Source organism: Flavitalea antarctica (assembly GCF_054461535.1).
In genome coordinates, this window is the sequence record NZ_JBTLQG010000028.1 from 1 (window position 1) to 57,671 (window position 57,671).

Consider the following 57,671-nt stretch of genomic DNA (forward strand, 5'->3'; position numbering starts at 1 on the left):
CTTCCGGTGGTTTTGATCCTTTGCCGGGCCTTGATAATATTTTTCTGTACGAGGAAAATATTCACGCTGCTTATGCCATTGCTTCCAATAAAAGTAATCGCTTCTCATACCAGGCGGGGCTGCGGGCAGAATGGACAGATGTAAAAACAGTTCTCAAAGAAACCAACCAGGAGAACCCCAGGTCATATGTGAACCTTTTTCCCAGTGCACATCTTACGCTCGAACTACCAAAGGAGAATGCACTCCAGTTGAGTTATAGCCGCAGGGTGAGGCGTCCGTTTTACAATGATCTCAGTCCCTTCATGACATTTTCTGACAGCCGCAATTTCTCCAGTGGGAACCCTGACCTTGATCCCGAATTCACAGACGTATTCGAGATCGGCCATATCAAATATTTTGATAAAGGCTCGATGACTTCGTCCCTTTATTTCCGTGATACCAAGGGAAAGATTGAAAGGATCAGAACCGTTGACAGCCTTGGAAATTCAATCACCTTGCCACAAAACCTGGTTGGCGAAAAGGCGATGGGTGTTGAATTCACTACGAATTACTCACCTTTTAAGTGGTGGAAGCTCGACTTCAATGCCAACTTTTTTTATGCGAATATTGACGGAAGCAATATTGTAAAATCATATGAGACGAATACTTATAGCTGGTTTGTGAGACAAACTTCGAGGTTCACTTTTCCAAAGGCGCTTGACATACAACTGAGGGCCAACTATGAAGCGCCACAGAAAACGGCCCAGGGCAGAAGGAAGGCATTGTATTATTTTGATTTTTCCGTAAGTAAAGATGTCTTCAAAGGAAATGGCACGCTGAACCTGAGCTTGCTGGACATGTTTAATACCCGTAAGGCAAGGAACATAACGGAAGGATCAAACTTCTATTCTGAGAGTACGTTCCAGGGAAGGAGACGCCAGCTGAACCTTACCCTTAATTACAGGATCAAACAATCCAAACCACCGGCAAAGGCTACAAAGGCCGGGGTATCCGCAGAAGAAAATTAAACAGACAAGTCAGGCTCCCGTTCAACTATACCACATTGAAATACTTCGTCTGAAGTTCTTTTCCGTTGACAACTATGCTTACGCCATGTTTGCCGGCATAATGTTTTCGCGTTGTAAGATCTGTGAAGTCAATGCGTCTTTTGAAGTTGTAAGTAGTGCCTGGCTCAAATGTATTTTCTGTTATTTTAAAAAGTTTTCTGGTACTGTTGCCGCCTGATTTCACATAATAAACGCCGAGCTCGACACGGAACAATTGTTTAACCCTCGCTTTGTTGCTTAACGAAAATTGAAGTTCGAGTGTTTTGCCAAGCGGTACGGATTTGCCTGACAGGGTAAATTTACCGATCTCACAATCATGGCTACCCGATAATCCAAATTGCTGATAGATACCAGGATCGGCTTTTCGCAACAAGGTCCGCGCACCGTGCCTGAGTATCCAATCTGTATTTTTTGATTTGCCTTTCCATTTTCTGACCATCTGCAGAACGATACCCGGATGATCTTTCGCGATATCGTTTATATTATTCGCAACACTTTTCCGGACAAATTCTGATGAGTCATCTATGAGGTTCTCGAGAATCGGAATTATCGGAGATGGGTCTTTTTTAAAGGAAGGGATAGCTTTGCCCCAGGGAAGCCTGGGCCTGCAACCTTCGCTGGAAAACCTCCTCACATTTTCATTGGAGCTTTTGCTCCATTTCAGCATTCTCTTCATCACAGCGTCCGGGTTCGCGAGCAGGAAGGGCCGAACCGCAAATTCACAACTGATATATGCAGTTATTACTTCCATCGCATCAAGGGAAGTTTTCATGTCATCAAGACCATTTACTTCAACGAAATCCGGGAGGATCAGCCAGGGAAATGAATTTTGCCTCGCCGGTTCCTGCTGGAGGCGATTTATCATGGCAATAATAATAGCCACCTGTTGACGATAACTTCCCGGAAGAAACAGACCAAGCGTTGTACTGATATGCCGGATGCGTTGCTTCAATGCTAATTGCTGCCATTCGGCGGTATGAATGGCAGCAAGAAATTCCTTTTTTTTAAATCCTGGCAAAACAGACGTCACAATGCTGATCATCGAACTAAAAAAATGATCATTATAGATATTCCTGAGAGGTTCCATCAAGTATGCATTTAGAAATTCATCTCGTCTGCACTCGGTCCGTAGCTACCTGGGATCGGCACATCCAGCAGGCGCAAATCTACACCCAACTGTGCCCGGTGGTGGATGGTCTGGGAGAGTGCTATCCTGATCAGTCCATACCTGTTCGTGTTCACATGGATCTGATCGCCGGTTCTGAGTACCCATGGCTCTTCGAATTTGGCCGGATCCGCATTTTTCAGGGCGGTCCTGGCGATGTCAAGGTTCTTTTCAAGATAGGCAAGAAGGTCTTCCGGGGAGTTTAACGAAGGTGGATTATATTCCGCCTTCGCAAAGTCGAGTTCATCTGTGGTCATGGCCATCTCTATCCAAAGAGGCAAATCTGCGATATGGGTTGAAAGGGTTTTGATATCCATGCTCTTGACATGGGGCTTCCAGTCGAATTTGTCATCTGGAACCCTTGATAACATCTTTCGGGTTGTTATGGCTTCCTGTTCGAATTCCTGGGTTAAAGTTTCTAAGACTGTCATGGCTTTGAATTTTTGTGTCTGACGAAGTTAAAAGCCGGGACTGTCAACCCTATGTCAGCATCTTTTTTGCACAAAAATCAATTGATAAAAAGCCATAAACCGGTAAGCACAATGCCCATTCCGATCACGCCTCCGATCACGGATGCCACTGCATCCATGAAGTCGTAAACACCGATCCCGGTTATTTTAGAGAATAGCTCAAATCCGTAACTGATTGTGATAACGCCCGCGAGCGCGAACAAAACTGCGTATATCAACGGTGGGTCATACAGCCAGCGGGCCAGCATCTGGAGAACAATGCCCATCGGAATTCCTGCGTAAAAGTGTCGCCATTTGTCAGCCCCAATGCCTTTCTTCAAATTCAGTATTTTATTCTATGATCATTAGTCGTGAAATACTGAAGATGTTACATCAGGCTTATCCCGCACATAAACTTATTTCTGCAGGACCATCACGTCATTCAGCACAGCTGTGGTACCGCGACTAAGTTCCATATTATATACTTTCTGTACACCACCAGCTTTTTCGGTTTTATTTATCACTTTATAATCTGCATATTCTTTGGTGAAGTTATCTGAACAAATGATGCTTTCGCCGACTTCTATTTCACCTATTTTCTTCTTAATGTTCTGACTTGTCAGCATGGGGTGATTGGGAGTAGCCTTTATCACTTTTGCGCGAAGGATTACGTTGACCGACTCATTTGTAACAGACTCTGTTGCATTCACAACAAGCAGTGTGGTTATTGCATAATTTTTTGCTTCATGCGAAACAAGTTTGCTGACCCCGGCCACCACGGATTCTTTTGTGAACGGATCAATGGTAATAACCTTGTCGCCTGGCCTGATCTCGCTGAGCGGCCTTGACGTTCCATCAGCCATTGCTACCACCTGCGTTCCGGGAAAACAAATATCCGTTCCATAGGTCCCGGACTCTTCCTTCATATCCTTCCCGTTATTCATTGATTTGTACAACTGGAAACTCATTTCCTTCGAAAGGATATAAGACAACTTTAAAACGAAGTTTTTTTCAATCTTATCAATGGCATGTATGTCTTCAAAATATTTTTCCCAGACTTTTGGATTAGCAGTAAAATTTGGCTGAACGGCTACATATTGTTTTCCATTCTCATTGGTATAGAATATCTGGGTGCCCAGTTCCTGCATACCATTTTTCGCAATCAGTTTGTAAAGATCAACTCTCTTCTTTAAGCCGTCGTCGCCCGTAATGAAATATGGCTTTCGCATTTCGTAACGGTCAAGCACATAGTCTGTTCCAAACTTAACATACGTGTCATTATCAAGATCCTTTACCACGTATGACTTGGCCTTTTCATATTCATCCATTGTCAATGGCCTCGGAACCACATCCTGTGCAACAGCGATAGCCGTTGCGACAAACATCAAACCTGCAACTATGATCGTCTTTTTCACAAACTTAAATTTGGGTAAAAAAAGTGATTAGCTAATATTGAAGCAACACAGCAACATTTTTTACAATGCAACCGGGTTTGGGTGAAATATTCGTTCACATCGTTTACGAAATCTGTTTAAATGCTTCTGCGAAAGCCTTCATTTCATCCATGGTTCCGATACTTACCCGGCACCAGTTTTTATCATTGAACTTCCAGTAGCGTATACTTACACCTCTTTTCATCATCTCCTCACTAAACCTCTTTCCATCCATCTTGATGGGAAACATTACAAAATTCGCAGAAGAAGGGATATACTCATAACCTTCTGCTTTCAGAACAGTATAAAGAAATTCTTTACTTGCCAATGTTTTTTCGAGGGCGGACTTCAGATACTCTTTGTCCTCATATGCGGCCAGCGCTGCCTGAACAGATAAATGTGAAAGAGAGGCTTCACTTTGATAAAGTTCAAGTTTATCGAGAATGGCTTTTGGAGCGATCGCATATCCGATTCGTAGTCCGGCAAAGCCATATAATTTTGAGAATGTCCTGGCTACGATAATATTGTTTCCTGCTTTAACGAGATCAATTACGGTTGCCGCCTGCGGATCGGGCAGGTAATCTATATAGGCCTCATCAACAAACACCGGGACCTTCCTGGAGACACGTTCGCAGAACGATCTCAGGGCGGAGGTTTCGAGGGTTGTTCCTGTGGGATTATTAGGATTGCAGATGCAAACCAGTTTCGTATCGCTGTTGATCGCTTTTTCCATAGCATCCAGGTCCAGCTTGTAATCCGCAGTCAATGGAACTTTGACCCATTTCGTATTGAAGTTGGTCGCACGTTCGGGAAGGTCAGCATAACTGGGATCGCCTGTTACGATATTCCCGCCCTCCCGGCTATAATAAATTGCCGTTGCATGCAAAATGGGCGATGAACCGGCACCCAGCAACACCATGTCATTATCGACTTTTTCCTTGATGGCAATTTTCTGGGAAAGCTGCCTGTTTCCCATAAAACTATATTGGTAACTCGCGGCCATAGCACCGGTGATGGCCATCTTTGCTTTATCTGAAGGGCCGAAAGGATTTTCGTTTGCAGACAAGCGGGCTTTCAGCACCGGGACGTCTGCCAGGAGCTCAGCGTCAGAGATAAACGGTTCATGTGGTGGCGTATTCTCACGGGGTGAAGCTTCGAGTCCGGTCCAGGCAGATGGTAAAATTGCGAGACCCCCAGTCAGCAGTGTGCTTGCTTTCAGCCAGTTCCTGCGATTCATCGGTGCAGCCATATTTGTTGGTTTAAGTTTTTAATATTATCAAAACGTTGCCGGATATGTTTCATGTTTACCGGTCACCCGTGAATGAAGATCCATTGTTACCTTTCTGGCTGATTCAAATGCTCCCGCCATCCATGAATTCAGGTAAGTGACATGTTCACCGGCAAAATATGTATTGCCATCTGGTTTATTCAAAGCCTTGTAACTGCTCTGCCTGGATTCTCCATTGTACAGTGACCATCCACCCTGGCTGTATTTCGTTTTTTCCCAACTCACTGAAAAAGAACTCTCGAATTCGGCATCATATTGCGGATGAATTTTTCTTCCTTTTTCCAGTGCAAGCTTTTCCCTTGCTTCAAAGCTAAGATTTCCTATCCTTTTGGCTTTGTCATTGAAGTTGTAGTATCCGATCAGTATTCCCTTTTTCCCGAGATAATCATAGGAAGGATAAAATATCTGGGTGAGCTCATTGTTTGTATGCGTAATGCCCCCGTAGATGTGTTCGTCTTCCTCCCAGAACCTTCTCTTAAACTGCAGGCCGATCTTGCCGGTATTTATATATGGAACGAAGTCAATGGCACGACTTGTTTCTGACTTGAAATTATGCGATATATTGCTGAGCACTGGTAGCGGTATCGTACAAACGCAGTAATCTGCTTCGATCATTTTTTCTGCTCCTGCCTGTTTGTATTGCACCTTCACCCCGTTAAGAGTATTGTTGATTGCACTAACCTCTGCCCCGGTCTGAATGTTCCCTTTGACTTTCCTGGTTATTGCTTCAGCAATTTTATCCATTCCGCCTACAGCCTGGAACATCGTCATCTGTAATTCATAGGTATACTCAGCTACGTTATAAAAATCTGCACCCATCAATCCGGACGATACTATTTCCGCCAGCTTATGTGGCTCGGCCAGTTTGCCGGGACGGTCCCCGGCTCCCGGGCTTTCGATAAATCCCCGTCTCTCGGAAGCACGATATAATTTGTCGATATTTAGTCCTCCTTCGGCGCGGATATATTCAAGTACCTTTTCGCAGTCCTCTTTTGTCAGCGATTCGTCCAGCTTTTGCTGATCAACCGCCTTGGCGAGTAACTCGTTCAGGTGCCCTCTTACATCGTTGTGGATCTCGCGTACCCTTATTTTTTTATTTGATAATGGCCCTTTCCCCTCGCTGTAATAATAGGTTGATTCGTTAACGTTGTTGTATACCTGTATGGGCACATTGAATTCCCTGCAATAATGTAGTGTCAACTCGTGATGATGGGGTATGCGCGACGGGCCGGCATTAAAATACACGCCATCATCGAAGGATGCCTTTTGTTCACGTGCTTGCGACTCAAACCCCCTGGATCCTTTTCTTATGCTCCAGCAACGGCCACCTGTTCTCTCTCTTGCTTCGAGTATAGTGCACCTGTAGCCCAGTTTCTGCAATTCATAAGCAAGCGTGAGACCAGTGAGGCCGGCACCCAGGATCAGAACATGTTTTCCCGCGGCGTCCCCCTCTGGATGGAAGCTGTGAGCCTTTGCAGGAACCATCATGCCCATAGCGTTCATTGCGGGCAGGATCAGACCACCCGTTGCAGCCAGAAATGTTCTTCTTGAAATTGACATTAAAACAAACTCTTATGTGACTCCTGAACAACTAAGTTAATGAATTATCAGGCTAATTTTCCACTTTACATCGCATTGATTATTTTCTAATACGATCCGTCACAGGTTCTTAACTGAATAGTTTGACTGTTTACTTCTACGCTGCTATAATTTCTGTTTGCCCATTCAGCTGCTTTCTTTAGTTTAGGAGATAATTGCATGCGCTGTAAACGTAAACATATGAAACAAAAACTGATTGTGCTATCTGCAATCCTTCCATTTTTCTTTTTTTCGTGCAAAGACAATGACTCCTGGGCAAAGGAATCTGTATCATCCGACACCCTCACGGCAGCGCAACATCGACTCCCTGCAAATGCGTTAAAGGGCCTGGTAACATCCGAGGGCCTGGAGACAAATGTGATGGCAACGGAACCATTTTTTCGCAATCCTACTAATATTGATGTGGATGATCTTGGTAGGGTCTGGGTAACTGAAGCCTATAACTATCGTCCAAATATCAACGGTAATCCAACCAATGCCCTAGGCGACAGGATAATGATCCTTGTCGATAACAATGGGGATGGAAAAACGGATACTGCGAAGGTTTTTTACCAGGGCCCCGAGTTAAATGCTCCCCTGGGGATCTGCGTTCTTGGAAACAGGGTTATCGTGTCACAAAGTCCTTATGTGTGGTCGTTCTATGATGATAACGGCGACGATAAAGCCGACCGTAAAGAAATTTTGTTCCAGGGAATAGGCGGCGAACAACATGATCATGGTGTACATGCGTTTACTTTCGGTCCTGATGGAAAGCTTTATTTCAATTTCGGGAACGAAGGCAAAACGCTTAAAGATAAAGCCGGCAAGCCGGTAAGGGACCAGGACGGTGAGATCATCGGACCGGATAAGTATCGCCAGGGAATGGTCTTCCGCTGTAACCCGGATGGATCCCAGGTAGAAGTACTGGGTCACAACTTCAGAAACCCTTTTGAAGTAGCAGTAGACAGCTATGGTAGTCTCTGGCAGAGTGATAATGATGATGATGGAAACCGTGGGGTCAGGATCAATTATATCATGCGGTACGGTAATTATGGTTTCACGGACGAACTCACCGGAGCGGGCTGGTCGGCCAGCCGGACCAACATGGAGGATTCAATACCTTTTAAACACTGGCATCTTAATGATCCCGGCGCAACACCGAACCTGTTGCAAACAGGCGCGGGTTCTCCTACCGGAATGGTCATTTATGAAGGCAATGCTTTGCCTGATCGTTTTCTGAACCGTATGATACATAGTGATGCAGGCCCGAATGTGGTCCGATCCTATGACCTAACAAAAAAAGGTGCAGGGTACACTGCTACCATCAATAATTTACTGAAGGGCGAGAAGGATCAGTGGTTCAGACCAGCAGATGTTTGTGTGGCGCCTGACGGATCCCTGATTGTTGCCGATTGGTATGATCCCGGGGTTGGTGGGCATGCGGCGGGCGACCAGACCAGGGGAAGGATATACCGGGTTTCTAAGCCGGGTGCTGCCTACAAGATTACCAAACCTGATTACAGCACTCCGGAGTCTGCAGAAGCTGCGCTGCAGAGTCCTAATCTCGCCACCCGGTATAAAGCGAGGGTGGCTCTCGAAAAAATGGGTACTGCCGCCATCCCTGTTCTTGAAAAAAGGTGGGTGTCAGATGACGCCACTACCGCAAAAGCCCGGGCTTTCTGGACTTTGCTTGTCATCAACAAAGGCGGTTCCGATAAATACCTTGCCGAAGCACTGAAATCCCGCAGTCCGGAGTTACGTATCATGGGTATAAGAGCTGCGATGGGTCGTCCTGATTTTGTGGACCTGGTAAGGCACCTGGTCGCTGATACTGATCCGCAGGTAAGACGTGAACTTGCCATCTCCCTTCATCATCTGAAAGCAGCTGGCACCAGTGACCTTTGGGTCCAGCTCGCTCTCCAACATGATGGCGCAGATCGTTGGTATCTTGAAGCACTGGGCACCGGCGCAGACCGCCAGTGGGATAAATTTCTCGCTGACTATCTTTCTAAAGTTAAGGATCCGGTTAGTTCGCCCGCTGCGCGTGATATCATCTGGCGGGCAAGAACGAGCATCGCTATTCCTTACCTGGCAACATTGGCCGGAGATGCTTCACAGCCATTGAAAACCCGTCTTCGTTATTTCCGTGCCTTTGATTTCAATTCAGGTCCGGAAAAAGCGAAAAGCCTGCTAGGACTGCTGGAGAAAACCGGTTCACAAGACACCGCTTTGAAAAAACTTGTATTGAATCACCTGGATGAAGCGGCGGTCAAAAATTCGGCATTGGCACAGCGGGAGTTAAAACAACTGTTGCAATCGATGGCAGCAAATCCCGGCGACGAGTATATACAACTGATCAGGAGGTACAATGTAAAAACAGAGAATGAAAACCTCGTGAGGCTTGCTATGGATAAGGCTGATCGTTCTTTGGGTAGAAACGCCGCAGGTCTTCTGTTTAAACTGAACGGTGAGCCGATGATCTGGAAAATAATCAATGGATCCGATACCGCGGCCCAGAGACAGTTATTAGGAGCAATAGGATCAGTAGGTACCACCGAGTCGGTTGACTTCCTGCAACAACTCGCTTTCACTAAAAAATATGGTGAATATATTAACCAACAGGCGGCATTGCGGATCGGCAATAGCGGCACGGGAGAGGACAGGGTCCTTCAGCTCTTAAGGAAGAAACAGGTACCCGCTCCGTTGTTACCACTCGTGGTCAAAAGTGTATCCCGGGCCTGGCGCGGAGCGGTACGTGAAGAAGCCGCGTCGTATCTGCCTGATACCGGTACCGCAAACTCAGCCCCGCCACCGACTATGGCTGAAATGGCGAGCCTTAAAGTGGATAGGAATGCCGGTGCTGAGGTTTACAAAACCTATTGTGCAACCTGCCATGTTGCCGGTAACAGCGGATTTGAATTTGGTCCGGCTCTTACTGAAATAGGATCGAAGTTACCACGTGAAGCCCTGCTCGAGGCAATTATTCATCCCTCTGCCGGTATTGGTTTCGGGTACGAAGGATGGACGATTAAAATGAAAGATGGTTCTGCGAATGCCGGTATAGTTAAAAGTAAAACAGAAACAGATATTGAGATGGTAATGCCGGGGGGAAACAAAGTGAATATCAAGACAAGTGATATCGATGCGATGGAGCAATTAAAAAAATCAATGATGCCGGAAGGATTATACCAAAGTTTTTCTAAACAGGATATGGCCAACCTCCTTGATTACCTGGCAACGATGAAGAAGAAATAATTGGGGTAGAATCAGTAGTTTTATATTGCTAAAGCTGACCTTCGCTTAACCCTTAACTTCCAGATTGTGCAAAGCGCTGCAAACAATAACATCAGCCCGCCGCTGCCCTGCAGCCGGCAACCCCTCTATATTGTTATCTACTCACTGACCGAAGGTCCTTCATGACCGTATTATTAAATTGTGATGGTTCATCACCAACCGGTTTGAATTACACCATCCATATACTTTTGTCACCTTTTTTATCAGCATCGAGAACTAAAACTTAACAAATGAGAAAATGCTTTTTATCAAAAAGCGGTTTGAACCTATTGGTTGCAGCAACGATGGGCGCTGGGCTGTTTTTCCTGCCTGAAGTGGGATATGCTGAAAGCCCGGCGGACAAAAAGTTCGCAACGATGGAAAAGACCGTCACAGGGACCATCCGCGATTCAAGTAACGCTTCCCCTCTGGTTGGCGCTACGGTCAGTGTGAAGGGTGGGAACCAAAGCGTTACCACTGATTCCAAAGGCGCCTTCTCCATAACAGTCCCGGATGATAATACCATACTGGAAATAAGCTTCGTTGGATATAATTCAATTGAAGTTTTTGTCGGAGCCCGGACAACACTGGATCTAACCTTATCTCCCAATGCATCGGACCTTGCGCAGGTAGTGGTTGTGGGATATGGTACTCAAAATAAGAAGGACATTACGGGAGCAGTAAAGTCCGTGAAGGCTGAAGCATTTAACCGTGGTATCATCAACTCACCGCAGGAACTATTGCAGGGAAAAGTGGCAGGGGTAAATATTACATCTGCCAGTGGCGAACCGGGAGCGGTTCAGAATATTACTGTAAGAGGTCCGGGCGGCGTCAGAACCGGATCCACGCCGCTTTTCGTTGTTGATGGGTTGCCACTCGACAATTCGAGCACCGGTGGCGGTGATCCTTTGAACTTTATCAATCCACAGGATATTGAATCAATGGATGTATTGAAGGACGCATCGGCAACCGCAATTTATGGATCCCGCGGAGCAAACGGGGTTATTATCATCACTACAAAAAAAGGTAAAGCAGGAAGTTCAACGCTGGGTTTCTCCACCAACGTTGGTTTTTCAAAAATCGCCAGGGCCCTCCCCGTGTTTTCCGCTTCACAATTCAGGGTCGAAGTTCCCAAGCTTGGTGGGGCACTGGATGACAGGGGAGGAAATACAGACTGGCAGGACGAGGTAACACGGACAGCCACAACCACCAATAACAATCTTACGCTGAGCGGTGGAGCCAACAAGCTGACCTATTTCGCTTCTTTCGGCGCCCAGCAGCAGCAGGGAATCATCAAGACAAATGACATGTCGAGGTACTCCGGCAGGTTTAATGCCAGTCAGAAATTTCTTGAGGATGACCGGTTGACCATCGACGTCAACCTGGCTGTTGCCCAGACCAAAAACGAACGCCCTCCCTACCAGACGATCGTAGGTGATGCACTTGGCAACAACCCGACTTATCCTGCTTACGGGCCGGATGGCAAACCTGCGGTTTATCAACTTATCAACAATCCTCTTTTGAACTTTGAGCTTGATAAAGACATTACCACTATCACAAGAATACTCGGTTCAATTTCACCTTCGGTCCGGATCATAAAAGGATTGGTCTATCGTCTGAATTTTGGTATCGACTATTCAACCTCTCACCGTGATGTAGAGGCTCTGCCTTTTGCTCAGCCACAAAGGCTTGGTCGCCTGGAAAGTTATGAGACCTGGAACCGTAACCGGTTAATTGAAAACTACCTGACATATAATTTCAAAAAAGACAACCACGATTTCAGCGTTCTTGGTGGTCATTCATATCAAAAAGTGTTTGTGCAGGGCCGCGTTTCAAGTATCAATACCTTCCCTATCGGTGGTGTTGAGCCGATCTACAATCCTGGCGTAGGACAGGAACTAACGCTGGCCAATAACCGCCCAACCGGTACAGCTGTAATAAATGAACTTCAGTCATTTTTTGGAAGGGTAACCTACCAATACAATAATAAGTATCTGTTAACTGCGAATTTCAGGGCTGATGGTTCATCGAAGTTCGGGTCAAATAACAAATATGGTTATTTCCCGTCTTTCTCACTTGGGTGGAAAATCTCTGAAGAGACCTTTATGCAGAACACCGGTTTCTCAAACCTGAAACTGCGTGCAGGCTGGGGCCTCACCGGTAACCAGGAGATCCCTTCAAAGATCACCCAAGGGCTATATACTTCGGTTATTTCAGGAACCACAAGTTATCCATTGTATAACTCCGGCGCTTATCCCGGCGGTATCACGTTCACAAGGCTGCCAAATCCTGACATACAATGGGAAGTGTCGACCCAGACTAATATAGGCCTTGATTTCGGGCTCCTGAACGGAGAACTGAATGGTTCGATCGATGTTTTCAGAAAAGTATCAAGCAACATCCTGCTTGAAGTTATTCCTGCAGATCCGATTCAGCCGGCAAGTACTTACTGGACAAACGTAGAAGATATGGAGATCACCAACAATGGCCTGGAGATTGATCTTGAGTATCGCCATAAAACAGGTATGGGACTTACGTATGGAGTTGGTGGAAATATCACTTTTCTTGATAACATCGTAGAAAACTCCCCTTATTCTGTTATTCCTTCAGGCTCTGCATCCGGATCAGGTTTAACTTCTGCTACGGTAAACGGTTATATCAACGGACAGCCGATAGGCACATTCTATCTGCAACAGTGGACCGGTTTCAATGCTAACGGTATCAGTACCTACCAGGATACTGATAAGGATGGAATTGTTACTGATAAGGACCGGGTTGCCGCGGGCACCGCTCTTCCAAAAGTATTGTACAGTTTCTTTGGAAACCTGTCTTATAAAGGTTTTGACCTGAACGCGAACTTCAACGGGGTCTCAGGAAACAAGGTTTATGACAATACTGCGAATTCTATCTTTTACAAGCTGAAGCTGTCAAAAAATACAAACACAACGCCGGCAGCAATTGAATATCCGAATGAATCAGTAAATAATCCGGCACCTGTAAGTACAAGATACCTGAAAGACGGTGCCTGGTTCAGGTTGAATAGCCTGGCCCTTGGATACTCATTTAATACCACCGGTCTCGGCATTGGCAACTGGGTTAAGGCGCTGCGCTTATCTGTAACCGGCCAGAATCTTTTCGTGGTAACGAAGTATGATGGTTATGATCCCGAAGTTAACACTGACAGAACGATCAACGGGGTATCATCATATGGTATTGATTATTTAAGTTATCCAAAAGCCAGGTCAGTGATCTTTGGATTAAATGTTACATTTTAAAAACCCGCTACATGAAAAAGAAAATATTAAGTCTGATGCTCCTGGGTTCATGCATCACGATGATCAACAGTTGTACTAAATTGACTGAGACTGTACTTGATGAATCCTCGGTGGCGGGCCTTACCGATAAGCAGATTGCGGAAGGAATTATCGCACCGGTCTACGCCTTACTGCCAAGTACTTTTCAGCACACCACTTATTTTACATTGCAGGAGATTTCCACGGATGAAGCGATCCTCCCGTATCGCGGTGGTACTGACTGGGGTGATAATGGTATCTACCTCTCGATGCACAGGCATGAAACCACGAGCACTGACCCGAATGTCAGAAGCACCTGGAACTTTATAGTACAGGGAATCTCGCGCGCCTTGACAGCGATTGTCGAGCTGCCGAAAAGCAAGGATCCAAACGCCCCTGTGTTCCTGGCAGAGGCAAGAGCGATGAGAGCCTACTACTCTCTGCTGACACTTGATCTTTTTGGAATAGTTTTCGTTAAAGAAGATCCTGTCGGCATTTCTGAAGTTGTCCGCGGCCAGGAAGCAATTGACTATATCAAAAGCGAATTACTCGCTGCAGAACCATTGCTTGATAACGCCTCAGGACCGGGCAGGATAACAAAAGCCGGCGCATGGGGCCTGCTCGCAAGGCTGCATCTGAATGCTGCGGTTTACCGTGACCGTTATGCCTCCACTTTTGCCTTTCAGAAGGAGGACATGGACAAGGTTGTCGAATACTGTGATAAGATAATTTCTTCCGGCCAATATGCGCTCGCAGCAGAATATTTTTCACTGTTCAATGATAATAACCATACCAATAAGGAACTTATTTTCGCCGTTGATCAACGCGCGGACCTGAACGGACATAACCGGATGGCTTATTTTTCTCTTTCGGGTGACCAGTTCCCTTTACCGGCCTACACAGGTGCGAATGGTACTGACGGCCCTGGTATTACACCGACATTCTACCAGACCTGGGTTGCTGCGAATGCACCACTTGACCCGGCAAAAGCGGATCCCCGTTTTTATAAAGAAAATCTTTCTATTTACTCGAATGCAAAGGACACCTGCGTTCCGGCAGCTAACTTTCATATCAACCGGGGTATTTTGAGGGGCCAGCAATATGGATTACTGAGAAGGAATGGTGTATTTCTGAGATGCGCTGATGGTAGCATGAAGGTGGGTCCCTTATTTAACGACACCCGCAACCGCCCCACATTACCGGTCAACTTTACAGAGAATATAGATTTTTCAGTCGCCGGAAGTGATTACAACACCGGATACCGGGTTGAAAAATATGAATTCAGTCGTGGATCCGTAAGCGGAAGAAACTTTGGGGAGCATGATATTGTAATTCTCCGTCTTGCTGATGTTTACCTGATGCGTGCAGAGGCAAAATTAAGAAGAGGTGACGCTGCTGCAACTGCTCTTGCTGATGTCAACATCATACGCGCGGCCAGAACAGCTTCTACGCCAGCAAAACCACTTACTGCCATCGACCTGGACCTGGTGTATCGTGAAAGAGGTTTCGAATTGTATTGGGAATGTCAACGCAGAACGGATATGATACGTTTTGGTAAATACGAAGGAACATGGACTGAGAAGACAAACACTGATAAAAATAAAAGAGTGTTCCCGATACCGCAAACGGCCATTGATGGAGCTTCGAATATTCCAGGTTACCTCGTGCAGAACCAGGGTTATTAACCGGTGCCTGGTTCGCCAGGGATATTAAACTGTGGGCGTTCACAGAACCAAGGTAAATTTATTTCCTTGCTATTGTAGGGGTTCACGGAACTAAGATAAATTTTGTTAACTTCCTGTATTATAAGGGGGTGATTGTTCGAAGCCCGAACTATCACCCCTTTTTTGATGACCAGATACAATCTGTAAATGGAACCTTGCATTGCGCCAACCATTCACGATTCAAACTGGTTAATACAATCGTTCCTATTGCTCAAAACTGGTATCAAAGACTTGTCATGAAAAAGATCATCTATCTCCTGCTGTTTGTACAGCCATCATTGTTTTCCCAGGTCGTATTGCCACGCAGCACGCCGGAAGCGCAAGGCGTTTCATCTGCAGCAATAACCTCATTCCTGGAGGCTGTTTCGAAATCCCGGAATGAACTGCATGGATTTGTTTTTGTCCGGCATGGTAAAATCATCGCAGATGGATGGTCGAAACCCTATGCTGACTCGCTCAAACATACCATGTACTCCACCAGTAAGAGCTTCACTTCGACCGCTATCGGTTTTGCAGTCAGCGAAAGAAAACTAACGGTAAATGATAAGGTCATATCTTTTTTTCCTGATGACTTACCTGGCAATACAGGGCCTTTTCTTAAAAGTCTTACCGTAAAGCATTTGTTGACAATGACTGTCGGTCATCCAACCGATCCGACAGGGGCGATCATACCTAAATCCGGTTGGGTTAAAACATTTCTTGCAACGCCGATCGCCGACACCCCGGGAACAAAATTCCTGTATAACTCGATGGCTACTTTTATGCTTTCTGCCATCATCCAGAAAGTAACGGGTGAAAAAGTAATAGATTACCTGGAACCAAGATTGTTTAAGCCATTGGGCATTACGAATAAAGATTGGGAAACAAATCCTGAAGGAATAAATGTTGGAGGTTGGGGTCTGCGGATACGAACAATGGATATGGCCAAGCTTGGACAACTATATCTGCAGAAAGGGAAATGGAACGGCAAACAGATATTACCCGCCAGCTGGGTAGAAGAAGCGAGCACCGCGCATATTATCCAGGACCGTTCAGCAACGCAGGAACAAAGAAATAATAGCGATTGGTTGCAGGGCTATGGTTACCAGTTCTGGCGCAGCCGCCACAACAGCTTCCGGGCTGATGGGGCGTTTGGTCAATACATTCTTGTGTTCCCCGGGTTAGATGCTGTTATTGCGATAACCAGTGAAACGCCCGATATGCAGGACGAATTGAATCTTGTGTGGAAGCATCTTTATCCGGCCATGGGTCCGAAACCACTTCCTGCGGATGCTTCTGCGGTGTCAAAAATGAAAAAAACTGTTGCCAATCTCAGGATAAACCCATTCAGGGCTGCCGCAGATTCAGCCGCATCTCCGCAGAGCATTGATGCAATTGCAAACCGGACGATAAAGCTGAAGAAAAATGAGAATGATTTCAATGGCCTTACATTTAACGTAACAAAGGATATCATCAAGGTCCAGGTACAAACCTCCGGGGGTGTTCACCCTGTTGTTTTCGGGCAAAACGAATGGATTCCCGGAACTACCGCACTTAAAGGGCCCGGGTTAACAACAAGGGCAGCAAACAGTATGCAAGGGTTACCACCACTTAAAGTGACCGGTAGATTTAAATGGATCAATGCCACAACGCTTGAACTTGTACTGCAATACATCGAAAGTCCGCACAGGGAGATCTGGACATGTTATTTCGATCCTAACAATTTCAGGATGGAGATCAGGAACAGCATTGCTATAATGAAAGAAGATAAAATTGATGAAACACTGGTGGAAGCGGTAGGTTTATAAGACGAAGATCCTATTTACAAACCCCTTCCATGATGCTGAACGGCGACATAGTTGGCACGATCCGGGTCAATTCAAAGCCTGCTTTGTCAAATAACATTCTGTATTCGACTTCGGTTCGTTCACAACCTGGCAGGTATAACAGCATCTGCAGATCAATAAATTTTCCTATAGAAGGTTCATTGCCTTCGGGTATGATCATTTCTACAACAAGCACTTTACCGCCGGCTGTCATCGAGTCCCTGCAATTTTTAAGGATAGCAATGCATTGCTCATCATCCCAGTCGTGAATGATGTGCTTCAAAATGTAAGCGTCACCTTTTGCAGCAACAGCCGTGAAAAAATCTCCGCCCATTCTTTCACACCGATCTGCTACACCATACGAATCAACCAGGTCTTTTGCCTGCTCTACGATAGCTGGCATGTCGAACAGTATTCCATACAGGTTCGGGTATTTTTGTAGAATGGAAGCAAGTAAAAGTCCGTACCCTCCGCCCACGTCGACCAGGGTCTTGATACCTGAAAAATCATAGGCACCTAAAACGGCGGCACTACTGAAAGCGCTGTTGCTGGTCATGGCGTCGTTAAATGTTTTTCCCGCTTTATCATGCGACCAGAAATAATCGAATGACGACATGCCATGCACTTCATTAAATGCCGGCTTTCCCGTTTCAATGCTGTAAGGCAACCGGGCCCAGGTTTGAAATTGCCAGTCAGTATTTATCATGGTAGCAAATGCCCTCAGACTTCCCTGCGTTTCACTCACCAATGGTTCAGCTAAGGGGGTGAGGCTAAAGCGTTTCTCTTCATCTTCACTAAATACACCTACGCTTGCACATGCACGCAGCAAACGGTACAATGACCGCGGATGCATACCGGTTTGTTTCCCTAAATCCTCTGCTGTTTTAGACTCGTTTTTCACAAGGTCAGCGATACCGAGTTCTGCAGCAAAACCAATGGCTCTTGAAGCAGCAAAGCCGAAAAGCATTTGCATCAGTTGAACGGGTGGCGGGGGTTGTTGTATCATAATTTGCAGATGGAAACGCCATTTAATGAGGTGCTCCGTCCCTGAAGGTAAGGTATTCAGAAGCATACGGATAGTAAAAATCAGCCAAGTGTGAAGTGAACGGGGTAGGCTGGCATATGGAAGGCATTCGGTAACCTGAAAATCCTGCTATTTGATAATGGGAAGTTTGTTACAATCTGTTCGCGTAAACAGGATACTACTGTCAAATACGAGGGTTGAAATATCCCTGAATATCATTCTGCCGTTGTCATCTTCGACATCTCCGAAGCCCTCGACCAATACATCTCCCTGTTTGAGGAAAACAACCTGCCTGACAGAGGTTGTTCCTTCAGCAGTAAATTTATAATCTGCAATGATCGTATCGCCCCTTAATCTACCATTGATTATCCCGGTATTGCGGTCCTTCTCAAAGAATTTATAGGTAAGTTCCCCGCTCACTGCAGTATCCCGGCGCGTGAATGACAGGAGAACAGTATCTCTGTTGAGAACAGAGTAACACTGTTTAATGCCATCCGGTATATCGGAGGTTATTGCAATAGTGTTATCATCAGATCCCACCACGGTAGTGGTATCATTTGAACCGCCTGTTGTCTTTTCGACTGGTTTATCATTGCATGCCATAACTAAAAGCAAAACCACGGCTAATATTCCTTGTTTCATCAAATTGATTTTTGTGGTCACTGACCATATTGATCAGATGGCATCAGCTCACCCGAAAGTAGCTATTTCCGAAAGGTTGCTATTTGCCAACTTATGCTATCAAGCACCATAATTACCGGCCAATTTTGCAAACCATCGATCGCAGGAATAAAGGTCCTTAAATTATTTTGAAAACATGGTTGCAAAAATCACGCACAAAATGCCGCACAGCCCAGGATCTGCAACCATCATGCAGTCTCTTATTTGATTTGGGCAACAGAATGCGGTAATTTTTTGTTTAATAATATAAGATCTACATACAAAGAGAATGGAATGAGTACTCTTAATCCAAAAAACAGCGATCAGAAGAAGGTTCACGAAATCCATGATCACAACGCCCATGATCATAACAGCCATATTGGTAGTGGTCATGTTCACAAGCGGAATGATTACAACTCCCATGATCAGAAAATCGCTGATGACCATCGTCACGATAAACACAGCCGTGGCTACCAAAATCACGCTGATCATAGCCATGAGCATCATGATCATAATCACAGTCATGACGACCATTCTCATGATGATCACAGTCATGGCGATCATGATCATAATCACAGTAATGACCAATCGGCCATTCCCGGATGGCGCGGGCACTGGGACCTGCTCCTTGCCTTAACAATTCTTGTGGTATTGCTCGTTCTGAAATTTGCGTTGAACTATTCCCTGCCCCATCCTTACGGTTTTGCCATTAATCTCCTGGCATACATACTCGCCGGTAGGGAGGTAATCTTACTTGCCCTCAGAAAATCGTCCAGGGGAGATTTTTTTAACGAATTTGTATTGATGACTGTGGCTACCATCGGGGCTTTTATACTTGGTGAATATGAAGAAGGCGTAGCAGTAATGTTGTTTTACCAGATAGGTGAATGGTTCCAGGATGCGGCAGTAGGGCGGGCTAAACGAAGTATAAAAGCTTTGCTGGAGATAAGACCCGACACGGCAACAGTAATAAGGTCCGGACAACCCGTAAAGGTTGACCCGTCAGACATAGCGATTGAAGAAATCATTGAGATAAAAGCAGGAGAAAAAGTTCCGCTTGATGGCATCCTGTTCACCACGCATGGATCCTTCGACACTGCGGCCCTCACAGGAGAAAGCAAACCGGATACAAAATATAAAGGCGAGAGAGTATATGCCGGAATGATAAACCTGAATACGGTAGTACAGGTCCGGGTACAGGCCCTGTTTAAAGATAGCAAACTCAGTAATATTCTTTCAATGGTGCAAGACGCCAGTGCCAGGAAATCACAAACACAGTTATTCATTTCAAGATTTGCTAAAGTTTATACTCCCATAGTGTTTTTTCTTGCGCTGGCGGTTTGCTTCTTGCCGTATTTTTTTGTAGCTGACTATCAATTCAGCACGTGGTTTTATCGTGCGCTTGTGTTCCTGGTGATCAGCTGTCCATGTGCATTGGTTGTATCTATACCACTGGGTTATTTTGGGGGAATTGGACTGGCTTCAAGGAATGGAGTGTTGTTCAAAGGCGGAAACTTCCTGGATGTAATGGCAAAGATTGACACTGTCGTAATGGATAAAACAGGAACATTGACCGAGGGTGTATTTAAGGTCCGCGAAGTGGTGCCGGTAACTATGGCAGACTCCGAATTCATTTCGATAACAGCTTCCCTTGAATCAAATTCAACACATCCTGCCGCACGCGCCATTGTGGATTTTGCGGATGAAAAAGGTTACGCAAGAGCAATCGATGTGTCGGAAGTGGAAGAAATTCCGGGCCACGGGTTAAAAGGGATAGTTGACAGGAAGATTGTTCTGGCCGGTAACGCTAAACTTCTTGATAGATTTAATATCACTTATCCATCTTCGGTCGCGACTATAGCCGACACCGTTGTTATAGTTGCTGTTAATTCCGTCTATGCCGGGTATATCACCATTGCTGATGTGTTGAAACCGGATGCCGTTAGTGCGGTGAGGCAAATGCATCACCTGGGACTGAAGACTGTCATGCTATCGGGAGATAAGGATTCTGTTGTTGCAGAGTTTGCCAGGACATTAGGGATAAATGAAGCTTATGGCAACCTGCTGCCTGAAGACAAAGTGAACAAAGTACAACAGCTGAAATCCGCCGGCAGACGAATTGCTTTTGTGGGTGATGGGGTAAACGATGCACCGGTTATTGCACTCGCTGATGCCGGTATTGCGATGGGTGGTCTTGGCAGCGATGCTTCAATAGAAACTGCTGATATCGTAATTCAAAATGACCAGCCGTCAAAAATAATCTCGGCAATTAAAGCAGGGAAGATCACCCGGCAAATTGTTTGGCAAAACATCATACTGGCTATGACAGTTAAGTTGCTCGTATTGGCTCTTGGAGCAGGTGGTGTGGCAACTTTATGGGAAGCTGTTATTGCTGACGTGGGAGTTGCCCTACTTGCCATCCTTAATGCGGCCAGGATACAACATCTGAAAAACTGATTCTTCAGAATTTCTTGTTCCATTGGAAATAATATATATATTTATCGAATCTTAAGCCCAATAAAAGCTTTGTGAAAAAACTGCTTGCTTTAATTTTACTTCTTGTTCACTTTTTTAATCTTGCAGGATATACATTCCTGTTTGGATATCTTGGGCAGCAGTCTACTGAACATATCACCCGGCAGATCGAACAACATCACTACGATGATGCTGAACTGGTTGAGATTCGGATTCCATTGAACCTTCCATACATTACGTCCTGGAGCAGCTATGAGCGAATAGATGGTGAGATCACCATTAATGGCAGTCATCATAACTATGTCAAAAGAAAAGTTTCTGGTGATACACTATATCTCCTCTGCTTACCTAACCGGGAAAAAGACGAACTACAGGTTGCGAAAAGCAATTTTGGTACCGATGCAAATGACCTTGGAGGAAAGCAGGAAACCCAGCAGGTAAAGAAAGGAGCGATGTTTACCCAATACCAGATTCAGGATGCTGATTATGCCATCGTATCCAGGATGGTTGACGGGCTCATGATTTATCCCCTGATCACCTCGTCTCTTACAGATTCATTTATTGATAAACATGGCAGGCCACCGCGATCATAAAAGCTGACACGTTCACTTTTTTTGATCATTTAAAATTACGCCATGCCATATATACCGGTACAGGAACATCTTCCTGGTATCACAGGCTTGCTGGAATTCCGTCAGGATACTGCAAGGCCGATACGGGAACTTACCCAATTTCTTCTCAGGGGAAATAACTCATTGACCGCCGCCGAAAGGGAGCTGATTGCAACCGCCGTTTCCGGTGGCAATGAATGCACTTTCTGCACAACCGCACATGCCGCTGCCGCTGACAGGTTGTTGGGGCAAAGTAAGAGCTCCAAAGAAGTGCTGCATAATATTGATACCGCCTCAGTCACCCCAAAACTGAAGGCCCTGTTATACATAGCCATGATGACGCGCGAGAGTGGCAGAAGTGTTACGATCGAAGCAATCAATGACGCAAAAGCTGCAGGAGCAACAGATCTGGAGATCCATGACACAGTTCTGATAGCAGCCCTGTTTTGCCTTTACAACCGTTATGTCGACGGGTTGGGCACAGCTCTACCTGGCGACAGCAACTATTATAACAAGCTCGCCGAAAGACTAGCAACTAACGGTTATGTACGACCGCCGCATGGATTTCCTGACCCCAAACAATCAACCAACTCTTAACTTCTTCAAAATAATTTATGAAATACGCATCAGCGCTTGTATTTGCGCTTGCACTCTCCTTTTATGCCATGTCCCAGGATCTGAAAATCTCAGGCAATGTAACTGATGGCCTCACAAAAGAACCGGTGAGTAATGCAAGCATTTCCGTAAAAGGAAAAACAAAGGGTACCATATCAAACGACAAAGGTTATTTTTCTCTCAACATCACAAACATCAAATTTCCGTTCACAATTGTTGTCTCATCAGCCAGTTATGCGGAGAAAGAAATCACCGTTAATGCAGTGACTTCTACGCTGAATGTTTCTCTTGAGCAGAAATCCGCACTTAATGAGGTAGTGATATCTGCCTCAAGAATGCGTGAAAACATTTTGCAATCACCGGTCAGTATCGAAAAAATGAATTACCAGGCGGTTAAGGAAACACCTTCACTTAGCTTTTATGATGGTCTTCAAAGTCTGAAAGGGATGGAAATGTATTCTGTGGGTCTTGGAATGAAAACAGTCAATACGCGCGGATTCAATGGCACGTCCAACGCAAGGTTCCTTCAACTGATAGATGGGATCGATAACCAGCCCCCCGGTCTGAATTTTCCAATGGGTAATTTATTTGGAGTTTCCGATATAGATGTGGAAAGCGCTGAACTTATTCCTGGTGCCGCATCTGCGCTGTACGGACCGGCTGCCTTCAATGGAATGCTTAGTATACAAACCAAGGATCCATTTAAGTACCAGGGCTTATCCGTGCATCTGAAAACCGGTTTGAATCATATAGATGAAGATTTCGCTAACCCGCATGGGGTAAACGATATCGCAGTGCGGTATGCAAAGGCATTCAATGACAAATTTGCATTTAAAATCAATATCGGATATTTCAATGGTCTGGACTGGTATGCAAATAACTACACTGACATCAGCCCGGGCACCCCGGTTGATAAACGCGGACCTTCAAATCCTGGTTACGACGGTCTGAACATCTATGGTGATGAGGTTTCCCGAACACTGCCAGGCATTGGCCTGGTTGCAAGGACCGGCTACGAGGAAAAAGACCTTATGAACTATAATACATATAGTTTCAAAACAAACGGCTCCCTTCACTATAAGATAAAAAACAATCTTCGGATCATTTATCAATACAATCGCGCACAGGCTCTCGCAGGATTTACCAGCAGTGCACGTATGAATGTGAATGGTTTCATTTTGCAGACACACAGGCTGGAGCTAAGACATAATAATTCTTTTGTACGGGTTTATAGTTCAGCCGAGCGTTGTGACAATGGTTACAACACCAGGACACTTGGGCAGTTCATAAACCGTTATTGGGTAAAGGATCTTGATGGTAACACTGTTGCCCCGGGTGTCGCAGACAACACCTGGTTCACGAGGTACTCTACCGCATACAAGGGAGGTATTAGCGGTATACCTGCTTCGGACCATGTTATGTCAAGGGCGTTCGCTGACCAGGGTAGACTGCTGCCCAACACACCCGGTTTTAACGATGCTAAAGATGTTATTTCTAAACAATATGGCACCCAGGGCGCTGGTATATTCAGTCATAACAAATTTTATCATGCAGATGGTCAGTATGAATTTGAAACGATAAAAGTAGTCGACCTGCTTGCCGGGGCAAGTTTCAGGTACTATGATATGAATACCAATGGAACATTGATTGATGACAAGGACAAAAAGATAACCATCAAAGAATATGGCGCTTTTATCCAGGCAGCTAAACGACTTTTGAATGATAAACTTAAATTGACCCTGTCACTCCGATACGACAAAAACGAAAACTTCGATGGTAGCTTCACGCCCCGTTTTTCCGGAGTTTATACCTTAGTTCCGAATCATTACCTGAGAGCGTCCATTCAGAGCGGTTTCAGAAATCCAACCCCGATCGATCAATACATTAAACTCAATGCCGGACCGATCACTATCCTTGGTGGTGTTCCTAACAATAGTGTCGGAATGAATGTTTACGAAAATTCATTCACTGCTGCTTCAGTGGGAAAATTCAGCGCTGCCTATGCGGCAACAATGGCTGCAGGAGGAAAAACACCCGCAGAGGCAATTGAAGCAACTAAAAATGTGCTTGTTCAATCCAACTATCCTTACATAAGCCCGGAGAAACAGAATGCTTTTGAGGTCGGTTACAAAGCACTGGTCGGTAAGCGACTGTTTGTTGACGTCAATTATTACTATAGCCGTTATACAAATTTCATATTAAATGCAGTGGTAGTTCGCCCCCAGAATCCTGTTATGGTTGATGGATCTATAAACTCAGCTGCAGCAGCCGATATTCTGAACGGTGGTGTTCAAAATTTCCAGTTATATACCAATGCCGAAGACAAAGCTTCTGCACAGGGTGCAACCCTCGGCCTTACTTACAACCTCGACAAAGGTTATACAATTGGCGGCAACATTACGTGGTCCTCTTTTATTCTCGGAAAAGCAGATGCAACGAAGGTTGCACCGTTCAATACACCGGAATGGAGCACTAACCTTTCTTTTGGGAATCCGGGTGTATACAAAAATTTTGGTTTCAACCTGTCATGGCACTGGCAGGATGCATTCCAGTGGTACGGTCCATTTAATGGCATGCGACCCGGACCGGTCAGTGCTTATTCACTGGTAGATGTCCAGATAAACAAAAAGCTCCCGGACCTGAAGGCAATGGTAAAAATAGGTGCAAGCAATGTTTTAAATAACAAGGTCTACACTGCCTATGGGTCACCATACATTGGTGGACTGTACTATGTTTCTTTTACCATTGATGAACTGCTTAAATGATAAACAATGAACAAAACCTCAAATTTATACCTGGGCACCCTGTTCGCGATTTGTTTTTTGTGCAGTGTGCTTGGAGGAACTGTGTCCACGCTGATGTCGGTTTACCTGCCTGTTGCGGTAAAAGATTTGATGGGTGAGACAACTACAGATCTGAATGCAATAAGCGCTTACATAAACGCCTTATTTATTTTTGGATGGGCGTTTGGAGGATTCACATGGGGAGTGATCGGGGACGCAATCGGCAGGAAGAAATCACTTCTTTTCGCTATAACCTGCTATGGAATATTCACCGTTTTTACTGGTTTGATGACAAGTTGGTGGGGGGTTATGCTTTGCAGACTGTTGAGTGGGTTTGGTGTGGGAGGAGTTGCGGTGGCTTCATACACTTTGCTAAGTGAGGTCTGGCCTCAAAAAAGCAAAGCAATTGTAATAGGTATTTTATCTATTGCTTTCCCCATCGGAATATTCTCCGCCGGTCTTATCAATTATGTTGTAAGCTCATGGCGGGAAGGATTTATGGTAGGCGTGATCCCTATCGCTTTGGCACTGGTTGGTGCTATGATTATTAATGAATCAGATAAATGGATAGCCGATAGAAGCATTCTTTTACAAAGAGATAATACATTTAAAACGATGTTCTCTGACAATCATCGCAAAGATGTTATCAGCAGTTCCATTATCTATGGTACCATGCTGATAAGTCTCTGGGCAATCTTTTCATGGTTGCCAACCTGGATTCAAAGCCTGATCACCGATGCAGATGCGCAGAAGCAAAGAGCCACCTCAATGATGCTGCTGGGCATGGGCGGACTGGCCGGCGGTTTCCTGTCCGGTTGGATCGTGAAAGCAATTGGTATTCACAAGTCAATGACAATTGGATTTGCTACCTGTGCAGTATTGTCATTTGTATTGTTTAAAAGCAATACTGTATTCAGTCCGGTAATCTACCTGGAGATCGGGGTGCTGTCTATATTTTTCGGATTAAATATGGGAATCATGTCATCCTATATCCCTCAATTATTCCCCACACAGATCAGGGCAACAGCTACCGGCTTTTCACTGAACATAGGTCGCATCTTTACCGGCCTGGGTGTTTTGTTTGTTGGCGTGCTTGTTACTCTGTTGGGTGGCTATGGAAATGCTTTACTGATCTTTTCAATGATTTTCGTTTGTGGACTGATAGTCGTATTATTTGTAAAACCAAAGTAAAAAATTTTGTTATGGCATATATAAATGTCCCCGAAGGCGTCCCTGGTATCAGGAGCCTTGCTATGTACAGACCTGAAACAGGTAAACATCTTTATGAACTCGCACAGGTTTTACTGCGCGGACCATCTCCTTTAACTGAGGCTGAAAGAGAAATGATCGCAACATTTGTTTCCTCCCGTAACAGCTGCGTATTCTGTACAAGCAGCCATGCTGCTGCCGCAAGATGTTTGCTCGGCAGTGAGTCGGGGTTAATGGATGATGTGCTGCATGATTATCAAACCGCGGCGATCAGTGATAAAATGAAAACTTTACTGAATATCGCCGGGAAGGTGCAGATTCTGGGCAAAGAGGTTAAGCAGCACGATATCGACCTCGCACGTTCGGCAGGCGCAACTGACCTGGATATACATGACACTGTTCTGATCGCTGCAACTTTTTCCATGTTCAACAGGTATGTAGATGGGCTCGCAACCTTGACGCCAACAAACCCGGGTGATTACGAGGAAATGGGCAAAAGGCTCGCCGAAAAAGGATATGCACCACCACAACCACAGGCCGTTTAATCAACAAATTCGTTAAAAACAACTTCAGCAGTTATCAATGTGAAAAAGATGTCTACAGCTTAAGGGTTGTCAAATTTTTTAAATGAAATTCCTGTCACACTCATGCGAGGCGATTGCACTCTTTAATTAATACCAGCTATTTTTTGTGGTAATCAACATACTTAACAAATATCATTGACTAAAAACCTTGTTATGGCGCATATAGATTTAAAAAACGATGAACCCGGCATCAGGGGACCGATGGCCTACAGTCCTGAAACTGCAAAGCCAATGAACGAGCTTGCAGAAATCTTATTAAGAAATGAAAACAATTCACTGTCCAGGGGAGAACGGGAGTTGATCGGCACCTATGTTTCTTATCTCAATGATTGTTTCTTTTGCCAAAGCGTCCATGGTGCCATGGCGGGATATTATATGGAATGTGATCTCCAACACATTCAAAATCTTAAGCAGGATTTCCTTGACTCTGACCTTTCGGAAAAAATGAAGGCCTTACTTGTAATTGCAGGTTCCGTTCAGAAGGGAGGGAAATTTGTTACTGACCAGCAGATCCGGGAAGCAAAAGAAAAGGGAGCATTGGATAAAGAAATACATGACACAGTACTTATTGCCGCGGCTTTTTGCATGTTTAACCGGTATGTAGACGGACTTGGCACATGAGCACCGTTGGATGCGGATGTTTACGTTAAGCGTGCACCATTAAGGGCGGCACAGGGTTATATTGGCTCCGTTCCTCCCGTAACAATTCAATAAATATCCCCTTCATTCATTCCCTCTTCCAAAAGAATATCCTGAGCCGGTTAATCATATTGACCGGCTCATTTACTTTGACATAAATTCTGTCATTTATTTAAATGATCGTGCGTATATTAGAGTTCAGCCTGCACCATCTGTAGTGATCCTTTTCAAGGTACCTGGAACCAGGCCCGATTGCTGCCATCGTGAAATTATTTCCAACACAAAACTGACAATATGCAATCACTGAGATCAATTTCTGTTTATTCCTTTTTGTTCGTATCGTTCAATTTCATTTTTTCACTTAATACATTTTCCCAAAATAAGCCAGCCAAAACTGATCCTAAATCTGCTAAATCAGATCCCAAAGTAGAGGGGTGGAAGAAGGATGTAATCAAGTCGCTGGACGGTAAATTGAAAACGGCTCAGGAGATGGTGGACCAGGTTTTCAGCTTCTCTGAACTTGGGTTCCAGGAAACTGAAACCTCAGCTTATCTCACAGGGATACTGGAAAAAAATGGCTTCACCGTGGAGCGGGGAATCGGTGGTATTCCCACTGCCTGGATTGCAAAATGGGGAAATGGAAAACCGGTGATTGCGATGGGAAGCGATATTGACGGCATACCTAAAGCATCGCAAAAACCAGGCATCGCTTATAAGGAGCCCATCGTGGAAGGTGCGCCCGGGCATGGCGAAGGTCATAACTCCGGCCTCCCGTTATTGATCCTGTCGGCCCTCGAGGTAAAGCAAAAGATGGAGCAACAGAAACTACCCGGAACATTAATTATCTGGCCGGGAGTTGCAGAAGAGTTGGTTGGCACCAAGGCCTGGTATATAAGGGATGGATTCTTCAAAGATGTTGATGCATGTATCTTCACACATGTCGGTAACAATCTCGGTGTTTCCTGGGGTGACGCCGGAAACAATGGTCTGGTTTCTGTTGAGTTCACATTTGAAGGGAATTCGGCCCATTCTGCCGGCGCTCCATGGCGTGGCAAAAGCGCCCTGGATGCTGTTGAGCTGATGGATATCGCATGGAATTTTAAAAGAGAACATTTAAAACCCACCCAACGTTCGCACTACGTGATCACTGACGGAGGCGATCAGCCTAATGTTGTTCCTTCGAAGGCATCTGTATGGTATTACTTACGCGAAAGAACATACGAAGACATCAAATCAATGTATGACGAAGCTGTGCTGTATGCAAAATCTGTCGCAACGATGACGGGTACAACAGTCAGCCATAAATTGTTGGGTACTGCATGGCCAGGCCATTTTAATAAAGCAATTGCGGAGTCTGTTTATAAAAACATCAAGTCGGTCGGTTTACCTGTATGGGATTCGGCTGATCAGCAATTTGCCAGGGCGGTTCAAAAGCTGGTGAATGCACCTAAGAAAACACAGCGGGGCGAGCCAATTGACGGACTCGCAGTAAAGATCGATACACTCGGTGGACCTGTTCAGTTTTCAATGGGTGGCGGGAGCGATGACATTGCTGACATTGCCTGGAACGTTCCAACAGTGGTTGTTCGTTATCCTTCCAACATCCCGGGTACACCGGGCCACAACTGGGCTGATGCTATGGCAATGGCAACACCCATCGCACATAAAGGAGTATTGGCCGGTTCAAAAGTAGTCGCTGCTACTTTACTTGATATGTTAACCGATCCTAAGATCATTGCCGATGCCTGGACCTATCATAAAAATGTACAAACGAAAGAAACAAAATACATATCGTTTGTTCAGCCCGATGATAAACCCGCGATTCACCTGAATAAAAAGATAATGGATGAATACAGGCCGTTGTTAAAAAAATACTACTACGATCCATCAAAATACAAAACATATCTTGAACAGCTTGGTATCACTTACCCGCAATTACAGAAAAAAGCGTTTTGATTTGATGGTTGAATTACTATTCTGGGCTCTCTTTTTTATCTGTGCGGTGAGGATTCCGATGCAATACATTTTCGGGTGAATTCCATTTACGTATTCTTGTGAATGGAAGCTTTAGCAGGTAAAAAATAGTGAGCTCAGATTGGTTACTATATGAAGGCTCCCCTGTTACGATGAGGTTTTGGTCAATATCCAGGCGGTCGGTCCTATGTATTCTATCCCACATTGAGAAAATAACAGAGTAGTTGCTGTCTGTGTGTTGTTTGACTACGGAATGATGGATACCATGCATCCTTGGAGTTACTATGAAGAGATTAAGCGTTTTTTCAACAGAGATTGGAAGCTTCCAGTTACTGTGATGAAATTGTGTGGCAGCTTCAAAGACAATTTCATAGATCAGCACCAGTTCAGGAGTTGCCCCGGTTAATAAAACCACAAGCCCCCTCGAGAATACGGAGCCAATAAGCTCGCCAAAATGAAACCGAAAAGCAGTAGTGATATCAACATCCGGGTCCGTATGATGAACCAGGTGAAATCGCCACAAGAAGCCAAGCTTGTGATTTAAGTAATGCCAGATGTAGTTGCCATAGTCAAGCAGCAAAAACGCGAGACAGCCTTCGGCCCAGGGAGGTAAGTCGATAAGATAATTTAATCCGAATTGAATACGCTGGTTGAAATATGCGATGGCAGCCATGACCGGTAACAGTAGATACCTGAGAAGTACTAAGGCCGGGATCGAAACGATCACATTGGTAATTATTCGCTGCCATCTGTTTCCCACCCTTTTCCTCAATTGAAACCTGGATTCCAGGAGAAAAAGAACAAGGAACACAGTGACCAGTATCGGAAAGCCCACGGTATCAATAAATTCATGAATCAACCCCGTTAATTTTTTATGAAGCTACATATGTTTGTAATCTTTCTTACCGATTTATTCAGCCGTTTGAGTAACCTTGCGTGACTATGCCTGCATTACAACTAACTAAAAATTTTAAACGCGGTTTTCAATAATCGTTTGACCAATAAAGTCAGGCTTTCTTCCTTGAGATTGATCACCAGTTGCTGATTGATCCTTGATGCAACAGGATAAGGATAGATCTTATTGAAGATCTCGTTAACTGAAATTCCAGCCGAATTTGCAAGCAACAGCTCCTGTATCATTTCCCCTGCACCGGGCGCAACCATCGTTCCACCGAGGATTTTACGACCCCTCAAAAACCTCCCCGGCCCCAGGTATAAAATAAGTCTGCCATAGTCTGAGCTATCTACTACCGCACGATCATCATTCTGAAAATCCTGTATTATTTTCCGGTATTTTATTTTTTTAATGCTCAGCTCCCTTTCACTATATCCGAAAGTAGCCAGCTGCGGGTCTGAAAATGTTACCCATGACATATGCCTGTTGTCAAGCTTCCGTTTAAACGGGGAAAAGAAATTATTGATAAGTATTCGTGCATGAAACTCTGCTGCATGAGAAAACTTAAGGTCACCCGCGACATCTCCACAAACAAAAACATGCCTGTTACTTGTTCTAAGATAATTGTCGACAACTATTTTTTCATCTTTCACAAGGATGCCAGCTTTTTCAAGGCACAGGGAGCGAAAATTTAGTTCTCGACCAACAGCAACAAAGACAGCATCAAACGCTGTTGTTTCACTATCGCCTTCGCCACTTTTCACTATTGCTTCGGTCGATGAAATAAACTTTACGACTTTTGAATTTAATTTCACGACAACTCCTTCGTGCCTGAGTCTTGCTAGCAAAATCTCAGCGACTGAATATTCATCGCGATCCAGGATCATTTTGTCACTGTGAATCAATATAACCTTGGAACCTAACCTGCTTGCAGCCTGGGCCAGCTCGACGCCAATGGGACCACCACCTACAACCAGCAGCGTCCCGGGTAATTTGTCGAGTTTCCATATATTTTCATTGTCCAGGTAATGTACGGTATCGCTTCCCGGAACGGTTAACCTTGCCGCCGTTGATCCTGTCGCGATCACAATTTTTTTACCGGTATAAGTTTCTCCATCAACTTGTATTTCGTTACGGCCGCTGAAGGCTGCAATACCGAGAGCAACTGAGATTCCCTCGTTTCTCAGCCATTCTGCGTTTTCATGTTTTCGAATCAAAGCCTGCTTGGATCGCACATAGTCCATTATCTTCTTAAAGTCAGGTTTGCCTTCAACCTTTACACCGAAGTCTGCAGCCAGTCGAGCTTTGAAAACGATATCAGCTATATGGATCAGGGCTTTGCTCGGAACACAGCCATCATTCAGGCAATCACCTCCGATGTCGTGGTCCGACTTCGAAATCATCATTACCCTGAACCCCGCCTTATTCATAAATAAGCCAACACTCAGTCCTGCTGAACCGCATCCTATAATAATGATATCAAATGGTTGAATGGGCATAATTGTCCTGGTGGTCGTTATTATAAAGATGTTGTTTGCATTAAGCAAAATGGCATAATAATCTTGCCAACCATTTGTCAAGATTCATTTGGATCACGCAACATGTTATAATCTTCTTGCCGGGTTCCGTATAAAGGTATAGCTGCATCACGCAACATGCTATAATCTTCTTGCGGGGTTCCGCATGAAGGTATAGCTGCATCACGCAACACTGAACCGGGGCATATTTACAATTTATCCTGCTTAATAAGTTTTCTATAAGTAGAAACCAACTTTTGCTGCGTGTACCCAAACTTATACATGAAAAAAATGAGAAAGAAAACTGCCTGGGTTTTGAATAAACCATTTTCCAGGTATTTTCTTGCTGACGTTATTACGGGCTTTTTAATCACAATAAATTCCGATTGATCGCTGATCCTTGTCACCAATTCATAATCTTCCATTACAACATGATCCTCGCGAAAGCCTTTGTGTGACCGGAACAGTGGTTTCCTAATGAACAAACTCTGATCGCCATACCGGAATGCGCCGACATTGAACCGGGTGAACCAACAAAGTGTTCTCAGGAACCAATGGTCATGATCAAACGCTAACATAAAGCAACCAGCACCGGCGCCACTTTGAATCGCTCTTTTAACGTCTGTTGAAAACCCTTTTGGCGGAATGGTATCAGCATGAATAAAATATAACAAGTTCTCTTTAGCGTGTTCAGCGCCATAATTCATTTGTGCAGCACGGCCCTTTCGGGGACTGCTGATAACACGACAGTTTGTTAATGCTGCTGTGTTTATCGTATCATCTTTACTACCTCCGTCTGAAACAATTATTTCACTAACAAGATTTTCAGTATCATGTTGCCTTATCAGTTCGATGGTCGGCACGATATGCTTTTCTTCATTGTAGACGGGTATAATAATACTAATCATGGAGCCACGCGTTCATTGATTTATGTGCTATCAAATCCTCCTCTGTATCTATGTCAGACAGTTCCTCAAGCAGATAGGTACTAAGATTTAATCGGGAACATATCCTTGAGGTCTCTTGCAACACGGTTTCTGAGCTCCAGTTTATCCCCCTGAAAAGTTCGCCATGCATTTTATTCATCCCTAGCAAATAATATCCTCCATCCTTTGCAGGTCCGATAACAACGTCACTATTTCCCAGGTTGTCAAAGGCCATTGTTATTATGCCGGGTGTAAGACCAGGACAATCTGTTCCAATGATCATCACGCGCCGGTAGTTCAATTCAAATGTGTCACGAAATGCGTTTTCCATTCTTTGCCCCAGTCCCGCGCCACGCTGCAATTTCTTGGTATAGATCTGATCACTCCAGTGGTCTTGAGTTCCTATTGCATCCGAATAATAAAGCAATTTAGTGACAGGGAGATCACTTGTGATTGTATTTGTGTACAGCAACATACGGCGATAGATAGACAGTGCCATATCTTTTCCTACTGCGGCGGCGAGCCTTGTTTTAACCTGGCCGTGTATTGGGTTTTTCGTAAATATAATTAGTGCCTGTTCCATGTATTTTGATATCAGGCGAGATGTTTTATGGTTTCATAAATAAGTTTGGATAAGATAAGATCCGCTTTGCCGGCAACGGCTATGATCTCACTTATGTTGACCGGTTTTAAATGATCCGGATCACACTCGTCGGTAACAACGGATATCGCTGCGCATGGCAGTTGCATATGACTGGCTGCAATTACCTCCGGTACAGTCGACATTCCAACCAGGTCAGCTCCAATTACCTTAAGATACCGGTATTCTGCTTTTGTCTCAAGGTTTGGACCGTTGACCGCAGCATATACGCCTTTATGAATTTTTATTCCCAAGCGATCAGCCTGGGCGATGATTGCCTTGCATAATGTTGGGCTATATGGTTCACTCATATCCGGAAAACGTCCGCCAAGCTCATCAAGGTTCCGGCCGGTCAAAGGGTTTCCTGATTGCAGGTTGATATGATCATCTATCAGTACAATGTCGCCTTTTTTGAAATCCGTATTTATGCCCCCGGCTGCGTTGGAAAGAAACAATTGTTTTATACCTAACAGCTTCAGCACACGTACAGGGAAAACTATTTCCTGTAAACTATAACCTTCGTAAGCATGTAACCGGCCCTGCATAATTAACAGGTAGTGATCATCGATCTTACCATAGACCAGGTTGCCTTTATGAAACTCCACTGTTGACAAAGGAAATCCTGGTATGTTCGTATAGGGGATCGTGTCTATTACATCTACCAGGCTGATGATATGATGCAGTCCGGTGCCTAACACAAGGCCGGTTGTAGCGTTTGTTATTCCCCGGCTTACCAGATAATCTCTTGCTTCTTTTAGTTTTTCCATGTGATATAATTTGTACCCTGCATGTTACTGCAGCCCGCGTTAAGCCCTTTTATTTAGCTTTACCATACTGCCAACCCTTCATGTAATAGCAACCGGCGTTAAGCCCCTTTCTTAACTGTACCTTACGTTGAAGCCTTTATGTAAGTGCACCTCCACATTGATTTCCTTATGTAACTGCACCCCCACAACTCGAACCCGCGCCGGCGGTGCATCCAAAACAATGCTGACCAATTACTATGTTCCGGTGCTGAAGATCCGGAGCATTGAATTGTGAGATATGATTCAACGGGTGATCGATTTTTAGTTCCAGCATTTGGTTGAAATCACAATCGTATAAGTATCCATCCCAACCAATCGAAATGGTGTTCCGGCACATCACATTAGCTGCAGCTGCGGGGTTGTATGCATTGGCAAGCTTTTCCATGTATGTTTCATAGTTACCACTTTGTAACAGGTAGTCCAGGAAACGACTTATGGGAAGATTGGTTATCGCAAATAGATTATTGAAGCTGATATTAAATTTAGACTTCAGCGCCAGCCGGTATTCCCTTGTCAGCGATTCCTCTGAAGGAGGAAGAAAGGCACCTGCAGGATTATAGACAAGATTCAATACGAGATCGGTCCCTTCCATGCCATAGCCGACATCGTTCAAAAGCTTCAATGCCTTAATACTATCCTCAAATACTCCCGAGCCTCTTTGCCTGTCGGTCCGGTCCTGTGTATAAAAGGGCAGCGAAGAAACAACTTCTACTTTGTGTTTCCTGTAGAAAGATGGCAGATCATTATATTTCCTGTTAGCAACTATTATCGTGAGATTGCAGCGGACGATCACATGCCTGTCAAGCTTTTTTATCTCTTCAACAAACCATCGGAAATCAGGATTCATTTCCGGTGCTCCCCCTGTAAGATCCACGATGCCGAGCCGGGGATTATTTTGAAGAGCCTGCAAACATTGATGCATCGTAGTTCTGGTCATGATCTCGCGCCGGTCCGGACCGGCATCAACATGACAATGTTTGCAAACCTGGTTACACATCTTTCCAATGTTCACCTGCATTATTTCCGGAGCTAAAGGCTGCAAGGGCAACAAGCCGCTCTCCGCTAATTTCTCCTGGAAGGGCACGAGGGCAAAACCGTCGGGACCGCCATGGGTTAGTATCTCTTGCTGGACACTTGCATCAGCAAGAATGTTATGTTGTGCACGGAGTGACTTGATCATTACATCGCAATTTCCTTTACCTTATTCATCATCTGCACACCATGAACCAATGAGGCCCCACCCCGTATCGATGCAGCCACGTGAACCGCTTCCATCATCTGGCCCTCGCTCCAACCCTTTTCAAACGCATCACTGCTATATGCATCTATGCAATAAGGACATTGCACGGCATGTGAGACAGCTAATGCAATTAAAGATTTTTCACGTGCTGTGAGTTCCCCGTCTTTAAACACTTCTCCGTACCATGCAAAAAACTTTTCTCCCATTGCCTGCTGGAAGTCCGTGATGTTACCGAACTTCTTAAGATCAGCCGGGTTGTAATAATTATTATTCATTTAGATAGATTTCGTTAGATATCGTTGCTAATACAAACTGTAACTATATATGTTCTTAGTGTTTTGAAGATGATGGTTTAAGTGACTTATGTCCATAATGATTTGGCATTATGTTATTTGCCCTGGGTATTAATTGACCCTATAAGAGATTTTAGTAATTCGTTCTCTCCCCATTGACTCGTTTTTGTAAATCCAAGCCGTACTACAACAAGCTTTTGAGAGGGTATTACAAAAACATTTTGTCCTTCATAACCATCGGCGTAAAACATGTCAACCGGCAGATCAGGATAAAGCCTGTTAGAAGGGTTATTTTTCTCGCCGGCATTCAACCACCATTGGAACCCGTATTCGCCGCGTTCCGTAGCGCTCGCAGGTGTTACTGTTTGCCTCACCCAGTCTTCCGGCAGGATTTGTTCTCCGTTGGATTTTCCGTTATTGAGGTACAGCAATCCAAAACGCGCCCAATCGCGTGCTGTGCCATAACAAAACGAGGATCCGATAAAAGTGCCGGAAGCATCTGGTTCAATCACCGTCTGATACATGCCTAGTTTATAGAACAACTGTGTATATGGAAATGAATGATATATTGAATCCCCCAGTTTTTGCCTGATTATACGCGAAAGGATGTTTGTATTACCGCTGCTATAGCGAAAATCCTCGCCGGGCTTTTTATTATGAGGTCTGGCGGCGGCATATCCTGCTGCATCCCCTTCAACGAAAAGCATTCTGTTCGCGTGAGAACTCTTGTCATATCTTTCTTCAAAGTCAAGACCGGTTGTTTGCTGAAGCAAATGCCGGGTTGTAATCGCATGTCGCAGGTCTTTGGGATCGCTCCACTCCGGTACTGGCGCAGGTTCATCAATTTTAAGACCTTTTTGATTCACAAAGATTCCCGTCAAAGCGCCGATGATGCTTTTCGTCATGCTCCAGCCGTTAAGCCGTGAAGAAGCCGAATAGCCAGGTGCATATTTTTCGGCGATTATCCGGCCATCATATAAAACAATAAGTGCCCTTGTCTGGTTTGCCGGTTCACCGTCACCCAGAACAAATGTGTTGGCCACTGCATTTACTACTGCAAGCGAATCGACACATGAAGGATAAGGGTCGGCAATGCGGTCCCCCATCGGCCAGGCCATTGTGTCTGATTTTCCCGTGACGGGCGCAGGAATAGCGAATCTTTGGGCCCTGATTTCTTTTTCAGTCAAACCATTTACGAGAGTTACACCAAGCCCTTTGCGGAAAATTGCTTTCTGACTTGCCATTCCGGCAAGCGAACAGGTCACTGATGAGTCTTTATAATCTATTGTGAAGGTTGCCATGTTTAATGGCGTGAAATTCATTTCCTGGTCTTTGATGCTCTGCTCAGTTCGTCCCGAGATAAATATCCCCGAGCCCATAATTTTTGCTCCATAGCCAGTGGCCACAGGGAATACCTGGGAACAGTAATAGACTGCATATAACACCGCCACTATACAAACTGCGATAATTAGTTTCTTCATCTGTTTTCACTTGAGTTCATTAAGTTAACATTCATACCGATCACTCGACGGTTTGAATTAAGAGGGAAAGCAATGACTGTCAATTTCCAGATGAAATTTACATAAGTTATCAGTCGGCAGGAAACAATTTTTGTTCGGCGTTCACAACCGGCTTTGCCTGTAAACATGATTGTGCATCAAAAGGGCAGGATTTCAGATTATTCCAATAGTATTTAAGGAATGTAAGGCCAGAGGTACTAACTGTCAAGAGTAAGCGCTCTTGATTCATTCGTGAATGGCCTGTAGCCTTGTAGGCATATAATTGTATATGTGCAAACAGGGTGTTAACCCCCGCACTGCATTCCTATTCACCATGGTCGGATTCCCATCCACCATGGCCAGTTCATTCATCATGGTCGGATTCCAATTCATCATGGCCAGTCCATCTACCATGGTCGGATTCCTATTCGCCACAGCAGTTCATCCACCACGGCCGCCCGATGCCTTTGTCTCTTAGAGTTGAGGACTTCGCTATCCTGACTTGCCGTTAAGGCCCCGGCTTGTTTGCAACGTTTTGTATGCGGAGCGTTTTTTCTAAATATCACTGCTGGTCAATATGACTGCTGGTCACTCTAAGTTGGGTGGAGATTCCCCCTATCCCGGTAATCGGGGTTTGTAATACCCTAAACTGGACTTGATCGGACTTTTACAAGGCACCCTTTTGAACAATTAATTCTGATTCCGGTCGATGCGGAGAATAAAGCGGTTATTCTCCGCATAATTAGCGGAGAACAAATCGTCCGTGCGGAGAATATATGTTATATTCGCCGCAAATATTGCGGAGAATGTATATCTATCATCAACAAGGCTGGCCAACCCTGGCCTGGGACAAACTCAGGCTGAGCGACTTGCTGGCCGGTGTCCGGTACCGCCAGGGTCGACTCATCGGCCATATGCAGGCGCTTGGATTTTCCCTTCGGGAGGAAGCCATGCTGCAGACCCTGACCCAGGAGGTCATCAAATCGAGCGAGATCGAGGGTGAAGTATTGAACCGCGACCAGGTTCGCTCCTCGCTGGCGAAACGCCTGGGAATTGAAATAGCAGGGAGTATCCCGGCGGACCGGAATGTTGAAGGGGTCGTGGAGATGATGATCGATGCCACTCAAAACTTTACCAACCCGCTGACGGAAGACCGTCTGTTTGGCTGGCATGCCGCACTTTTCCCAACCGGCAGAAGCGGAATGCACAAGATCACCGTAGGAGCATGGCGCACAGGTGCACGCGGTCCTATGCAAGTCGTGTCCGGCGCGATCGGAAAAGAAAAGGTGCATTATGAAGCCCCGGACGCCAGCGAGATGCAGGCAGAAATGACTACGTTTCTAAATTGGTTCAATACCAGTCAGGACCTTGACCCTGTACTGAAGGCGGGGCTTGCCCACTTGTGGTTCGTCACAATCCACCCTTTTGAGGATGGAAACGGGAGGATTGCACGTGCGATTGCTGATATGCAATTAGCCAGGGCTGACGACAGCCCCCAACGTTTTTACAGCATGTCTTCGCAAATCAGAAAAGAGCGGAGCGACTATTACAATATCCTGGAAAAAACGCAAAAAGGCGGTTTGGACGTGACCGAATGGATCGAGTGGTTTCTTAATTGCCTCGACCGGGCCTTGTTGGCAACCGGTGACCTCCTGGCGAACGTAATGATAAAGGCAAGGTTCTGGGAAAAGCATTCCGGCGTCAGTTTAAATGATCGCCAGCGCCTGATGCTGGACCGGCTGCTCAATGGCATTGAAGGAAAAATGACCTCATCGAAGTGGGCGAAAATGGCCAGGTGCTCGCAGGACACCGCAACACGGGATATCCAGGACCTGATCAACAAGGGAATGCTCACTAAAGAAAATGCGGGCGGGCGCAGTACGAGCTATGTGTTAATCCCGTAATTTACCTTTGACACATAATATTAGATCCGCCTCAGTGAACAAGCTTACGGCACAGATGTTGAAACGTTCATTCACTCACTTATCAAATTATTAACATGGAAACATTAGAGGCAGCAAAGAGTAAGAATATACATAACACCAAAGCGGTTAAAGCTTTTGGTACGGAGTCAGCCAAGGCCCCACTAAACCAAATGGATATTAACCGCAGAAAGCCAACACCTCATGATATAGAGATACAAATCCTTTATTGCGGTGTTTGCCATTCTGACCTACATACCGCGCGTAGCGAATGGGGTCCTTCACTTTATCCCTGCGTTCCCGGCCACGAGATCGTGGGTAAGGTTGTGAGTGTTGGCAACCACGTGAGCAAGTTTAAAGTTGGCGATACTGTAGGCGTCGGTTGTATGGTTGACTCCTGCAGGGAGTGCCAGTATTGTAAGGAAGGGCTTGAGCAATATTGCGAGCCCGGCATGACCGGTACTTACAATTCGCCTGATAAGCAACTTCCGGGTAATCCAACCTTCGGCGGATATTCAGAAAGCATCGTTGTAGACGAAAATTTCGTTTTACGGATTCCCGACAACCTTGATCCTGCTGCAGCGGCTCCCTTGCTTTGTGCAGGTATCACTACTTATTCACCGCTACGTCACTGGAACGTAGGTCCGGGTCAAAAGGTCGGTGTCGTTGGTATCGGCGGTCTTGGACACATGGCCCTTAAGATTGCAAAAGCTATGGGCGCACATGTCGTAGCATTTACTACATCAGAATCAAAATTTGCAGAAGCCAAACGACTGGGCGCTGATGAAGTAGTGCTGTCAAAAGACAAAGAACAAATGGCTGCCTACCGCGGTAAGCTGCATTTCATTCTCGATTGCGTTTCTGCTGAGCATGACATTAATGCCTATCTCGCCCTGCTGCGTGTTGATGGTTCATTGGCACTCGTTGGGGCACCGGAGAATCCACTGCCTGTTGCAGCATTCAGTCTTATTCCCGGCCGTAAAAGTTTCGCCGGCTCCATGATCGGAGGCATTGCCGAAACGCAGGAGATGCTGGACTTCTGTGCCGAAAAAAATATTTCTGCAGATATTGAAATGATCGACATTCAGAACATCAACGAAGCCTACGAACGTTTGTTAAAAGGTGACGTAAAGTATCGCTTCGTAATCGATATGGCCTCCCTGAAAAGATAGTTCATCGATACCTGCAAATAAATTTGAAACCCATGCGCCTGATGCCGCATGGGTTTTATCGTAGATGGCCGTATATCTCCCCGCAGTTTTTTCAAAAACTTCTCACGTACCGTAACTTCCGCATTCATTTCAAACGTTACTTTCCTGATTAGTGTTCAAGTTCTGTACCGGAGCGTGAAATCTTTCGTTTCAGACTGGTTGCGCACTTCAATTCTTCGCCCAACATTATTGCTGCACCCAGGATAAGTTTTCCCTCGGACATTGAATATACCACATAGACATCCCCCCCACAAAACGACCCATAACTTTAAGTCATGAGTCGTTTTGTGGTGTGAGGTGGGATCGAACTGCCGACACAAGGATTTTCAGACCAAATCATTCCGTATTAATATGGTTAAATCTGTAGGAACAAAATGATAATTAGGTTTTTTCCGTGATATAGATCGGACTGCCCGCGCTATTGCTGACATCGAACTGGCGCGAACCGATGCAAGTCCACAACGGTCGATAGCATGTCGTCGAACATTGGCAAAGAGCGTAATGATTACTATGACCTTCTGGAGAAAACCCAAAAGGAGGTTAGATATTGCTGTCTGGCTGGAATGGTGTCCCAATTGCCTCAATACAGTATTGCTGACAGCATTCGACATTCTTGCAAAGGTGATAAAAAAGGGGAAGGTCTCGGAAAAGCCTACTGAAAGCACGTTGAACGAGCGGCAACGCTTGATGATTGATAAAATGCTAAATGGTTTCGAAGTGGAAATTGAGGTCCTTGAAATGGGCAAAAATAGGCACGTGTTCTGATGATACGGCCCTGAGCGACATTACCGATCTAGTGAAGCGTGGTATCCTTCCAAATAAGAAACAGAAGAAAAAGGAAAAAAATTGCATATGTGTTAATCGATTAGTTTGGTTAAACCTTGAATTAAAGGAAATGGCATCTAAAAATGCCTCTGTCGAATAGTTTCATATGCGCCTTGGATAATCTCCTTATGAGCTTTGCGAGGGCATTTCATTTGCCCTTCTTTCTGACATAAATTACGATGGACGTAGTAATAAATCTATAAAATCAGTAGATTGGCAGGTGACATTATGCCGATTAGGCAAAAAACTATCTATAATTGAGCCCGCTTATTATTTTAATTATTCATAAGAGGCACATAAAAACTTTAGCGAACTATGCCATTTAAAAGCCGACCTCATATAAAGCTGAACACCGAGAAACAGAAAGAAGACACGGTTACGCTCAGGTTCAATTATGGCTCTCCCGAAGAAGAAGATGATGAAGTAGAAACACCCGCGGGATCAAACTATCGGCAGATGGCAAACTCTTTCAAAGGTTATTTAGCTAGGTTTAATCAGGACCAGGAAAGGAGGGTTGCAGATAGAAACGAAGAGTTAGCTATCCCAGGTCATATAGAATACATCCGGATTCTATTCCAAAATCAATTCAGCATCACTGCAGGTGCAAAAAATTATTACCAATCTTGGTATAATGATTTTGGCCTACTTGGAGTTAGGTTTTCACGCTTCAACCACGAAGTACTCTTCGCTGTAACAGATCAACGAAAATTCCATGCCCTTATGCAGGGTATAAGAAATTTTTCAATAAAGGAGTCTGGGGAAGATCCTAAGGTTACTTATCCTGGAAAAGTTCGCTATATTAAAGAATTCAAGCTGTTAACGTCAAATGACATTCTCCAGTTTCAGGGTCCAGCTGAGTTATTGAACTTCAAACTCATAGATTTCCCACTAACAAGTCAATCAGCCACTTCAATATGGCAGGGTCTAAAATCTTATTTGGAGCAGCGCGGTTTAAGATATGTTCTAGTCGAAGATTGTAATAATCTTGAAGTCTACAACGCTACAGAGAAACAAGCACAGGAAATCGCTAACAACTTTGACATTGTTTACAGTGTCACTTCTGGGCTTGCAACAGTTGTTAGACCGAACGAATTCAATACAACCCGAAGAGAGTATGGTTTCTCAATAAGCAATACTAATGAAGAGCTACCAATTATAGGCGTGTTGGACACAGGCATTAGCAATAAGACGCCACTAGCGCCAATTTTAATAAATGACGATACATTCAATCTTTCTGGATCGAGTGTTTTTTTAGATTCTGCAAATGACGGCTATGGACACGGTACTGCTGTAGCTGCTTTTGCAGCACTGGGCCGTACTCCCTATTTAATTGGGGACTACAGAGGTAATTATAATGCAGATGCAAAACTTCTGTCGATGAAAATTCTGGATGATGATAGTGGCTATTTATCGGAACGAGCTGTACTCGAATTACTTAGAAGCGCAAAAGCTAAATATCCGACATTAAAGCTTTTTGTTCTTACAGTCTGTTATGCGAGACACAAAAAAACAAATGAAGACTTTTCAACCTATGCATACGAACTGGACAAATTTGCACATCAAAATGACTGTCTCATTTTCATCTGCACTGCAAATAATAACGATGCCTGTAATAATAATAACTCTTATGACCTCGGATATTTTTTTGGAGAATCAACAAACTTATGTTGCCCAGCTGATAGTTTAAATAACGTTGTCGTTGGCGGAGCAGCACATGTCATTAAAGATGGCGTTTTCCGAGGAATATCACACAGCAAAGAGTACCCGACACTTTATACAAGAAAAAGTCACATCGACTTTTCAGGTCTATTTCCCAAGATGAAGCATAATAAAAATTATTTCCGTCCTGATGTAATAGAATGCGCTGGCGACTATGAACAAAGCGGCAATTTTATAGGGCAAGGGAATAATGCATCGATGGATGTTTTATGCGCAAATCCCTCAATAGGGTTTTTCAAACATATCGGTACTAGTTTTTCCGCACCACTTACCGCTAATATTGCCGCAAAAATTCAAAAAATATACCCGAGCTTGAGAGCACAATCAATCAAAGCTTTGATCATTAATAGCGCCTCTTTAAATAGTATTCGTTTTGAAAAACCGTTTTCAAACCTATTAAACAAAACTGCAGGACATGGTCTGGTTGACCCTGACAAAAGCATTCTTTCGAATGACAATGAAGTCACATTCGTGATAGAAGATTCTGTTCGACCGGAAGAAGTAAAAATAATACCGCTTCATTTCCCTGAATATCTTTCTACAGATGAACTAGGCAAGAGAGTCGGGCTATTAACGGTGTCTGCGACTCTGTGCTTTAGTTTTGATCCGGTTTTAGAAAATCATCTGGCTTACTGTCCAATCCATATGGCTTTCTCCTTTTTTCGAAATCATGCAGGAGAAGACATTTTGAAAAAAGAGGACGCGATAAAATCAAAACTCAAATCAACTCTAACTTGGTCGCAAAACGGGCGATATAAATCGAAGCCAGTACCATCATTCAATACTCAAAAAATTCATTTTCGTGTAGGCGCAGATGAACTGGTTAGTGAAGAATCCACCCTGAAACTAGCGATTAACTGTAGGCTCAATCCCCAGTTACTACCAGGTATGGAAGCCCGATATGGTGGCGACCATCCTTTTTCATTAGTTGTTACAATCAAAGAAGATTTACCTGAAGCTAGACAAACGGGAAAACTTTACGCGGAAATGTTGGCGGTCAATGAAGTAGAGAATATTATAACAGTAGAGTTGGAAAATGATCTACAGGCTGAAGGTTAGGCTTTTTGGAGCTTTCTTTCGTTACTCAGTAATTCTTTCCAAATTGTTGTATCAATATTTACAACTAGTTCGTGGATTTTGCTTGATTGATTGAAGATGCTTTGTTTAATAGCCGTAATCAAGGTCTTTTGAATACTATAATAAGATAAGCCGTGTGCTTCTCTCATTATCTTTTTGGCTGACAAAAGATTATCAAATTTGAATTTTCCGTTTTTCAAAGTCAGATCAATAAGTTCCTTTATCTGACCTTGAGATGGCAGTTCGAACGTTATAGAAGTGTCAAATCTTCGTAGGAGGGCTTCATCAATCATTTCCATTTGGTTGGTTGCTGCAATTACGATACTATTTTGCGGCAAATAGTCGAAGAGTTGTAAAATAGTATTTACCACTCTCTTCATCTCTCCATGATCCTGGCTATAATCCCTGACTTTTCCTAACGAGTCAAATTCATCGATAAATATTATACATTCTTCAACTGATGCTCGTCTGAAAACCTTAGCTAAGTTTTTGCTTGTCTCGCCGAGTTTAGAAGATACAATGGCACCTAGATTTACTACAAACATCATTTTTTGTAGCTCACCGGCTATAACATAGGATGCTAGCGTTTTTCCACAACCAGACGGTCCATATAGCAGTACCTTATTGGCAATAGGGAGATCGAATTTTCTGAGAATATCAGCTGTGTGATGCTCTTTTACGAAGAATTCAAGAGTTCTTTTCACCCTTTCATCACATATCAAGTTCTCAAAGCGGTAATCTGAGGTAAGCTTCTCTAATATTAACTCTCCAACTTCTCTGTCTTCAATACGTTGATGAAACGAATCGGAGCCGACTTTAGTAAGCGTACTGTTTTGATTATGCCGAATAGCTTCCTTCAAAATAGACTGGAGCTGAAGGGCGAAATTGATCTTTTTAGTCTTTTTCGAATGCTCGATAAGCTCGTTTAGAACAGACAACAATTTTTCCTGGTCGTTTTCCAACCCAAACTTTGCTAAATCTTTTATATAGTCAAATTGGCTCATGAACTAACGCCCTTCTAAATTAGCAATCTTTTTATCAAATTCTGCTCTTAGTTAGACAAACGTAGTACTATTACGTTTAATCTAAAATTCTACTTATAGTAAGGTATTTAACCAATTAATCACAACACTATATTAGAACATTAATATCCCTTGAGGTTATGTTGTACCAAATAAAAAGGCAGTCATGAAATTGCTTCATAACTGCCTGATTTTTTTCGTGGTGTGAGGCGGGATCGAACCGCCGACACAAGGATTTTCAGTCCTTTGCTCTACCAACTGAGCTACCGCACCATCCTGTCGCCCCTTTTATCTGATAAATTTCATCAAACAAAGTGGGCTTTGCCCGCCGAAGCCGCACACGGTAGTTGAACATCAACCTCCCATCGGCGTAGGTGGGCGGCAAAAATAACATTTGATGATCAAAATGCCAAAAAACTTACGATTGAAATTCAGATCGGATCAGGAAATATTACGGATTCTACCACACCCGGGCAACATACAGCAAAGTCGTGAACCCCTTAATTCCCATATTCACTCAAAAACTTGATCCGCATAATTTTCAACTGCTCCCAGGTGAAGTTGCTGTCTTTTAATTCATCGAGCGCTATCTGTAAACTTGAGGTCTCGCAACTTTTGAAATACTCGATGATCTCCTCTTGTTCATATTCGTCAAGGATCTCATCAATAGCATAATCCAGGTTGAGCCTTGTTCCGCTGGCGGCAATGGTTTCCATGTTTTCCATCAGGGCATCAAGGCGCAGATCCTTATTTTTCGCAATTGTTTCGAGTGGTATCTTCTTGTCCACCTGTTGAATGATATAAACCTTGTTCAGACTTTTGTTAGCCACATTTTTCATGATGAAATCATCCGGCTTAACAATATCATTTTCCTTTACATATTTGTCGATCAGTTCTACAAACGGTTTACCGTAACGGATCGATTTACCCTTACTGACTCCCTGGCATTTTTCAAGGTCGGCCAATGAGGTTGGATATAAGGTAGCCATATCCTGCAATGAGGTCTCCAGGAATATAACAAATGGCGGCAGGTTTTTGCGTTTTGCTTCCTTCTGACGAAGCTCTTTCAACATTTCGAAAAGCTTCTCATCAATGGCTGCTCCGGTGTTTGACTCAACAGCCGCTTCTTCGTCATCAGCATTGGCTTCTTCAAAAAGATTATTCAAAACAATCTTGAACGACTTTGGCTTTTTAGCAAAATCATTTCCTTTTTTAGTGATCTTCAGAACACCATAATCTTCAATATCCTTGCTGAGCAAGCCTTCCAGCAGCATCTGGCGGATCAATGAGTTCCAGTAGTGGTCCTCCTGGTCCTTACCAATTCCGAATTCAGCAAGTTTTTCATGACGGTACATAGCGATGTTCGGCGTAAGGTGTCCGCGCAAAACATGAACCGTATATATAGTGGCAAAGCATTCATCAAGTGCTTTGACAGTCTTTAATACTTTAACCACATCATCCTTGGCTTCGATCCTTTCTTTTGGATGCAAACAATTATCACATGAGCCGCAGTTTGGAATATCATATTCTTCACCGAAATAACTCATCAGCACCTTGCGGCGACAGACTCCGGTCTCCGCGAAAGCCACTGTTTCGTTGATCAACTGTGCACCAACTTCACGTTCGCTGAGCGGTTTGTCGCGCATCAGGTGTTCAAGCTTTGATACATCCTTATGCGAGTAATACAATATACATTTACCTTCAAGTCCATCGCGACCGGCGCGACCGGTTTCCTGGTAATAATTTTCTATACTTTTTGGAATGTTATAGTGTATGACAAAACGGATATCCGGTTTATCGATACCCATACCAAAAGCGATCGTCGCAACGATAACCTGTACATCTTCATTCAGGAATAAGTCCTGGCGCGATGCGCGCAATTTGCCATCAAGGCCTGCGTGATAAGCCACGGCTTTTATGCCATTTGCCTCAAGGGTGCCCGCAAGCTCTTCCGTTGTTTTCCGGTTAAGTGTATAAATAATACCGCTGTTTCCCTTCATCCCTTTGATAAAGCGCACGATACTTTCGTCAGTCTGACTTTTTTTGATCTTGGGCTGAATCTCGTAATAAAGATTCGTGCGGTTAAAAGATGAAATAAAAATGTTTGCGTCCCTGAGACACAGATTTTTTACGATATCACTCTGAACCTTTGGAGTCGCCGTCGCTGTAAGTGCGATCATCGGGATATCAGGGTTGATCTGTTCCATCATCTCTCTCAGGCGCCTGTATTCGGGGCGGAAATCGTGACCCCATTCTGAAATACAGTGTGCCTCATCAACCGCAAAAAATGAAATCTTCAGGTCGGAAAAAAATTCCAGGTTCTCCTGCTTTGTAAGTGTTTCAGGAGCAACGTATAACAGCTTGGTGTGTCCATCAGAAAGATCTGATTTCACCACCGCAATTTGTTTTTTTGTAAGTGTGGAATTAAGAAAATGCGCAACATGATCTTTTTCACTGAAACCGCGGATCAGGTCGACCTGGTTCTTCATCAGTGCGATCAATGGGCTTACAATGATGGCCACTCCTTCACTCATCAGCGCTGGTAGCTGGTAGCACAGGCTTTTTCCGCCGCCTGTTGGCATGATCACGAAAGTATCCCTGCCTGAAAGCAAACTTTTCACTGATTCTTCCTGGGTTCCTTTGAATGCGTCAAAGCCAAAATATTGATGCAGAGCTTTATACAATTCCGTCGTCGAAATAATTGACTTCTTCCCAGATGTCTGGCGCGCCTCCGTTGTTAATGTCTTTTTTGTTTTTGTAGATGCTTTTTTTGCAGTTGTTGTCATAATCTTAATATTGTCTTCAACAGAGCCCCGGATTCGGGGAATTGCTTTTTACAAGAGAAGATTGTATCAGTACCTTCTGTAATCCTTCCTATAGGGGTGGCGAATTTACTCTATTTTGCGGGTTATCGCAACGTGAAATAGGGTTCTTTAACATTTAAGATGCATTAAAGCCATCGATTTTTTCAACAATAATGATTTACCTGTACATGATCAAAAAGGTGTCAGGTAGTTTCTGCCGGACAGGATAAGCGAAAATGGGAGTTAGAACAATCAGTAGTGCCATGAATTTTCGACTCCCCGTTTTTTCAGTAGGTTTGCGGCAGCAAATGCAAAATCCGATCGATATAAAATCAGTCGCCACCCGCACTATCCGCCTTGAAGCAGACGCTATCAACAGCCTGGTGGACCTGGTGGACGACCAGTTTGTTCAGGCAATCGATGCAATTGTTTCTAATAAGGGGAGGCTCGTGGTAAGTGGGATCGGCAAAAGCGCGATTATAGCGCAAAAGCTGGTGGCCACTCTAAATTCTACAGGCACTCCCGCCATTTTTCTACATGCAGCAGATGCTATTCATGGCGACCTTGGAATTGTGCAGCAACAGGATGTGGTGATGATCATCAGTAAAAGTGGAGAATCGCCGGAAATTAAAGTTCTGATGCCATTGCTGAGGAATTTTGGGAACAAGCTTATTGGCATGGTTGGCAATATAAATTCATACCTTGCCCGGCAGGTCCACATTATACTAAATACAACGGTTTCACAGGAAGCCTGTCCAAATAACCTTGCCCCAACGAGCAGCACGACTGCACAGCTTGTTATGGGCGATGCGATTGCCATTGTGCTGATGGAAATGAAGGGGTTTGGAAGTGACGATTTTGCAAAATTTCATCCCGGTGGTACTTTGGGTAAAAAACTATACCTCAGGGTATCGGATTTGTATATACAAAATGAAAAACCACGGGTATCGCTGGATGCTTCATTAAAAGAGGTGATCAGCGAGATCTCAAAAAAACGATTGGGAGCCACAGTAGTTACTGATGATGACGAAAAGGTGCTTGGTGTGATAACTGACGGCGATCTACGTAGAATGCTTGAGAAAAGTATCTCGCTTGATACTGCTACTGCCAGGGACATCATGACAGCTAATCCAAGAACGATTGAAGCAACAAAACTTGCTGTTGATGCGCTTGACCTTCTGAGAAAACATGATATAACACAACTGATCGTTGCAGAAGATCAAAAATATAAGGGAATCATTCACCTGCACGACCTGATAAGAGAAGGAATTATATAAACATGCCAGGGCTTTTAATAAAAAACATTCACCCGAACAATCAAACATGAATAAACACCACTATGTAGCAATTATGGCCGGCGGAATTGGAAGCCGTTTCTGGCCAATGAGCCGTACAAATTTCCCCAAACAGTTCCTGGACATATTAAACACTGGCAAAACGCTGATTCAGTCAACTTTCGAGCGGTTCGCCACCTTTATTCCTACCGAAAATATATTCGTGATCACGTCCAACGAATACGTAAACATTGTCAAAAAACAGCTTCCGGAAATTCCGATGCAGAATATTCTTGGCGAACCATCCAGGAAAAATACTGCACCTTGTATTGCATACATTTCGTTTAAGCTCAACCAGATTGACCCCAAAGCCTCATTGATTGTTGCTCCGGCAGATCATATCATACTGGACACTACAGCATTTACAAAGGTTAGCCTTGAGGCCCTTGCTTTTGTGAATAAACACAATGCTTTTATCACACTTGGCATTAAACCGACGTATGCAAATACGGGTTATGGTTATATTCAGTATGAACAACATGGCGTTACCGATAATGTCTATAAGGTTAAAACCTTTACGGAAAAACCTAATCTCGACCTTGCCAAGACGTTTATCGCCAGCGGAGAGTTCCTTTGGAACGCCGGCATATTCGTATGGCAGGTGAAAAATATTCTTACCGCATTTGAAAAGTACCTGCCTGAGATGTACGAAGTATTTGAGGCGGAGCAGGACCGGTTCAATACACCCGAAGAGTCGGCGGCACTGAATGAGATCTATCCTCAGTGTCCCAGTTTGTCCATTGATTTTGGTATCATGGAAAAAGCGGACAATGTGTACCTCATACCTTCTTCGTTTGGCTGGAGTGACCTTGGTACCTGGAACAGTGCTTATGAGAATCTTGAAAAAGATTATCTCGCCAATGCAGTTGCCGGCGAAAATGTAATTGTTATAGATTCTACAAAATGCGTTGTTCATGCACCGAACAACAAACTGGTAATGTTACAGGGCCTTGATGATTATATTATTGTGGATACAGAAGATGTCCTTCTTATCTGCAAAAAAGAAAAAGAGCAGGAGATCAAGGAATATGTGGCTGAGGTGAAGAGAAACAAGGGAGATAAATATCTGTAAACACCCGGTTTTTACACAGGCTTTTATCAAACGATTCATAAATTGCAACAGGCTTCTATTCCGGAAGCCTGTTTTTTATTTTCCAGCATCAGAGTTATTATTCATCCCGGTCAATTCATATGTATGAACGTTCCGCTCAGTAACATCCTGTTTATAGACATCGAGACGGTCGCCCAGCATCCGTCTTACGACTTGCTTACTGAAGAATGGAAGGCGCTGTGGCAAAAAAAAGCGGAGATCATACTTCGGAATAATACCGTTGATTCACCGGAAACGATTTATGAACGAGCCGGTATTTATGCCGAGTTTGGGAAAGTGATCTGCATCAGTTGCGGACTGTTGCAAACAAATGGATCAGGTAAAAAACTTGTGCTGAAATCGTTTTCCGGGGATGATGAAAAAACGGTACTTCTTGCCTTTTCGGATATGCTTGCCCGTTGGAGCCCCGGCCAACAGAAATATTTTTGTGCTCATAATGGTAAAGAATTTGACTTCCCATACCTGTGCCGGAGAATGGTTATTAACTGCCTTCCCCTGCCGCCCATGCTTAATATAGCTGGCAAAAAGCCGTGGGAAGTGCCGCATATTGATACACTGGAGATGTGGAAATTCGGTGATTACAAGAGCTTTACTTCACTTAGCCTTCTTGCCGGGGTGCTCGGAATCAAAACGCCAAAAGATGATATTGATGGAAGCATGGTTGGAGATGTTTACTGGAAAGAACGCAACCTTGCGCGCATAGTTCATTATTGCCAGAAGGATGTTATCACCGTGGCACAAGTGTACCTCCGCCTGCTGGGCGAGACTTGCGTTGATGCGGAAAATATCGAGATAAAAGATTAAGTAAGGTGAGTCCTGGGCTATAACGCTTCCGGCTTAAAACGTCTTTTTCCTGTTCACCTGGTAACTGTCTTCCTTGATCTCCTTTTCGGTTACTGTGCCGTATTTCTTTGCGCCTTCCCTGATCTCGTCGGCTTTACCGATCAACAAAAACTGCAACTTGTCTTTGGAAAAGTATTTGGCTATGATCTCTTTGGCTTTGGCAGGTGTTACCTGGCTTACATTTTTCTCAAAGTCGTTGATGTACGCTGCATCATAACCATAGATAAACATATCGTTCAGCAGGTTGGCCAGCTGGCCCGAAGTCTCATACTCCGTTGGAAACAGTCCCACCACATAGTTCCTGGCTGATTGAAGGGTGGTATCATCAATGCCTTTTTGCAGCCGGTCCATCACTTCCAAAGCCTTATCTATTGTTTGAAAAGTTGTCTTCGTTGCGGTAAATGATGTTACCTGGAACGTGCCGGAATATTTCTTCGCATCAAACCTGCTCCTGGCGCCGTAAGTGAGGCCCGAATTGACCCGCAGTTCATCGTTGAGCCATGAAGTGAAGCGATCCCCAAAAGCCGTGTTTACTACCTCGATGGCCACCTGGTCCGGATTATTCTTCGCTATTCCTTTTGAACCTATGTAAAAAGTCGTTTCCCTCGCATCGCTCTTATTGACCAACAAAACATTTGATCCATCCGGCAATTTGACGGGCTCAGCTGCAGGGTTTACGATCTCTCCCGCGCCTTTTTTCCACTCGCTGAACAGCCCGGTTATCTTAGCTTTCATTTCAGCAGTGTTAAAATCACCGACGATTGAAATCACAGATCCGTTTGGCCTGTAATATTTTTCATGAAATTTTTTGGCATCAGCCGCGGTCATTGAATTGATCGTGGAAACCAGCCCTGACGGCGCATTTCCATACACATGATTGCCATACATCATAGCGTTCCAGTAATTATTGATTACCGCCGACGGGCTTTGTTTTGCAACTTCCAGTGAAGCCTTTCTTCTTGTTTTTAGCTTATCAAACTCTTTTTCATCAAACGTTGGGTTTATCACCACATCCTTTAGTAAACCAAAAACGACGTCTTGCGTTTTCGTGGCAAATCGTGCGGAGATCCTTGAATACTCCTGCCTTGAATATGCATTAAGAGTTGCCCCGACAAAGTCCAGTTTTTCCTGTATCTGATCTTTGGTATAATTCTTAGATCCTGACACCAATGCAGAAGCGGTCAGTTCCGACAGACCCGCTTGTTGACCATCGTAAATACTGGCCGCGGGCACCGAAAGGGCTACACTGATCAGTGGAACTTCTTTTTGTTCCATCAGGTTAACAGTAAGACCATTCGGGAGCTTGAAGCTTGTATACTTTGGTAATTGAAATTTTTGTTGTGCGGAAACCGCAAAACATATGCAGATAAAAATGATGGAGACTGCTGTTTTTTTCATATCAATTCGCTTAAAAAATTCGTAACTAATCTTCAACCTGGGGGCTCATGATTCCAACTGTTCTGTTTGATGTCTTCAGATAAGTTTTTGTAACTCTTTTTATATCATCTACCGTTACCTTTTCATATTCTTTCGGAGCATCAAACATCTTTTTGTAGTCTCCAAAAAACAACTCGTATGATCCCAGGTTATCTGATTTACCATTGATCGTTTCTATCTGCCCGTAAAAAGTGATGAGTTTTTGATTTTTTACTTTCTGGAGTTCTTCGGGCGTGATACCACTGGTTTTGATTTTTTCAATCTCCGCATAAATGGCCTTTTCCAGGACCAGGGGGTCCTTGTCTTTCGCACCGGTTGCGTCAATCAGCATCAGCGCGGGATCAAAGCCGTTTTCAGTTGATGAGCTGATTTCGGTAGCAAGCTGTAAGCTATCGACCACAGCTTTGTAAAGCCTTGAAGATCTGCCGCGGGAAAGTACCGCATCCAGCAGATCGAGCGCATAGTAGTCTGCTGTGCCGGTAGCGGGGACGTGATACCCTATCATAAGGTTAAAAGTCGGGACATCTTTTTTTACCAACACACGACGTTCGCCGTGTTGTTCAGGCTCCACGAGGCTCATTGGTTTTGCCGGCTTATTTTTTGGAATAGAGCCAAGGTATTTCTCTGCCATGGCTTTTACCTGTTCGTATTTTACTGCGCCGGAAACTACGACCACGCAGTTATTTGGCGAATAATAGGTTTTGAAATAATTTTCAAGATCTTCTTTTGACCAGTTCCTGATATCTTCAAAATAGCCTATTACCGGCCAGCGATAGGAATGTGTTGTATAGGCTGTTGCATACAGTAATTCGTAAAGTTCTGTTTTGGGTTCATTCTCCAAACCGGTTGATTTTTCGGAAGTAACAACACCCCTCTCACTTTCCACCATTTTAGGATCGATCGCGAGATCACGGATCCTATCTGCTTCCAGGTCAAAGATTGTTTCCATTGCAGAGGCTGGGAACCAATTTGTATAAACCGTTACATTTTGACTTGTATAGGCATTATTTGCTCCTCCGTTGAACTCCATGGTCTTATCGAACTGCTTGGGGCCATATTTTTTTGACCCATTGAACATCATGTGTTCAAAGAAGTGTGACAACCCTGTTATGCCGGGATATTCGTTTCGGGAACCTACCTTCCAGAACAGATACATGTTTGCGTTTGGTATAGAATAATCTTCTACCACCAGGAACTTCATTTCATTCGGCAGGGTAAATGTCTTAACATCCTCGGGTTTAAGCTGAGAATACCCGGTGTTTACTGCCGATATGGTCAGCATCGCCAGCAACCATTTTCTGATCTGCATTTTGAAAGGTTTGATTCTCTGACAATATAACTTAATAACGACCATGAATTTTGCCGTTAATGTAATAATTCACTTGTTTTTAGATCATAGCCGGGGAGTGAAATAAACATAAACAACTAAATTTACGCGAAACTAACAAGCTTGCAGATCCATTCGAAACTACCTAATGTCGGTACCACAATCTTCACCGTAATGAGTGGCCTTGCGGCTGAATTAAACGCCGTGAACCTTGGCCAGGGTTTTCCTGACTACCCTATGGACGGCGAGCTGACCCGTCTCGTTAACCAGGCCATGAATGATGATTATAATCAGTATGCGCCGATGCCGGGGTGGCTTCCTTTGCGTGAAGCAATAGCTGAAAAAAATCACTATTTATATGCTGCGGAAATTGATCCGGTCAGCGAAATAACTATCACTCCCGGCGGAACTTATGCAATCTACACGGCACTTACAAGCATCCTGCAGCCTGGTGACGAAGTAATTGTCCTCGAGCCATCGTATGACAGTTATGTTCCAAACATACTGGTAAATGGTGGGCGCCCTGTTCTTGTGGGTCTGAAATTGCCCGACTTCCGGATCGACTGGGAAGCTGTAAGGGAAGCAGTTACGTCAAAGACCCGCGCGATCATCATTAATTCCCCTCACAACCCCACAGGAAGTATTTTATACGAAGACGACATATCGGAATTGAGGAAACTGGTTCAGGATACCGACATCTTCATCATAAGCGACGAAGTTTATGAACACCTGGTATATGATGGTTCATCGCATCTGAGCATGTTGAAATACCCCGACCTGAGAGCAAGGAGCTTTGTTTGCTTTTCGTTCGGGAAGGTGTTTCATTGCACCGGTTGGAAACTCGGTTATTGCATTGCTCCACCTGAGTTCACTAAAGAATTCAGGAAGGTTCACCAGTTTAACTGCTTTAGTTGTCATACCCCTTCGCAGGTGGGAATTGCCACTTACCTCAGGGATCGCGACTCGTATCTGAACCTGGGCAAAGAATTGCAGGGAAAAAGGGATCATTTTCTCCGTTTGATGGAATCGACCAGGTTTACCATGAAGCAATCGTCGGGTAGCTATTTTATTTGTGCCTCCTATGAAAAGATAAGTGACGAAGATGATAAGTCGTTCGCAATCAGGATAACAAAAGAGTTTGGCGTTGCGATGATCCCGGTCTCGGCTTTTTACCAGGACGGAAAAGACAACCGTATCGTGAGATTTTGTTTTGCGAAAAAAGAGCAAACCCTCGAGAGGGCTGTTGAGAAACTCGCTAAACTTTAGGAGGTGGCGGGGGATCGAATGGCGATTGATGAATTAACTTTGAACATTGCTAACGAAACAATAAATTATTAATGGGTTACGGCCGGAATTCAGCGTGGATAGGACTCTTTCTCTTTCTAATCGCCTGTACAAATGACCCAGCGCCAGCTGGAAGTAATAAAACAGATACAGCAGCAATCAGGGAACAATATAAGGAATCACCGGTGCTGGACGCGTCATCTGCAATTTCGAGGATGCAAACGGATCCGGGGTTGAAAATTGAATTAGTGGCTTCAGAGCCGCTGGTAGTTGCTCCCGTAGCAATGACCTTCGACAACAAAGGCAGGATGTGGGTGGTTGAGATGACCGGTTACATGCCGGACACTCTTGGCACAGGCGAAGATGCGACGGATGGAAAGATTGTGATTCTCGAGGATACCGACAAAGACGGGAAAATGGATTCCCGGAAGGTGTTTATGGATTCTCTTGTTTTGCCAAGAAGCATATGCCTGATCGAAAATGGTATCCTGATTGGAGAGCCGCCAAAACTATGGTTTGTGGAAATCCAGGACGACAAACCCGGGAAGAAAACTTTAGTAGATGACAAATATGCGGAAGGAGGAAACGTAGAACACCAGCCAAATGGTTTGTTGAGGGCTATGGACAACTGGATCTACAATGCAAAATCAGATAAACGGTATCGGAAAAAGGGCAATAGCTGGTTGATCGAACGAACTCATTTCAGGGGCCAATGGGGAATCACACAGGATAACGAGGGCCGTTTGTTTTACAATAATAACTCTGAGAATTTCCTCGGGGATTATTTCAGCCCCGGCCTTGGCTCGGGTAACCCTCATCAGCAAAGGGTTGCAGGTTTCAATGAGAAAATCGTCCGCGATAACCGCGTTTATCCGATCCGGGCAACTACTGGTGTGAACCGCGGATACATGAAGGGCACGTTGAACGACAGCCTCAGGCTCGTAAATTTTACTGCCGCCTGCGGGCCACTGATATATCGTGGTGATCTGTTTGAAAAGTCCTATCTCGGCAACGGCTTTGTGGCAGAGCCATCAGCGAATCTTATCAAGAGAAATATTATTAATGACAGCGGCGTTGCTGTAAAGGGACGGCAAGCTTACAATGATCATGAGTTTTTGGCCAGCAGTGATGAAAGATTCAGACCGGTAAATCTGTATACCGGTCTCGACGGGGCGATCTATGTACTGGATATGTACCGCGGTATTATTCAACATAAGACCTACCTGACGCCTTATCTGAAGAAGGAAATCAGTAGCCGGGGCCTCTCGCTGCCTTTGAATTGCGGTCGAATCTATCGTATTATACCCGAAAGCTCAAAGCCGGTTCCCGTTATACCTGGGGACGACCCCAAACGCCTGATTGAATATCTGAATCATCCAAACGGAACGGTAAGGGACCTGGCCCAGCAGCTCCTGATCGATAAAAAATCCGTTGAGGTGGTGCCGTTATTGCGTCAAGCCATCACCCGCCACGACCAGCCGCTGGGGGTAATGCATTCCCTCTGGACCCTTGAAGGTCTGGACTCACTCCAATCTTCAGATATCGAACCATTGCTGAACCAGCAGCATGCTGCTTTGCGTACGCAGGCTATGGCAACCATACCATCAATCATTTCGACATCAAACCAAAAAAGTATATTCCAGGCACTACAGCAGTTTACCTCAGATTCGACAAATGCCATCAGGCTTGCACTCGTACTTGGCCGGATCCGGCAATTTGATCCCGAGGGTGTTGAAGAGATGCAGAACCGTTTGCTGAAACAATATCCTTCAAGTCTATATATCGCTGATGCCATCATCACTACTATGGAGAACCGGGAGGATGCGTTAAATAAAAAACTGATCGAAAATAAGGATACCGGTTTAATCGTTTATCAGCGCCTGGCAAAAGTGAGAAAAGATATGGTGAGCAAACGAAATGCGGGGAGAACGGCTGAGCTGATGAAGCGTTATCCCAGGGGCGGCAAAATCTTTACAACCGTTTGCCAGACCTGTCATGGGAATGACGGGGAGGGAATACAGTCGCTGGCTCCGCCATTAAACCGTTCCAACTGGGTCACGGGCAATGCGGAACATCTCGGCCGGATAGTATTATATGGCCTTACGGGACCCGTGGATGTTAATGGTAGGCTGTATAAAGCTCCGGAGATAAATGGTGATATGCCGGGGATAGGAAGCAGTGATGAGTTCAATGATGAAGACATCGCGCAGTTAATGAGTTTCATCAGGAATGCCTGGGAAAACAGGGCTCCACCTGTAAATACTGGCGTTGTACAAAAGATCAGGAAACAATACAAGGACCGTCAGAAACC

Annotated in this window: 42 protein-coding genes and 1 tRNA gene (1 of these 43 running past the window's edge); 22 read left to right on the forward strand and 21 right to left on the reverse strand. The window is 44.5% G+C overall.

The window, feature by feature from the left end; translation table 11 throughout:
• Positions 1-1,007: outer membrane beta-barrel family protein (locus tag ACX0G7_RS20140; RefSeq protein ID WP_458925324.1), on the forward strand; the 1,007-nt coding region annotated here is incomplete at its 5' end.
• Positions 1,008-1,032: 25 nt separating this feature from the next.
• On the opposite strand, the gene ACX0G7_RS20145 is transcribed toward ACX0G7_RS20140, so the two are convergent.
• The 6 genes from ACX0G7_RS20145 to ACX0G7_RS20170 form a co-directional block, all read right to left on the reverse strand.
• Positions 1,033-2,133 carry a DNA alkylation repair protein gene (locus ACX0G7_RS20145; protein WP_458925325.1) on the reverse strand — a complete coding sequence of 367 codons (1,101 nt, stop codon included), beginning with the start codon at positions 2,131-2,133 and terminating at the stop codon, positions 1,033-1,035.
• Positions 2,134-2,144: 11 nt separating this feature from the next.
• Positions 2,145-2,642, reverse strand: coding sequence for a DinB family protein (locus tag ACX0G7_RS20150; protein WP_458925326.1), 498 nt, complete (start codon positions 2,640-2,642; stop codon positions 2,145-2,147).
• A 77-nt stretch (positions 2,643-2,719) separates the two neighbouring features.
• Complete coding sequence (locus ACX0G7_RS20155) at positions 2,720-3,001, reverse strand: hypothetical protein (protein WP_458925327.1); 282 nt, start codon at positions 2,999-3,001, stop codon at positions 2,720-2,722.
• 75 nt (positions 3,002-3,076) lie between these two features.
• Positions 3,077-4,075, reverse strand: a complete 999-nt coding sequence (locus ACX0G7_RS20160; protein ID WP_458925328.1) for a Hint domain-containing protein — start codon at positions 4,073-4,075, stop codon at positions 3,077-3,079.
• A gap of 103 nt (positions 4,076-4,178) precedes the next feature.
• Complete coding sequence (locus tag ACX0G7_RS20165) at positions 4,179-5,342, reverse strand: pyridoxal phosphate-dependent aminotransferase (RefSeq protein WP_458925329.1); 1,164 nt, start codon at positions 5,340-5,342, stop codon at positions 4,179-4,181.
• Positions 5,343-5,369: 27 nt separating this feature from the next.
• On the reverse strand, positions 5,370-6,941 hold the full coding sequence (locus ACX0G7_RS20170; protein WP_458925330.1) for a flavin monoamine oxidase family protein: 1,572 nt from the start codon (positions 6,939-6,941) through the stop codon (positions 5,370-5,372).
• Positions 6,942-7,160: 219 nt separating this feature from the next.
• On the opposite strand from ACX0G7_RS20170, the gene ACX0G7_RS20175 reads away from it, so the two are divergent.
• The 4 genes from ACX0G7_RS20175 to ACX0G7_RS20190 all read left to right on the forward strand — a co-directional run bounded on the left by ACX0G7_RS20175 (position 7,161) and on the right by ACX0G7_RS20190 (position 17,036).
• On the forward strand, positions 7,161-10,214 hold the full coding sequence (locus ACX0G7_RS20175) for a PVC-type heme-binding CxxCH protein (RefSeq protein ID WP_458925331.1): 3,054 nt from the start codon (positions 7,161-7,163) through the stop codon (positions 10,212-10,214).
• Positions 10,215-10,483: 269 nt separating this feature from the next.
• Positions 10,484-13,507, forward strand: coding sequence for a SusC/RagA family TonB-linked outer membrane protein (locus ACX0G7_RS20180; RefSeq protein WP_458925332.1), 3,024 nt, complete (start codon positions 10,484-10,486; stop codon positions 13,505-13,507).
• 11 nt (positions 13,508-13,518) lie between these two features.
• On the forward strand, positions 13,519-15,210 hold the full coding sequence (locus ACX0G7_RS20185) for a RagB/SusD family nutrient uptake outer membrane protein (RefSeq protein ID WP_458925333.1): 1,692 nt from the start codon (positions 13,519-13,521) through the stop codon (positions 15,208-15,210).
• Between the two features lie 275 nt (positions 15,211-15,485).
• Entirely contained in the window at positions 15,486-17,036 is a 1,551-nt protein-coding gene (locus ACX0G7_RS20190) for a serine hydrolase domain-containing protein (protein ID WP_458925334.1), read from the forward strand.
• Positions 17,037-17,046: 10 nt separating this feature from the next.
• Here the strand turns inward: ACX0G7_RS20190 and ACX0G7_RS20195 are convergent, their stop codons facing one another.
• Positions 17,047-18,060 (reverse strand): methyltransferase, encoded by a 1,014-nt coding sequence (locus ACX0G7_RS20195; RefSeq protein WP_458925335.1) that lies wholly within the window; start codon positions 18,058-18,060, stop codon positions 17,047-17,049.
• Between the two features lie 147 nt (positions 18,061-18,207).
• Positions 18,208-18,720, reverse strand: coding sequence for a hypothetical protein (locus ACX0G7_RS20200; RefSeq protein ID WP_458925336.1), 513 nt, complete (start codon positions 18,718-18,720; stop codon positions 18,208-18,210).
• 312 nt (positions 18,721-19,032) lie between these two features.
• On the opposite strand from ACX0G7_RS20200, the gene ACX0G7_RS20205 reads away from it, so the two are divergent.
• The 8 genes from ACX0G7_RS20205 to ACX0G7_RS20240 all read left to right on the forward strand — a co-directional run bounded on the left by ACX0G7_RS20205 (position 19,033) and on the right by ACX0G7_RS20240 (position 29,610).
• The gene (locus ACX0G7_RS20205; RefSeq protein ID WP_458925337.1) at positions 19,033-21,195 is read left to right on the forward strand and encodes a heavy metal translocating P-type ATPase; all 2,163 of its coding nucleotides are present in this window, start codon (positions 19,033-19,035) and stop codon (positions 21,193-21,195) included.
• A 71-nt stretch (positions 21,196-21,266) separates the two neighbouring features.
• Positions 21,267-21,806, forward strand: coding sequence for a hypothetical protein (locus tag ACX0G7_RS20210; RefSeq protein ID WP_458925338.1), 540 nt, complete (start codon positions 21,267-21,269; stop codon positions 21,804-21,806).
• A 42-nt stretch (positions 21,807-21,848) separates the two neighbouring features.
• The gene (locus ACX0G7_RS20215; RefSeq protein WP_458925339.1) at positions 21,849-22,421 is read left to right on the forward strand and encodes a carboxymuconolactone decarboxylase family protein; all 573 of its coding nucleotides are present in this window, start codon (positions 21,849-21,851) and stop codon (positions 22,419-22,421) included.
• A 17-nt stretch (positions 22,422-22,438) separates the two neighbouring features.
• Positions 22,439-25,204 (forward strand): TonB-dependent receptor, encoded by a 2,766-nt coding sequence (locus ACX0G7_RS20220; protein WP_458925340.1) that lies wholly within the window; start codon positions 22,439-22,441, stop codon positions 25,202-25,204.
• 6 nt (positions 25,205-25,210) lie between these two features.
• Positions 25,211-26,413: an MFS transporter gene (locus ACX0G7_RS20225; RefSeq protein ID WP_458925341.1), complete on the forward strand. Its 1,203-nt coding sequence runs from the start codon at positions 25,211-25,213 to the stop codon at positions 26,411-26,413.
• Between the two features lie 11 nt (positions 26,414-26,424).
• Entirely contained in the window at positions 26,425-26,976 is a 552-nt protein-coding gene (locus tag ACX0G7_RS20230) for a carboxymuconolactone decarboxylase family protein (RefSeq protein WP_458925342.1), read from the forward strand.
• A gap of 192 nt (positions 26,977-27,168) precedes the next feature.
• The gene (locus ACX0G7_RS20235; protein ID WP_458925343.1) at positions 27,169-27,636 is read left to right on the forward strand and encodes a carboxymuconolactone decarboxylase family protein; all 468 of its coding nucleotides are present in this window, start codon (positions 27,169-27,171) and stop codon (positions 27,634-27,636) included.
• Between the two features lie 312 nt (positions 27,637-27,948).
• The gene (locus ACX0G7_RS20240; RefSeq protein WP_458925344.1) at positions 27,949-29,610 is read left to right on the forward strand and encodes an amidohydrolase; all 1,662 of its coding nucleotides are present in this window, start codon (positions 27,949-27,951) and stop codon (positions 29,608-29,610) included.
• 16 nt (positions 29,611-29,626) lie between these two features.
• Here ACX0G7_RS20240 and ACX0G7_RS20245 read toward each other — a convergent pair whose 3' ends face one another.
• The 8 genes from ACX0G7_RS20245 to ACX0G7_RS20280 form a co-directional block, all read right to left on the reverse strand.
• Entirely contained in the window at positions 29,627-30,487 is an 861-nt protein-coding gene (locus ACX0G7_RS20245; protein WP_458925345.1) for a sterol desaturase family protein, read from the reverse strand.
• A gap of 98 nt (positions 30,488-30,585) precedes the next feature.
• Positions 30,586-32,022, reverse strand: coding sequence for a dihydrolipoyl dehydrogenase family protein (locus tag ACX0G7_RS20250; protein WP_458925346.1), 1,437 nt, complete (start codon positions 32,020-32,022; stop codon positions 30,586-30,588).
• Between the two features lie 227 nt (positions 32,023-32,249).
• The gene (locus ACX0G7_RS20255; RefSeq protein WP_458925347.1) at positions 32,250-32,948 is read right to left on the reverse strand and encodes a TIGR04283 family arsenosugar biosynthesis glycosyltransferase; all 699 of its coding nucleotides are present in this window, start codon (positions 32,946-32,948) and stop codon (positions 32,250-32,252) included.
• Positions 32,941-33,549 carry a TIGR04282 family arsenosugar biosynthesis glycosyltransferase gene (locus ACX0G7_RS20260; RefSeq protein ID WP_458925348.1) on the reverse strand — a complete coding sequence of 203 codons (609 nt, stop codon included), beginning with the start codon at positions 33,547-33,549 and terminating at the stop codon, positions 32,941-32,943. The genes ACX0G7_RS20255 and ACX0G7_RS20260 overlap by 8 nt, the downstream gene beginning before the upstream one ends.
• An 11-nt stretch (positions 33,550-33,560) precedes the next feature.
• Complete coding sequence (locus ACX0G7_RS20265; RefSeq protein ID WP_458925349.1) at positions 33,561-34,373, reverse strand: purine-nucleoside phosphorylase; 813 nt, start codon at positions 34,371-34,373, stop codon at positions 33,561-33,563.
• A 166-nt stretch (positions 34,374-34,539) separates the two neighbouring features.
• Complete coding sequence (gene arsS, locus ACX0G7_RS20270) at positions 34,540-35,592, reverse strand: arsenosugar biosynthesis radical SAM (seleno)protein ArsS (RefSeq protein ID WP_458925350.1); 1,053 nt, start codon at positions 35,590-35,592, stop codon at positions 34,540-34,542.
• Positions 35,592-35,927: an arsenosugar biosynthesis-associated peroxidase-like protein gene (locus tag ACX0G7_RS20275; protein WP_458925351.1), complete on the reverse strand. Its 336-nt coding sequence runs from the start codon at positions 35,925-35,927 to the stop codon at positions 35,592-35,594. The genes arsS and ACX0G7_RS20275 overlap by 1 nt, the downstream gene beginning before the upstream one ends.
• Before the next feature lie 113 nt (positions 35,928-36,040).
• Complete coding sequence (locus tag ACX0G7_RS20280; protein ID WP_458925352.1) at positions 36,041-37,426, reverse strand: serine hydrolase domain-containing protein; 1,386 nt, start codon at positions 37,424-37,426, stop codon at positions 36,041-36,043.
• Positions 37,427-38,250: 824 nt separating this feature from the next.
• Between ACX0G7_RS20280 and ACX0G7_RS20285 the strand changes: the two genes are divergently transcribed.
• The 4 genes from ACX0G7_RS20285 (at position 38,251) to ACX0G7_RS20300 (ending at position 44,180) form a co-directional block, all read left to right on the forward strand.
• Positions 38,251-39,348, forward strand: a complete 1,098-nt coding sequence (locus tag ACX0G7_RS20285; RefSeq protein WP_458925353.1) for a Fic family protein — start codon at positions 38,251-38,253, stop codon at positions 39,346-39,348.
• Positions 39,349-39,443: 95 nt separating this feature from the next.
• Positions 39,444-40,538 carry an NAD(P)-dependent alcohol dehydrogenase gene (locus tag ACX0G7_RS20290; protein WP_458925354.1) on the forward strand — a complete coding sequence of 365 codons (1,095 nt, stop codon included), beginning with the start codon at positions 39,444-39,446 and terminating at the stop codon, positions 40,536-40,538.
• Positions 40,539-41,087: 549 nt separating this feature from the next.
• Positions 41,088-41,342, forward strand: a complete 255-nt coding sequence (locus ACX0G7_RS20295; RefSeq protein WP_458925355.1) for a hypothetical protein — start codon at positions 41,088-41,090, stop codon at positions 41,340-41,342.
• A 375-nt stretch (positions 41,343-41,717) separates the two neighbouring features.
• Complete coding sequence (locus ACX0G7_RS20300) at positions 41,718-44,180, forward strand: S8 family serine peptidase (protein WP_458925356.1); 2,463 nt, start codon at positions 41,718-41,720, stop codon at positions 44,178-44,180.
• Here the strand turns inward: ACX0G7_RS20300 and ACX0G7_RS20305 are convergent.
• From ACX0G7_RS20305 to recQ, 3 genes are all read right to left on the reverse strand, one after another.
• Complete coding sequence (locus ACX0G7_RS20305) at positions 44,177-45,202, reverse strand: AAA family ATPase (protein ID WP_458925357.1); 1,026 nt, start codon at positions 45,200-45,202, stop codon at positions 44,177-44,179. The two genes, ACX0G7_RS20300 and ACX0G7_RS20305, sit on opposite strands and share 4 nt — an antisense overlap.
• A 218-nt stretch (positions 45,203-45,420) precedes the next feature.
• Positions 45,421-45,493: transfer RNA gene (locus ACX0G7_RS20310), tRNA-Phe, on the reverse strand.
• Positions 45,494-45,720: 227 nt separating this feature from the next.
• The gene (gene recQ, locus ACX0G7_RS20315; protein ID WP_458925358.1) at positions 45,721-48,006 is read right to left on the reverse strand and encodes a DNA helicase RecQ; all 2,286 of its coding nucleotides are present in this window, start codon (positions 48,004-48,006) and stop codon (positions 45,721-45,723) included.
• Positions 48,007-48,287: 281 nt separating this feature from the next.
• Here recQ and ACX0G7_RS20320 point away from each other — a divergent pair, with 281 nt between their 5' ends.
• The 3 genes from ACX0G7_RS20320 to ACX0G7_RS20330 all read left to right on the forward strand — a co-directional run bounded on the left by ACX0G7_RS20320 (position 48,288) and on the right by ACX0G7_RS20330 (position 51,273).
• Positions 48,288-49,301, forward strand: coding sequence for a KpsF/GutQ family sugar-phosphate isomerase (locus ACX0G7_RS20320; RefSeq protein WP_458925359.1), 1,014 nt, complete (start codon positions 48,288-48,290; stop codon positions 49,299-49,301).
• A 46-nt stretch (positions 49,302-49,347) separates the two neighbouring features.
• A complete protein-coding gene (locus ACX0G7_RS20325; protein ID WP_458925360.1) occupies positions 49,348-50,430 on the forward strand; it encodes a mannose-1-phosphate guanylyltransferase in 1,083 nt (360 codons plus the stop codon).
• A 123-nt stretch (positions 50,431-50,553) separates the two neighbouring features.
• Positions 50,554-51,273, forward strand: coding sequence for a 3'-5' exonuclease (locus tag ACX0G7_RS20330; RefSeq protein WP_458925361.1), 720 nt, complete (start codon positions 50,554-50,556; stop codon positions 51,271-51,273).
• A 33-nt stretch (positions 51,274-51,306) separates the two neighbouring features.
• On the opposite strand, the gene ACX0G7_RS20335 is transcribed toward ACX0G7_RS20330, so the two are convergent.
• Complete coding sequence (locus tag ACX0G7_RS20335; RefSeq protein ID WP_458925362.1) at positions 51,307-52,710, reverse strand: M16 family metallopeptidase; 1,404 nt, start codon at positions 52,708-52,710, stop codon at positions 51,307-51,309.
• A 25-nt stretch (positions 52,711-52,735) separates the two neighbouring features.
• Positions 52,736-54,058, reverse strand: a complete 1,323-nt coding sequence (locus ACX0G7_RS20340) for a M16 family metallopeptidase (RefSeq protein WP_458925363.1) — start codon at positions 54,056-54,058, stop codon at positions 52,736-52,738.
• Between the two features lie 141 nt (positions 54,059-54,199).
• On the opposite strand from ACX0G7_RS20340, the gene ACX0G7_RS20345 reads away from it, so the two are divergent.
• Together ACX0G7_RS20345 and ACX0G7_RS20350 are read left to right on the forward strand one after the other, a co-directional pair.
• On the forward strand, positions 54,200-55,342 hold the full coding sequence (locus tag ACX0G7_RS20345) for a methionine aminotransferase (RefSeq protein ID WP_458925364.1): 1,143 nt from the start codon (positions 54,200-54,202) through the stop codon (positions 55,340-55,342).
• Between the two features lie 71 nt (positions 55,343-55,413).
• On the forward strand, positions 55,414-57,671 hold the 5' portion of the coding sequence (locus ACX0G7_RS20350; protein WP_458925365.1) for a DUF7133 domain-containing protein. The gene runs 37 nt beyond the window's last position; the window shows 2,258 of its 2,295 coding nt (coding positions 1-2,258); its start codon is at positions 55,414-55,416; its stop codon lies beyond the right edge, outside the window.

Excerpts from the sequence above, each read along its gene's own strand:
- ACX0G7_RS20145 (WP_458925325.1), bottom strand. The coding sequence starts at position 2,133 with ATGGAACCTCTCAGGAATATCTATAATGATCATTTTTTTAGTTCGATG.
- ACX0G7_RS20150 (WP_458925326.1), bottom strand. The coding sequence starts at position 2,642 with ATGACAGTCTTAGAAACTTTAACCCAGGAATTCGAACAGGAAGCCATA.
- ACX0G7_RS20165 (WP_458925329.1), bottom strand. The coding sequence starts at position 5,342 with ATGGCTGCACCGATGAATCGCAGGAACTGGCTGAAAGCAAGCACACTG.
- ACX0G7_RS20170 (WP_458925330.1), bottom strand. The coding sequence starts at position 6,941 with ATGTCAATTTCAAGAAGAACATTTCTGGCTGCAACGGGTGGTCTGATC.
- ACX0G7_RS20175 (WP_458925331.1), top strand. The coding sequence starts at position 7,161 with ATGAAACAAAAACTGATTGTGCTATCTGCAATCCTTCCATTTTTCTTT.
- ACX0G7_RS20180 (WP_458925332.1), top strand. The coding sequence starts at position 10,484 with ATGAGAAAATGCTTTTTATCAAAAAGCGGTTTGAACCTATTGGTTGCA.
- ACX0G7_RS20185 (WP_458925333.1), top strand. The coding sequence starts at position 13,519 with ATGAAAAAGAAAATATTAAGTCTGATGCTCCTGGGTTCATGCATCACG.
- ACX0G7_RS20190 (WP_458925334.1), top strand. The coding sequence starts at position 15,486 with ATGAAAAAGATCATCTATCTCCTGCTGTTTGTACAGCCATCATTGTTT.
- ACX0G7_RS20195 (WP_458925335.1), bottom strand. The coding sequence starts at position 18,060 with ATGATACAACAACCCCCGCCACCCGTTCAACTGATGCAAATGCTTTTC.
- ACX0G7_RS20200 (WP_458925336.1), bottom strand. The coding sequence starts at position 18,720 with ATGAAACAAGGAATATTAGCCGTGGTTTTGCTTTTAGTTATGGCATGC.
- ACX0G7_RS20205 (WP_458925337.1), top strand. The coding sequence starts at position 19,033 with ATGAGTACTCTTAATCCAAAAAACAGCGATCAGAAGAAGGTTCACGAA.
- ACX0G7_RS20215 (WP_458925339.1), top strand. The coding sequence starts at position 21,849 with ATGCCATATATACCGGTACAGGAACATCTTCCTGGTATCACAGGCTTG.
- ACX0G7_RS20220 (WP_458925340.1), top strand. The coding sequence starts at position 22,439 with ATGAAATACGCATCAGCGCTTGTATTTGCGCTTGCACTCTCCTTTTAT.
- ACX0G7_RS20225 (WP_458925341.1), top strand. The coding sequence starts at position 25,211 with ATGAACAAAACCTCAAATTTATACCTGGGCACCCTGTTCGCGATTTGT.
- ACX0G7_RS20230 (WP_458925342.1), top strand. The coding sequence starts at position 26,425 with ATGGCATATATAAATGTCCCCGAAGGCGTCCCTGGTATCAGGAGCCTT.
- ACX0G7_RS20235 (WP_458925343.1), top strand. The coding sequence starts at position 27,169 with ATGGCGCATATAGATTTAAAAAACGATGAACCCGGCATCAGGGGACCG.
- ACX0G7_RS20240 (WP_458925344.1), top strand. The coding sequence starts at position 27,949 with ATGCAATCACTGAGATCAATTTCTGTTTATTCCTTTTTGTTCGTATCG.
- ACX0G7_RS20250 (WP_458925346.1), bottom strand. The coding sequence starts at position 32,022 with ATGCCCATTCAACCATTTGATATCATTATTATAGGATGCGGTTCAGCA.
- ACX0G7_RS20255 (WP_458925347.1), bottom strand. The coding sequence starts at position 32,948 with ATGATTAGTATTATTATACCCGTCTACAATGAAGAAAAGCATATCGTG.
- ACX0G7_RS20260 (WP_458925348.1), bottom strand. The coding sequence starts at position 33,549 with ATGGAACAGGCACTAATTATATTTACGAAAAACCCAATACACGGCCAG.
- ACX0G7_RS20265 (WP_458925349.1), bottom strand. The coding sequence starts at position 34,373 with ATGGAAAAACTAAAAGAAGCAAGAGATTATCTGGTAAGCCGGGGAATA.
- arsS (WP_458925350.1), bottom strand. The coding sequence starts at position 35,592 with ATGATCAAGTCACTCCGTGCACAACATAACATTCTTGCTGATGCAAGT.
- ACX0G7_RS20275 (WP_458925351.1), bottom strand. The coding sequence starts at position 35,927 with ATGAATAATAATTATTACAACCCGGCTGATCTTAAGAAGTTCGGTAAC.
- ACX0G7_RS20280 (WP_458925352.1), bottom strand. The coding sequence starts at position 37,426 with ATGAAGAAACTAATTATCGCAGTTTGTATAGTGGCGGTGTTATATGCA.
- ACX0G7_RS20285 (WP_458925353.1), top strand. The coding sequence starts at position 38,251 with ATGTATATCTATCATCAACAAGGCTGGCCAACCCTGGCCTGGGACAAA.
- ACX0G7_RS20290 (WP_458925354.1), top strand. The coding sequence starts at position 39,444 with ATGGAAACATTAGAGGCAGCAAAGAGTAAGAATATACATAACACCAAA.
- ACX0G7_RS20295 (WP_458925355.1), top strand. The coding sequence starts at position 41,088 with ATGACCTTCTGGAGAAAACCCAAAAGGAGGTTAGATATTGCTGTCTGG.
- ACX0G7_RS20300 (WP_458925356.1), top strand. The coding sequence starts at position 41,718 with ATGCCATTTAAAAGCCGACCTCATATAAAGCTGAACACCGAGAAACAG.
- ACX0G7_RS20305 (WP_458925357.1), bottom strand. The coding sequence starts at position 45,202 with ATGAGCCAATTTGACTATATAAAAGATTTAGCAAAGTTTGGGTTGGAA.
- recQ (WP_458925358.1), bottom strand. The coding sequence starts at position 48,006 with ATGACAACAACTGCAAAAAAAGCATCTACAAAAACAAAAAAGACATTA.
- ACX0G7_RS20320 (WP_458925359.1), top strand. The coding sequence starts at position 48,288 with ATGAATTTTCGACTCCCCGTTTTTTCAGTAGGTTTGCGGCAGCAAATG.
- ACX0G7_RS20325 (WP_458925360.1), top strand. The coding sequence starts at position 49,348 with ATGAATAAACACCACTATGTAGCAATTATGGCCGGCGGAATTGGAAGC.
- ACX0G7_RS20330 (WP_458925361.1), top strand. The coding sequence starts at position 50,554 with ATGAACGTTCCGCTCAGTAACATCCTGTTTATAGACATCGAGACGGTC.
- ACX0G7_RS20335 (WP_458925362.1), bottom strand. The coding sequence starts at position 52,710 with ATGAAAAAAACAGCAGTCTCCATCATTTTTATCTGCATATGTTTTGCG.
- ACX0G7_RS20340 (WP_458925363.1), bottom strand. The coding sequence starts at position 54,058 with ATGCAGATCAGAAAATGGTTGCTGGCGATGCTGACCATATCGGCAGTA.